The sequence below is a fragment of the Nostoc sp. genome, from assembly GCF_036919495.1.
Lineage (GTDB): Bacteria > Cyanobacteriota > Cyanobacteriia > Cyanobacteriales > Nostocaceae > Nostoc.
Genome location: NZ_JBALBZ010000190.1, coordinates 1 through 41,221 on the forward strand (window position 1 = coordinate 1; position 41,221 = coordinate 41,221).

The 41,221-nt window shown below is 41.7% G+C and carries 36 protein-coding genes and 1 pseudogene; 17 read left to right on the forward strand and 20 right to left on the reverse strand.

The window, feature by feature from the left end; all coding sequences use genetic code 11:
* Positions 1-103: 103 nt before the first annotated feature.
* The 3 genes from V7K25_RS26700 to V7K25_RS26710 all read left to right on the forward strand — a co-directional run bounded on the left by V7K25_RS26700 (position 104) and on the right by V7K25_RS26710 (position 2,524).
* Entirely contained in the window at positions 104-1,624 is a 1,521-nt protein-coding gene (locus V7K25_RS26700; protein WP_335162217.1) for an LCP family protein, read from the forward strand.
* Between the two features lie 84 nt (positions 1,625-1,708).
* Positions 1,709-2,215 carry a pentapeptide repeat-containing protein gene (locus V7K25_RS26705; RefSeq protein ID WP_335162219.1) on the forward strand — a complete coding sequence of 169 codons (507 nt, stop codon included), beginning with the start codon at positions 1,709-1,711 and terminating at the stop codon, positions 2,213-2,215.
* Positions 2,216-2,308: 93 nt separating this feature from the next.
* On the forward strand, positions 2,309-2,524 hold the full coding sequence (locus tag V7K25_RS26710; RefSeq protein ID WP_335162221.1) for a hypothetical protein: 216 nt from the start codon (positions 2,309-2,311) through the stop codon (positions 2,522-2,524).
* Between the two features lie 63 nt (positions 2,525-2,587).
* On the opposite strand, the gene V7K25_RS26715 is transcribed toward V7K25_RS26710, so the two are convergent.
* Both V7K25_RS26715 and V7K25_RS26720 read right to left on the reverse strand, forming a co-directional pair.
* Entirely contained in the window at positions 2,588-5,626 is a 3,039-nt protein-coding gene (locus V7K25_RS26715; protein ID WP_335162223.1) for a GAF domain-containing sensor histidine kinase, read from the reverse strand.
* Positions 5,627-5,993: 367 nt separating this feature from the next.
* A complete protein-coding gene (locus V7K25_RS26720) occupies positions 5,994-6,119 on the reverse strand; it encodes a hypothetical protein (RefSeq protein ID WP_335162225.1) in 126 nt (41 codons plus the stop codon).
* 71 nt (positions 6,120-6,190) lie between these two features.
* Between V7K25_RS26720 and murJ the strand changes: the two genes are divergently transcribed.
* From murJ to V7K25_RS26735, 3 genes are all read left to right on the forward strand, one after another.
* Entirely contained in the window at positions 6,191-7,795 is a 1,605-nt protein-coding gene (gene murJ / locus V7K25_RS26725) for a murein biosynthesis integral membrane protein MurJ (protein ID WP_335162227.1), read from the forward strand.
* A 294-nt stretch (positions 7,796-8,089) separates the two neighbouring features.
* Entirely contained in the window at positions 8,090-8,206 is a 117-nt protein-coding gene (locus V7K25_RS26730; protein WP_015114068.1) for a photosystem II reaction center protein I, read from the forward strand.
* Between the two features lie 198 nt (positions 8,207-8,404).
* A complete protein-coding gene (locus V7K25_RS26735; protein ID WP_335162229.1) occupies positions 8,405-11,281 on the forward strand; it encodes a DUF3769 domain-containing protein in 2,877 nt (958 codons plus the stop codon).
* A gap of 65 nt (positions 11,282-11,346) precedes the next feature.
* Here V7K25_RS26735 and V7K25_RS26740 read toward each other — a convergent pair whose 3' ends face one another.
* The 4 genes from V7K25_RS26740 to V7K25_RS26755 form a co-directional block, all read right to left on the reverse strand.
* Positions 11,347-11,631, reverse strand: coding sequence for a hypothetical protein (locus V7K25_RS26740; RefSeq protein WP_335162231.1), 285 nt, complete (start codon positions 11,629-11,631; stop codon positions 11,347-11,349).
* 282 nt (positions 11,632-11,913) lie between these two features.
* A complete protein-coding gene (locus V7K25_RS26745; protein WP_335162233.1) occupies positions 11,914-12,426 on the reverse strand; it encodes an outer membrane beta-barrel protein in 513 nt (170 codons plus the stop codon).
* Positions 12,427-12,618: 192 nt separating this feature from the next.
* Positions 12,619-13,314, reverse strand: coding sequence for an acyltransferase (locus V7K25_RS26750; protein ID WP_335162235.1), 696 nt, complete (start codon positions 13,312-13,314; stop codon positions 12,619-12,621).
* A 748-nt stretch (positions 13,315-14,062) separates the two neighbouring features.
* Positions 14,063-14,227 (reverse strand): hypothetical protein, encoded by a 165-nt coding sequence (locus V7K25_RS26755; protein WP_179063512.1) that lies wholly within the window; start codon positions 14,225-14,227, stop codon positions 14,063-14,065.
* Positions 14,228-14,798: 571 nt separating this feature from the next.
* Between V7K25_RS26755 and V7K25_RS26760 the strand changes: the two genes are divergently transcribed.
* Positions 14,799-15,122: a hypothetical protein gene (locus V7K25_RS26760; RefSeq protein ID WP_335162237.1), complete on the forward strand. Its 324-nt coding sequence runs from the start codon at positions 14,799-14,801 to the stop codon at positions 15,120-15,122.
* Between the two features lie 608 nt (positions 15,123-15,730).
* The gene (glgP, locus tag V7K25_RS26765; protein WP_335162239.1) at positions 15,731-18,295 is read left to right on the forward strand and encodes an alpha-glucan family phosphorylase; all 2,565 of its coding nucleotides are present in this window, start codon (positions 15,731-15,733) and stop codon (positions 18,293-18,295) included.
* 241 nt (positions 18,296-18,536) lie between these two features.
* Here glgP and V7K25_RS26770 read toward each other — a convergent pair whose 3' ends face one another.
* Both V7K25_RS26770 and V7K25_RS26775 read right to left on the reverse strand, forming a co-directional pair.
* A complete protein-coding gene (locus V7K25_RS26770) occupies positions 18,537-18,977 on the reverse strand; it encodes a DUF29 domain-containing protein (RefSeq protein ID WP_335162241.1) in 441 nt (146 codons plus the stop codon).
* Between the two features lie 37 nt (positions 18,978-19,014).
* Positions 19,015-19,818, reverse strand: a pseudogene (locus V7K25_RS26775) (DUF429 domain-containing protein).
* A 151-nt stretch (positions 19,819-19,969) separates the two neighbouring features.
* Here V7K25_RS26775 and V7K25_RS26780 point away from each other — a divergent pair.
* Both V7K25_RS26780 and V7K25_RS26785 read left to right on the forward strand, forming a co-directional pair.
* Positions 19,970-21,229, forward strand: a complete 1,260-nt coding sequence (locus V7K25_RS26780; protein WP_335162243.1) for a glycosyltransferase family 4 protein — start codon at positions 19,970-19,972, stop codon at positions 21,227-21,229.
* 71 nt (positions 21,230-21,300) lie between these two features.
* A complete protein-coding gene (locus V7K25_RS26785; RefSeq protein WP_335162245.1) occupies positions 21,301-22,179 on the forward strand; it encodes a calcium-binding protein in 879 nt (292 codons plus the stop codon).
* Between the two features lie 80 nt (positions 22,180-22,259).
* Here V7K25_RS26785 and V7K25_RS26790 read toward each other — a convergent pair whose 3' ends face one another.
* A complete protein-coding gene (locus V7K25_RS26790) occupies positions 22,260-23,840 on the reverse strand; it encodes a B12-binding domain-containing radical SAM protein (RefSeq protein ID WP_335162247.1) in 1,581 nt (526 codons plus the stop codon).
* Between the two features lie 745 nt (positions 23,841-24,585).
* On the opposite strand from V7K25_RS26790, the gene trpS reads away from it, so the two are divergent.
* Both trpS and V7K25_RS26800 read left to right on the forward strand, forming a co-directional pair.
* The gene (gene trpS / locus V7K25_RS26795) at positions 24,586-25,596 is read left to right on the forward strand and encodes a tryptophan--tRNA ligase (protein WP_335162249.1); all 1,011 of its coding nucleotides are present in this window, start codon (positions 24,586-24,588) and stop codon (positions 25,594-25,596) included.
* 58 nt (positions 25,597-25,654) lie between these two features.
* Positions 25,655-26,575, forward strand: coding sequence for a methylenetetrahydrofolate reductase (locus tag V7K25_RS26800; protein WP_335162251.1), 921 nt, complete (start codon positions 25,655-25,657; stop codon positions 26,573-26,575).
* 528 nt (positions 26,576-27,103) lie between these two features.
* On the opposite strand, the gene V7K25_RS26805 is transcribed toward V7K25_RS26800, so the two are convergent.
* The 4 genes from V7K25_RS26805 to V7K25_RS26820 form a co-directional block, all read right to left on the reverse strand.
* Positions 27,104-27,337 carry an EF-hand domain-containing protein gene (locus tag V7K25_RS26805; RefSeq protein WP_335162253.1) on the reverse strand — a complete coding sequence of 78 codons (234 nt, stop codon included), beginning with the start codon at positions 27,335-27,337 and terminating at the stop codon, positions 27,104-27,106.
* A 395-nt stretch (positions 27,338-27,732) separates the two neighbouring features.
* Positions 27,733-27,978 (reverse strand): hypothetical protein, encoded by a 246-nt coding sequence (locus tag V7K25_RS26810; protein WP_109009171.1) that lies wholly within the window; start codon positions 27,976-27,978, stop codon positions 27,733-27,735.
* Between the two features lie 218 nt (positions 27,979-28,196).
* A complete protein-coding gene (locus V7K25_RS26815) occupies positions 28,197-28,757 on the reverse strand; it encodes a phosphate-starvation-inducible PsiE family protein (RefSeq protein ID WP_335162258.1) in 561 nt (186 codons plus the stop codon).
* An 81-nt stretch (positions 28,758-28,838) separates the two neighbouring features.
* Positions 28,839-29,759: a tetratricopeptide repeat protein gene (locus V7K25_RS26820; protein WP_335162260.1), complete on the reverse strand. Its 921-nt coding sequence runs from the start codon at positions 29,757-29,759 to the stop codon at positions 28,839-28,841.
* A gap of 263 nt (positions 29,760-30,022) precedes the next feature.
* On the opposite strand from V7K25_RS26820, the gene V7K25_RS26825 reads away from it, so the two are divergent.
* Positions 30,023-32,071 (forward strand): elongation factor G, encoded by a 2,049-nt coding sequence (locus V7K25_RS26825; protein ID WP_335162262.1) that lies wholly within the window; start codon positions 30,023-30,025, stop codon positions 32,069-32,071.
* Between the two features lie 98 nt (positions 32,072-32,169).
* Here the strand turns inward: V7K25_RS26825 and V7K25_RS26830 are convergent, their stop codons facing one another.
* Complete coding sequence (locus tag V7K25_RS26830) at positions 32,170-32,373, reverse strand: type II toxin-antitoxin system HicA family toxin (protein WP_292804740.1); 204 nt, start codon at positions 32,371-32,373, stop codon at positions 32,170-32,172.
* Positions 32,370-32,570, reverse strand: a complete 201-nt coding sequence (locus V7K25_RS26835; RefSeq protein WP_196518444.1) for a type II toxin-antitoxin system HicB family antitoxin — start codon at positions 32,568-32,570, stop codon at positions 32,370-32,372. Before V7K25_RS26835 ends, V7K25_RS26830 begins: the two co-directional genes overlap by 4 nt.
* A 232-nt stretch (positions 32,571-32,802) precedes the next feature.
* Between V7K25_RS26835 and V7K25_RS26840 the strand changes: the two genes are divergently transcribed.
* On the forward strand, positions 32,803-33,699 hold the full coding sequence (locus V7K25_RS26840; protein ID WP_335162264.1) for an SPFH domain-containing protein: 897 nt from the start codon (positions 32,803-32,805) through the stop codon (positions 33,697-33,699).
* A gap of 581 nt (positions 33,700-34,280) precedes the next feature.
* A complete protein-coding gene (locus V7K25_RS26845) occupies positions 34,281-34,673 on the forward strand; it encodes a nuclease A inhibitor family protein (protein WP_335162266.1) in 393 nt (130 codons plus the stop codon).
* A 172-nt stretch (positions 34,674-34,845) separates the two neighbouring features.
* Here V7K25_RS26845 and V7K25_RS26850 read toward each other — a convergent pair whose 3' ends face one another.
* Positions 34,846-35,685, reverse strand: coding sequence for a DNA/RNA non-specific endonuclease (locus V7K25_RS26850; protein WP_442948118.1), 840 nt, complete (start codon positions 35,683-35,685; stop codon positions 34,846-34,848).
* A 518-nt stretch (positions 35,686-36,203) separates the two neighbouring features.
* The gene (locus tag V7K25_RS26855) at positions 36,204-36,707 is read right to left on the reverse strand and encodes a DUF6174 domain-containing protein (protein ID WP_335162267.1); all 504 of its coding nucleotides are present in this window, start codon (positions 36,705-36,707) and stop codon (positions 36,204-36,206) included.
* A 258-nt stretch (positions 36,708-36,965) separates the two neighbouring features.
* Here V7K25_RS26855 and V7K25_RS26860 point away from each other — a divergent pair, with 258 nt between their 5' ends.
* Positions 36,966-37,151 (forward strand): DDE transposase family protein, encoded by a 186-nt coding sequence (locus V7K25_RS26860; RefSeq protein WP_335162268.1) that lies wholly within the window; start codon positions 36,966-36,968, stop codon positions 37,149-37,151.
* Positions 37,152-37,229: 78 nt separating this feature from the next.
* Here V7K25_RS26860 and ctpC read toward each other — a convergent pair whose 3' ends face one another.
* From ctpC to V7K25_RS26875, 3 genes are all read right to left on the reverse strand, one after another.
* Positions 37,230-38,513: a carboxyl-terminal processing protease CtpC gene (gene ctpC, locus V7K25_RS26865; protein ID WP_335162270.1), complete on the reverse strand. Its 1,284-nt coding sequence runs from the start codon at positions 38,511-38,513 to the stop codon at positions 37,230-37,232.
* Positions 38,514-38,749: 236 nt separating this feature from the next.
* Positions 38,750-39,976 carry a (E)-4-hydroxy-3-methylbut-2-enyl-diphosphate synthase gene (gene ispG / locus V7K25_RS26870; protein ID WP_335162272.1) on the reverse strand — a complete coding sequence of 409 codons (1,227 nt, stop codon included), beginning with the start codon at positions 39,974-39,976 and terminating at the stop codon, positions 38,750-38,752.
* A 247-nt stretch (positions 39,977-40,223) separates the two neighbouring features.
* Complete coding sequence (locus V7K25_RS26875) at positions 40,224-40,802, reverse strand: SMI1/KNR4 family protein (protein WP_335162274.1); 579 nt, start codon at positions 40,800-40,802, stop codon at positions 40,224-40,226.
* A 210-nt stretch (positions 40,803-41,012) separates the two neighbouring features.
* Between V7K25_RS26875 and V7K25_RS26880 the strand changes: the two genes are divergently transcribed.
* Positions 41,013-41,221: hypothetical protein (locus V7K25_RS26880; protein ID WP_335162276.1), on the forward strand; the 209-nt coding region annotated here is incomplete at its 3' end.

Here is a 41,221-nt window from a genome sequence, read left to right on the forward strand (position 1 = left end):
GCTTACCGAAGAACATTACAAGTTTACAGTGAGCTTTTCCACTGGCAATATTTGTAGCTTGGATTAACATACTTTTAGGGAGTGGTTGAGTGGGGAGATAATTGTGATAAAACAAGTCGAATGGTCAGAAAATCCGTTGACATCTCAGCAAGTTGCAGAATTTGAAACTGACGTGCGATCGCAGCAACTTCAACGAACAGAAAATCAAGTAACACCTGCACCAGTAGAGGATTTAGAGGAGGAGGATGTCGAACTAAACCCGCCAGCGAATCCTAACCGTAGCGTTGTCGAATCAGTGGGTGCAATTCCCAATCAGCTTTATGAGAGATTGGGCTTAACCATGCCTCGATGGCTGTTGTGGATCATGACGGTTGTCATCGGCATCATCTTATCTGGTTTACTGGTATCAACCTTAGCGCTGTGGACTCCGTTGTGGAGCAATCTAGATCGAACAGATGAAGATTTAGGAACTACTGCTAAAGACGAGGTAAAAATCCCATTACCAGGGGAGTTATGGAGCAAACTCTCCCAGTACAAGCTTTCACGACCCATGAATATTTTAATTATGGGGATTGAACCAGTTAGCGGTACTGTTGACGGTTCACCAGAAAGCTTTGCTGGGAAAAGCGACACCATGCTGCTAGTAAGGCTCAACCCTAGTGAAAAATCTGTACGGGTGCTTTCCATTCCCAAAGATACGATGATCGCCATCCCAGAAAAGGGAGAAAAGGGTTTAACTAAGGTATCTGATGCTAATGCCAAAGGCGGCCCAGTCTTGGCAGCACGGGTAGTTAGCCGTACCTTAAACAATGCCCCAATCGATCGTTACATCCGTATTTCTACTAGTGGATTACGGCAGTTAGTCGATCAGTTAGGCGGAGTAGAGGTCTTTGTTCCGCAATCAATGGAATATAAAGACTCCAGTAGCCGGCTGTCGATTAATTTAGTCAGTGGCTGGCAAACCATCAACGGCGAACAAGCAGAACAGTTTGTCCGATTCCGCGAACCAGGTTTGGGAGATTTGCCAAGAGTGCAGCGTCAGCAAGCACTAACAGCAGCATTGCTGCAACGCTTAAATAGTCCTACCGTCTTACCCAGGTTGCCTCAGTTAACTCGCTTGATGCGAAAATACTTTGATACCAACTTGAAGATGGAAGAAATGATGGCGTTGGTAAATTTCGGCCTCAACTTGGATCGAGATAATTTCCAAATGACCATGTTGCCTGGTACATTTAGCCGTTTTAGCAAAGACCCTGATAGCTATTGGCTAAATATGACTGGACAACAGAGCCTGTTGAATGATTATGTTGGGGTAAATGTACCTGGTCTGAAACCAGATATGCGTCAGGTTCCTAACCTCAAAATTGCTATTCAAAATGCTTCCAATCAACCTCAGCTAACTGAAAAAGTTATTGCTTATCTGAAACACAAAGGCTTTACTAATATTTACAAAGTGCCTGATTGGCCAGATACCCAACGTCAAACTCAGATTGTTGTTCAAAAAGGCAACCGACGAGTTGGAGTCGATTTGCAAAAAGTCTTAGGCTTGGGTCAAATTGAGGTAGCGGCAATTGGTGATTTAGAATCTGATCTCACAATTCGGATTGGTAAAGATTGGAAATAGTCAAGAGTCATTAGTCATTAGTCATTAGTCATTAGTAAATGACAAGCGGCTAATGACAAAGGACTGCTGAAAAATAATGAAGTTATGAAAAAGATTTTATTGCGCTTTTTTGGTTTGATTCTGATTTTGATACTGGCATTTGGGTGGGTAATACTTAATCCCAAACCGGCTTTGGCTCAGATAAATACAATTAATTACAACAATATAAATTTAGAAAATCGTGACTTTTCTCATGCTGATTTGGCAGGTGTGACATTTGTAGGAGCAGAAATGCGAGGGACGAATTTTCAAGGAGCAAATTTAACCAACGCAATTCTCACTAAAGGAGTTTTGTTAAAAGCGAATTTGGAAGGTGCGAACTTGAGCGGCGCTTTAGTCGATCGCGTCACTATGGATGGTGCTAATCTGAAAAATGCCATTTTTACAGAAGCCACTTTAACCCGCAGCCGTTTTTTTGATGCCGAAATTACAGGCGCTGATTTTACCGACGCTTTGATTGACCGTTATCAAGTGTCGCTAATGTGTCAAAGGGCCGATGGGGTAAATCCGGCTACGGGTATGTCAACGCGAGATAGTCTGGGTTGTAAGTAAAGAATCTCAGCGTTGAGCCTAAAAACAGAGGTATTTTATCGTAAATATGGAAAATATAGCAATAAAATTAGTAAAAGTACTGGATGAATACCAATGAGTACAGAGCAAGAGTTATTAACCAAGTGGCATTCACTTCCCCAAGACAAACAAGAGGAAGTTTTCGATTTTGTCGAATTTCTTCACTTGAAAAACTCTGCAAATAAAACTCCTTTGGGAGAACGTTTACGGCAAATTCGCGCTAGGATTGTTAATTCTGGTAAACAGTTATTAGATGAAGACGAAATAGAAATGTCTTCAGGGAAGAGATAAAACCTCTACTTACCCTTCTTCCCCTACTTAATATTAATTGAGAATTCCCAAAACTAGTCGCTTTTAACTACTACTAGGAATTTCAATTAAAAACTCTGTTCCTTCTCCTGGTTTAGAGGAGCATTTAATTTGACCATGATGTTTTTCAACTATTATTTGATGGCTGATAGATAATCCTAACCCCGTACCTTTACCTGGTGCTTTGGTAGTGAAGAAGGGATCAAACATGTGCGATCGCACCTCTTCTGGAATCCCCAAACCATTATCAGCTATTCTAATTACAATCAGGTTATTAACGGCTTGCGTACTAATCCAGATAGTTAAAGGTATTTTTGGACACCTGTGGGATAAATTCAAATACTTTTGCTGTATAGTTTTAAACTTTTCCTCTAATGCATCAATACTGTTACTTAGAAGATTCATAAACACTTGATTTAATTGCGAGGGATAGCATTCGAGCAAAGCTAAAATAGCATATTCTTTCACAATCTCAATTGCTGGGCGTTCATTATTGTTTTTGAGCCGATGCCCTAAAATTAGCAAAGTACTATCCAATCCTTCATGAATATCTACTCCCTTCAATTCAGCCTCATCTGTACGAGAGAAGTTTCGCAGTGATAGGACAATCTCACAGATGCGCTCTGTACCTACTTTCATTGACTCAAGGGTTTTGGGCAAATCTTCGATGAGAAAGTCCAAATCAGTCTTGTCAATTTGCTTTTGGATAGTTGGCAAAAGGGAAGAATTGTCACGGTAAAGTTTTACTACATTCAGCAGTTCTTGACTATATTCATTTAAATGGATGAGATTACCAAAAATAAAACTGATAGGATTGTTGATTTCATGGGCGACTCCAGCAAGTAGTTGTCCTAATCCTGCCATTTTTTCACCCTGAATTAACCGAGTCTGAGTTTGTTTTAATTCTTGCAGAGCTTGAGTAAGTTCTAAGGTTTGGCGTTTGGTTTGTTCGAGTAATTCCGCTTGCTGAATCGCAATTCCCAATTGTACCCCTACTTGAGCCAGTAAATTAATTTCTTCCTCTTTCCAATAACGCGGCTGGGAATTTTGATAAGCAACTAATAATCCCCATAATTTTTCACCTTCCCGAATTGGAACAAAGGTTTCGTTACGCGGCAGTTCGTTATCGTCGTCTGTGTCCTCAAAAGTTTCTATAATAATTGGTTGAGCTTGTGTGACAGGTTTCCAACCATCTTTAAAAGAATCTGCCACAAATTTACCGCTCCAATCTGAGTTGAAGCGGTAGATTGCAACTCGCTCGACTTCGAGCAACTCTCGCACAGCGTGAGTAGTGGTTTTAAAAATAGTTTTAATATCGAGTGACTGGCGGATTTTATCAATGGTTGCAGCCAGTAATTCTTGCCGTTCCATTGCTTTCTCCCGTTCAGTAGCTTCTGCTAACTGGACAACCTGCATTTGAACTTGCTTTAAATAAGAATCTTGTTTTAATGCGACTCCCAATTGCTCGGCTATTTGACTGGCAAATTCAATTTCAGAGGGTTGCCAGTGACGAGGAGCGGTGCATTGGTGAATACACAGCAATCCCCAAAGTTCACCTTTTTTCAATAGAGGTGCGATCAGATTTGCCCGCACTTGAAATTTTTCTAGGATTTGGACGTAGCAACTGGGAAACTTTCCTTGATAAATGTCAGCGATCGCATTTATTCGACCTTGGGCGTAAAGGGTTGCAAAGTTTTCACCAAAGCAATAATCATAAACTTTTTCTGTTATTACCGAGTTACATTCAGGTACAACATCCTCGGAAATAAATTCTCCTTCCCAATCTTTTTGAGGATCAAAACGAAAGACTGCCACTCTGTCTGCTTGGAGCATTTTCCGTGCCTCGGTGACAGTAGTTTGGAAGATTGTATCTAAATCTAAAGACTCCCGAATTCTAGTAATCACGCTAGTTAATGTCTTTTGTTGCTCTGCTTGGTACTGAGCGTATGTGAGCAACTTATGGTGTCGCACTGCCACACCAATTTGTGTGCCGATTTTGCTTAGTGATTCGACTTCATAAGATTGCCACTGTCTGGGTGAAGAATTTTGGTAAGCAGCAATGACTCCCCAAAGTTTGTCTCCTTGGAGAATGGGGGCAGTTGCAAAGGCTTTTGCCTGAAATTGCTCTAACAAGGTTACATGACAGTTTGTTAATCCGGCTTGGTAAATATCATTGGCTGTAAATGTCTGGTTGTAAGCGTAACGTCCGCCTTGCGTCTGTTGTAAATAAGTATCAGCGTAGGCGTAGCCCGTCGTAGACATCGCAGGCTCAACACCAACTAAAGGAGTCCAGCCTGACGCAAATGATTCAGCGACGAAATTACCACTCCAATCGTCATTAAAACTAAAAATTGCAACTCGATCAGCTTGCAGCAGTTGGCGTATTTCTTGAGTTGTTGTTTTAAATATAGTTTCAATATCAAGGGGTGAGCAAATTTCATCGACAATTCGAGCAATTACTTCGTCGCGTTGAGCCGCTTGAGCCAATTCTGCGGCTTGCAATTGGACTTCATGAAGGTGCTTCGCTTGTTGAATCGCAACGGTAAGATGGTCAGCAATTTGGCGAATAAACTCAATTTCCGATTCTTTCCAGTCACGAGCCTCACTGCACTGATGAATACAAAGCAATCCCCATAGTTCCTTTTGGCGCAATAGAGGGACAACGAGGTTGGCCTTTACCTGAAATTTACTCAAAAATGCCATATGGCAATCACTCAGTCCCGCCTTGTAAATATCTGCTACTGCTTGCACTCTCCCTTGTTGATAACTCGAAGCAAATTGTTCTCCAAAGCAGTGGTCATAAACTTTTATTGCCAGTGCTGAGTCCCAGTCAAGTGCAACATCCTCAGAAACAAATTTTCCCTCCCAGTTTTTCTCTTGGTCAAACTGGAAGACTGCTACACGATCGGCATTTAGTAACTGACGCACTTGTGTAACGGTAGTTTGAAAAATTGTTTCTAAATCAAGAGACTCCCGAATTCGGACAATTACACTTGCCAGAGCCTTTTGTTGGTCTAGTTGTTCTTGAAGTTGAGCGCTTGACAAAAGAAGTTGATTTTCCGTGAAATTTGAATTGGGTTCCATTGCTCTGGATTATGTCGTTTAATGATAATTCCTCATACCAACTTCATAGAGTTAAAGGTTGCCGAAAATATGATAAACTACAAATTTTTGCAGTGTTCAACAATTTCTCAGAAGATGGTTATTGTTATAGTTCCCCTTTCTTTATCTATCCTCATAATGGGTTAAAAAATAATTTTGGCTTGCACACAACAGAAAACATGACTAAGTTAGTGTTGTTGGGACAAATCAGAAAAGCGATCTGATCCCTTTAGGGCTTATCCCGGATTTCTCACCACATCTCTCAAAGCCTTTGCTTGAGCACGGGAGCAGGGGAGAGTTCAATAATGTGCCTTGTTCTTTTCCCTCTGCTCCTCTGCCCAATATCCCCTCAAGCTTGTGAGAAATGCGGGTGCGATCGCAGTAATTTCGTTTTGAGCGTAGGCGTAGCCCGCCGTAGGCATCGTGCCAATACCAAGGCGAAAGCATTTAAAATCACTAATTTGTCAAAATTCACCTGACAGACTGCGGAATTTCAGGTTAAATGTTTTAAGATATGCACTCTGCAAGAGTTGTCGGGTAATATTCGTGACACAACAAGACCAAAAACCCTCTCGTTCTTTCGCTGGAATTGCTGGCATTGTTGCCGCAGCCACATTAATTAGTAAAATCTTCGGTTTAGTGCGGCAGCAAGCGATCGCTGCCGCTTTTGGTGTTGGTGCTGCTGCCACCGCCTATAGTTATGCCTATATTATCCCTGGCTTTCTATTGATATTACTCGGTGGTGTCAATGGGCCATTACACAGTGCAGTTGTCAGCGTTTTAGCCAAGCGGCGGCGAGAAGAAGCGGCTCCCCTAGTGGAAACCGTGACAACGCTGGTAGCTGGCTCGCTGTTGGTGGTGACAGTTGCTCAAGTTTTATTTGCGGATGCGATCGTTGATTTAGTCGGTCATGGTTTAGAAGCGACAACCAGAGCGATCGCAATTCAACAACTCCGCATCATGGCACCAATGGCTTTATTTGCCGGACTAATTGGCATTGGCTTTGGTACTCTTAATGCAGCCAATCAATATTGGTTACTCTCCATTAGTCCCTTATTATCCAGTATTACCGTTGTTGCCGGTCTTGGTATCTTGGCTATGCAACTGGGCAAAGACATTATTAAGCCGGAGTACGCTTTAATCGGTGGAATGGTTTTAGCTTGGGGAACCTTGGCAGGAGCAGTTCTCCAATGGTTAGTGCAGCTAATCGTGCAGTGGCGGTTAGGACTAGGCACATTACGTCTGCGATTTGATTTTAAATCCCCAGGCGTTCAAGAAGTCATTAAAATCATGACTCCGGCAACAGTTTCCTCTGGAATGATGCCAATTAATGTTGCCACTGACCTTTATTTTGCCAGTCCTATCCCTGGTGCGGCGGCAGGATTTAACTATGCGAATCTATTAGTACAGACTCCGTTAGGGATTATTTCTAATATCATTTTACTGCCCCTGTTACCGATATTTGCCAAACTTGCCGGCCCCGAAAATTGGCCAGATTTAAAATTACGCATTCGCCAAGGGCTGCTACTTACTGCCTTCACCATGCTACCGCTAGGGGCACTGATGGTGTCGTTATCAGTGCCTATTGTGCAGGTGGTATATGAGCGCGGTGCTTTCAAGCCAGAAGCCACACAGCTAGTTTCATCCTTACTAGTGGCTTACGGAATTGGGATGTTTGTCTATTTGGGACGTGATGTTTTGGTGCGGGTATTCTACGCTTTAGGCGATGGACAGACACCTTTTCGCATCAGTATTTTTAATATCTTGCTCAACATCATATTAGATTGGTTTTTCGTTAAACCTTTTGGCGCTCCCGGTTTGGTATTAGCAACAGTGGGTGTAAATTGTAGCTCAATGTTAATGCTGTTATGGTTCCTCGATCGCAAGCTCAATGGTTTACCTTGGCGTGAATGGAGTTTGCCGATTTTGGGTTTGACTGCGGGTAGCTTGGTAGCTGGGGTAGCAAGCTATGGGACTTTGGTTGCTTCTCAACAATTGCTAGGTAAAACAGGTTTACTGATTCTGGTGCTGCAATTATGTATATCAGGCTTCGTGGGGATTGCAGTGTTTGCTGCGATCGCTTCATCAATGAAAATACCAGAGGTGAATAGTTTTATATCTCGTCTACGTCAGCGCTTTTTGAAAAAATAACTGTTATCTGAAGAAACTTTTGCCGTTAGTTAACGTCACAGTTAACGTTACAAGAGTAACCAGTCTCTGAGTTATTTCTTAAGGGCATCTAAAAATCAGACAACTGACATCTTGCACCATTATCAATAAACTTAGGGTAGGCACTGCTAGTCCCTAATTTCCAAGTCGCCAGTCCCAAGTCCCCAGAGTCCTCTCAAAAGGGACGAGATTTGGGTAATATAAAGTAGCTATCTTTTCTGCATGGCAGATCCTGAAAGAAAAGCTTTCTTTGTCTTACCCCTTGGAGATATTTCTATGCTGACTTTAAAAATCGCTGTTTATATTGTTGTTGCCTTCTTCGTCACTATCTTCGTCTTCGGATTTTTGTCAAACGATCCAGCTCGTAACCCCGGCCGTCGGGACTTAGAGTAAAAGGGCGATAAATCATCCGCGACTTTAGAAGGCGGAAGATATTAAACCCCACGGAAACTTACTAAACATTTCGCCTAGTAAGTTTCCTCCTCAAAGTGGCTTGCTACCGATAGCAGAAGGCGACAGTCGGAAGGCAAAATGTATATTTAATCCTTCCCTCCGTCATTTGGCTGTTTGTTAGCCCGATTATGCTCAAATATGCTTCATCCAGTTCTGCCGCCTGATCCGCCTTTTATCCTCGAATCTTTACAAGCTGTAAATCCCGCCTCATCTGCTAGTCATACAAATTTTCTTTCAGGTGTAGATACTGGAATACACGAAAAGACAGACAAATCCAAGCAGCCCAAGGATTTGCCTCAGTTGGCAATTGCAGGTAAAACCAAGAGCGATCCGCTATTGCCAACTCCAATCAGCTCAACTCAGGATGACTTGGTAGTTGCCGAAACTCCTTCTGTAACCCATTCACCAGAAACCTTACCACCAGAAATTTCGCCCATCAACAGTTCTGGAACTGCTGCACTTTTGGGGCGATCGCTGATCGGTGGTTATCCCACGCAAGAGATTAAATCCTCTAATTACCAAGATAAAGGAGACACAAAGACAAGTCCGAGTATCGGCGTTCAGCGCTCGGAACTTCTGCTAAGAGCGGCGTTACGCAAACAGGAGAAGCAAAGAGAAGCCACTGCGTTGCCAAAGAAAGTTGGAGCGGAGACTTCTTCTATAAACTTAAAAAGTGAACCTTTTCAAAAACTCGGTGAGCGAGCGCCAACTCTCAACTCTAGTGGGGAAAAGCAAACCTTTTTGGATGGTAGCTTTAGCTATAGAGTTTCCCAAAATCCCCAACTTGTCCAGTCTTTGCGTCCTCTTCAAACTGTCCCAAGTGCTACATACAGCAACAAAGTCGAATCCAAAGCGGGAATTTTCGCACAGAAGTTAACCCCGCAAAAACAGCAAAGTGATATTACTCCAACACAGTCTTCAGGAAGAGACAATATCTCTGAATCTGCTGCCGATCTTGCACCGAGTTCTCAATCAGTACAAAATTTTATAAAATTCACGTCTCGTAAACCGACAAATCAACTTTCATCGCCCATCACTGTAGGATTTAAGTCCCAAGCCCAACAACAAGCTCAAGTACCAACGCCTACACCAGATGGCTATACCACTAATCAGCCCCAAAGTCAACCACTTGGTACAACTGCGCCAGCTACCACCCCGCCAGCTAAACCGAGAATTGTAGAAGTCACTTCAGATCGGCAAGAGTATGATGAGCAACGGCGAATTATTACAGCTGTTGGTAATGTACTTGTGCGATTTGATGGGGCGGTGGTGGATGCCGATCGCCTGCAAGTCAATTTAGACAACTTGATTGCTGCTGGGGAAGGCAACGTAACTTTAACACGGGGCGATCAGGTACTGCGTGGACAACGCTTTACTTATAACTTTGTTCAAGATAGTGGGGAACTGCTAAATGGTAGAGGAGAAATTTATGTACCCTCAGCACAAACAGATTTTGCTTTTTCACCCACGGGTATAAGTGCTGGTGGAGTTCCAAAACGTCCGCCGAGCGATCGCATTAGAGCCAATCAGCCCCTTTCCGGTGTGAGCAGCCCTGGAGGAATTGATGTAAACGTTGGTGGTCCGGCAAATGTTAGCAACCTCCCGCCCTCGAAAACAGGGGGTGTAGTAAATCGGCTCAGGTTTGAAGCTGAACACATTGACTTTTATCCCCAAGGCTGGCAAGCAAGGGATGTCCGCCTCACTAACGATCCTTTTTCGCCCCCAGAACTAGAGTTGCGGGCAAATACAGTAACTCTGACGCGAGAATCACCCTTGGTAGACCGCATCAGGACACAGAATCAGCGTTTGGTATTCGATCAAGGCGTCTCCTTACCAATTCCGGTGAATGAGCGGACTATTGACCGCCGGGAGCGGGACGTTACACCTGCAATAGCTTCCCCTGGTTATGATGGAGAAGATCGGGGTGGTTTGTATATTGAGCGTGGCTTTCCAGTCATCGATACAGAGAACACACGCTGGACGATTACGCCTCAGTTGTTAATACAGAGAGCTGTGCAAGAAGGCACGGGAGATTTAGGCGCACTGTTTGCTGTCAAGACAAAGATAAATTCTGTTTTGAGTCCACGAGCAGTCATTGACGGGACTGGGGAATTAACTAGTTTTGACTTGAACAAGCTAGAAGATAATTTGCGGGCGAGGTTAGGATTGCGCCAGACATTAGGGACTTCCCTTCCCCATCTTTTGAATCTGGAGTATAGCTACCGCGATCGCTTTTACAACGGTACCCTCGGCTTTCAAACCGTCCAGAGCAGTCTTGGCGGCATTATTACCTCTCCTGTGATTCCTTTAGGCAAAAGTGGCATCAACCTCACCTATCAGGGAAGCGCTCGATATATCGATGCCAACACCGATCGCCAAGACTTGCTAAAACCAGTGCGGGAAAACGATCGCATCTCACTAGGTCGTTTACAAGCCAGCGCTTCCCTCAGTACTGGGTTGTTGCTGTGGCAGGGAAAACCATTACCACCCACTGCCACTGGAGGATTACGATACACGGCTAACCCTGTAGTTCCTTACTTGCGAGCGATCGCTGGACTTACAGGCACTACCAGTTATTACACTAATGGTGATAACCAAAGTACCCTAACTGGTACAATTGGCTTACAAGGTCAAATTGGTCATTTTTCTCGACCTTTTTTAGACTACACAGCCTTTAATCTTACTTATTCTCAAGGCTTAAACAACGGATTATCACCCTTTTTGTTTGATCGCTCCGTTGATAACCAAGTGTTGAGTGCTGGGATATCACAGCAAATCTACGGCCCTTTTCGCTTAGGCTTTCAAACATCTGTTAACTTGGATACTGGTAAAGAAACCAGCACCGACTACATAGTGGAATATAGCCGTCGCACCTATGGCATCACCTTGCGTTACAATCCGGTGTTGGAGTTAGGCGGTATCAGCATCCGAATTAGTGATTTTAACTGGGGCGGCGGCACCGATCCATTTTCTGAAATTAAACCAGTGGTAGGCGGCGTGCAACAAGATTATTAGTCAAATAGTTAGCAGTTGCTCTACTCGACACTTGATTCTTGAAGATTTTCTATCTTTTGCTCAGTCTAAGGATTTGGCACGACTCGACAGCTTATCGCACAATTGGTTGATGCCGCACCAGGTATTCTCAGCTTGGCATAGTTGCCGCTTAGTTGAATACGTGATGGTGGTTGGTGCAGGGTTGCACAACATCTTTGCACTGCGGCTTGGTACTCTCGCCATTGCTTACGGATTGCAATACTTGCAGCATCGTTACCTAAATCTGAAAATTTTAGCCCCGCTCGAATTAGCCAAGTTTCTACATCAGTTGTTTCACCCAGCATTTCTGGTATGGCATTAATTTTTTCCATGAGTAATATCTTTTACACGTATTTAAAATTGGTAATTTTACTTTAAGAAAAACTATTGATAATAGCCAATATAATTATTTATCAAAATCATCAATAAAAATGATTAAAAGAAGAGAACGAATTACTATTAAGGCTCTGATTTAAATACAAACACGCTAAGGGCACAGCATTGCTGTGCCCCTACGAATAGTCTGTAATTTATGTAATCGAAAACCGTTATATTACGGCTGGCAAATATCATTGCTTTAGGTTGTGAATAAGCTATTTTCTAGCTCGGAATCACTAGAAGCGATAGCCTAATCCAGCTTGGAAGCTGACAGCATCAGCATCACTATTTCTGTAGGCATCAATGCCCCATTTAGTATCCCCATAAGCAATGACATTGTTGCTAACTTCTGATTCAATACCAAGGGTAACTACAGGCGCATTCTGATTGCCCAACGGGGTTCTTTGACCTTCGTCAGTTACAAAAGAATAACCACCACCGAAGTAAAGGTTAGTGTTTTTGGCAATGGGCGCATCGTAAGTCACTATGGGCATAATTGCGGCAGCATCACCACCATACAGCACAGAACCCCGCACTGAAACAGGCGCATTGGGAACGGCGTAACGTCCTTGAATATTACCACCAATTTGTGATTCATCATTTCCTTGTCCGCCACTGGTTGCACCAACCGCAATACCAGCACCGATGTAATTGCCGTTTGTGCCGGCTGTTTGAGCAGAAGCAATTCCCGCCGAGAGAACAATGGAAGCAACAGCAACGAAAGAGGCAGCCAATTTTGTAAGTTTCATAGAATTCTTCTCACTAGAGTTAGGTAAAATCAATATTCTCTAGTACTAGAATCTCTTTTTTTACAAAATGTAACCTCGCACATCTGGTTCACCCAAGTGGCTGAATTGTTTCTCACCCACTTGGGTGTAACAAGTTAATTGTTACAGGAAATAATTACTATGCCCCATGCCCAATGCTCCATCCCCTATTTCTCAATTTGAACTAATGCTTAAGTCTTTGCCAATTCGGTTTTTGATTACTCGTGCAGGTATGCCTACAGCAACGGAGAAAGGAGGAATATCTCTATTAACAACTGCTCCCGCGCCAATAACACTGCCTTTACCGATGGTAACTCCATCTAATACTGTTACTCCATGCCCTAACCAACAGTCATCTTCAATTACAATTCCTTTGCGAGTAACACCTTGGTATTTAATCGGCTCCATCGGATCGGTAAAATTATGATTATTGGCATATATCCCTGAGTAAGCAGCTATTAAGCAGTGTTTTCCAATTTTGATATCTCCTGGCCCCTCAATAGCCACGTTGGGGCCAATAAAGGTGTCTTCATCAATATGTATACACGTATTTTCCAAAGACCCTATATCAACGTTACGCTCAATAGCGACTCTATTTGCTAGATGAATTCTATTATTTTTATGTCCTCTAGCATCCATCCTTACACCCTTGAAAATATATACTCCACTACCTATCTCTATACAGCAAGTACCGTTAAATTCAACACTATTTTGAATGTAAACTGGGCTGCCTATGTGGGCAAAAATACTACGATATCCCAAATTACGCAACTTCGGCCCCAAAATAAGTGTAGGAATATCCCCTAACACAGTAGTTACTAAAAGTTCTTGCACGCGCTGCAATTTGGAAAAATATTGCTCGTTATGCATGGCTACATATCTCTTCAATTAATTGTTGTTGACAGGATTAATTTGTTGGGTTTGTATCCTAATCTTCTGCCAATACCAAAAAGCTTCGTACTTATTGATACATGATTTCTCTTGGCAGTATTACCAAAATTTACCCATGTTTTTAGATGGTTTTCCAAATGTTGAAAAACCAGAGCCTGGTTTTGACTATGTGAGCAATTCTTCAACTTAGGTGGGAGAGAATTACTCAATTGATAAGCTGTTCTACATTTAAAGTGCATAAGCTGGACGGGTAATATATCCACCCCGCACGAATTATATTTAATTCGATTATGCAAATTAGATGTTTTTTAGCTTATGCACAATTGCCTTGGAGCGCTAGAAACTTTTGTACCAGTTACAGTACGTAAAAATTTCGCTTCTTTTTCACCAAATCAATTAACAAAACAATCTCAGTGCATTACAGAGTCAAACCCCAGACGATTAAATTGTCTGATGGGAAAATTTGTTGGTTTAGATAGGCTACTGTTTCAGCTATCTGGCAAATTTGCAAAGCTTGTTACGCAAATAGGGATAAAGTTGTTTACCTTGAGGCTACTTTTTCTCAAGCGGTTTTAGTATTTTAAAACAACTCAGTTCCACAAGCTATTTTGTAACAAAAAATACATTTAACTAGACTATATTCAAAAATTAGATAAAATTTCTGCCTAGCATGACAATGTAATTATTGTTGGATTTTTATGGGTATTTTTGCCCAACTAAAATCCAACTAGGGTGGATTATCTCCCACATCAGCCATCACATTGAAGTTAACCATCGGTGCAAACAAGTAAGCGCTTCCCCGACTGCTATGACGGCTTTCTTGCAACGAATTTCTAGAGTATGCTGCTCCAATCATGTTGCACACAGATGATTTACACACTAACCAATTCATGTTTTTAATTACATAAATGGTTTTTAATAACAATTGTTTTTAACGATAACACATTTTATTTTTAGTGGAACACTCTTATGAAATAATTTGATTTTCAGGTTAATTGTTAATTGTAATGGTGAGATTAGTTAACTTTTTTACTGAAGCAATGCTTACGGCGGGCAAAGCCTACGCAACTCTGAAATAATTTTATACACTTAGAGAAAATTCTTTGAAAACGGTAACTTTAAAAATTATTTAAGCGACTAATTACCATTTATATCTATATTTCTACTATTGCTTGTCCAAATAAGTTTATATTTTTGTGTTAACTCAGAATGATATCTACTATACTAATGACACCCTATTGGTTAAAAAGCTAAAAATTTTCCTCTTCCCTATTGCTTCTATCTAAAAATTTGTAAATCACCCATTCGGGTGAGCCAAGCGGGTGATGCGTGCTTGGCACTATTTATTATAAATTTTATTGAAAGAAAGCTAAAACGTAGCTTAGTTTCTAGGAGAAGTTCAGAAAAAACATCAAATGCCCAGATTGAGGTATCGGTTTTAACTCACACACTTGGTTCAAATTATGGCTTTAATTAAAGAAATTGTCCAAGAAGCTCTAACTACCGGCTATCTGAGTGTTGTAGCCGAAGATCAACTGCGATCGCAACTTCAAAGTAATTATGACTCAGAAGACCTAGATGCCTGGATCATTCTACAGCGAGCTATTGCGGCGGGTGATGTCAAGCAAGAGTCGCGCCGAAAAAAAGCTTCTCTCTCTCCTAAAGCCAAGGACGCTTCATCTAGTATCAAACTTGCTTATCAAATGGCAGCCGAGATTGCTTATGCAGCAGCTGTAGCTTTGTCAATGACAAAAAGCACCAAAGATCAGCCTTCACTAGGTGCATAAAATAACACATTACTACGTTATCTACCTGTTTTAGTATTAAAGTTTTATACCAAGTAGTTAGCGTAGGCGTAGCCCGCCGCAGGCATCGCTTTTGCTAGTTAACTGCTTGGTATTATTTTTACAGGATTTGATTTTAAACGATGTCTACGGGCTATTGAGCGTTACATGACCTTAAACAAAGCTTAACCGAAGAATAATAAAGATAAGTATTTCCTCTCAGACTGCCTCGCCACTAGGGCAATTTTATTAAGAAATAATTAAAATTTTAACTGTTCCTTGACGCAGCTATGAGGAATTTCTCCCTCAGCCAAGACCTAAGATTGATCCCCGGAATAAATTCTAAAATAAATATAAATTATTTATTCAAAACTAAATTTTTTTAAGTGATATATGGCACTAAATGATTAAATTTTAATATACCAAGTACATGGCTGAGGGTAAGGCATAGAATTAGAAACACCTTGGTGTAAACTTTAGCAACGAGGTTAAAAAAATTCTCAATGCTTAAGAAAGTCATCGCTTTTTCACAAACTACTGTATAAAGAATTGGCAACATTGGTAAAGAGAGTAAACAATAACCATAGCTAAACTTGGAGTTTTGCCAACCTATGCAGCCAATTCGCACATTTAACGTATCCCCTTCACTACCGCCGCGACTCGAATCACTACGGCGGCTAGCATATAACTTGCACTGGGATTGGAACGTTGACACTAAAGATTTATTCCGTCGCTTAGACTCTGACCTGTGGGAGTCTAGCCATCATAACCCGGTGTTAATGTTAGGTACTATCTCTCAATCACGGCTTCTGGAAGTTGTCGAAGATGAAGGCTTCCTAGCGCAAATGGATCGAGCTGACCGTCAGTTAGACGATTATTTGCAAGAGCGTACCTGGTATCAGAAACAACGGGAGCATAAACCAAAAGAATGTTACGCTTATTTTTCGGCGGAATTTGGACTTGTAGATTGTTTGCCCGTCTATTCTGGGGGCTTGGGGGTTCTGGCGGGGGATCACCTCAAATCTGCCAGTGACTTAGGGCTACCCCTGGTGGGCGTAGGTTTACTGTATCAGCAAGGCTATTTTGCCCAGTATCTGAATGCCGATGGCTGGCAGCAAGAACGCTACCTGAGCAATGATTTCTACAATATGCCCTTGCATCTAGAGCGTAATCTTGATGGTTCAGAACTGCGGATTGCGGTAGATTATCCAGGACGCAAGGTGTATGCCAGAGTTTGGCGCGTACAGGTGGGAATGGTGCCCCTGTATTTGATGGACACCAACATTGAACCCAACAACACTTACGATCACGACATCACAGACCAGCTGTATGGTGGCGATATCGATATGCGTATCCACCAGGAAATCATGCTGGGGATCGGTGGTGTGCAAATGCTCAAAGCTTTGGGGCTGAAGGTCACAGCTTACCACATGAATGAAGGCCACGCCGCCTTCTCTGCCCTAGAACGCATCCGCTTGCTGATTCAGGAAGAAGGACTGAATTATCCCCAAGCTAAACAGGTGGTGGCTTCCAGTAATATCTTTACTACCCACACGCCAGTACCAGCAGGGATTGACTTATTTGCTCCCGAAAAAATGCTGTACTACTTGGGGTACTATGCAGAGATATTTGGGTTGCCCAAAGAGCAATTTTTAGGACTGGGACGCGAGAATACAGGCGATTTATCTGGGCCTTTCAGTATGGCGGTGCTGGCGCTGAAGATGGCAACATTTTCTAACGGTGTCGCCCAACTGCATGGTGTGGTGTCGCGGCAAATGTTCCAGGGCTTGTGGAAGAATGTGCCAGTGGAAGAAGTGCCGATAGCAGCAATTACTAACGGTGTCCATGCTCGAAGTTGTGTTGCGAAATCTACTCAAGAGTTGTACGATCGCTACCTGGGGCCAAACTGGTCATCAGCACCACCAGATAGCCCATTGTGGGATCGGATGGACGCCATACCCGATGAAGAATTGTGGCGCAATCACGAACGCTGCCGTTTAGATATGATTTTGTATGTGCGGGAGCATTTGGTCAAGCATTTAACCGATCGCGGCGCTTCCACCTCCGAAATTTCCCAGGCACAAGAAGTTTTAGATCCTTACGCTTTCACCATTGGCTTTGCTCGCCGATTTGCCACCTACAAACGCGCTACCCTCTGGATGCGTGATTTGGATCGGATTAAGCGGCTTTTACTAGCTAACAAAGACCGGAAAGTGCAATTTGTGATTGCTGGTAAGGCACATCCCAAGGATATTCCCGGTAAAGAACTCATCCGCGAGATTAATCACTTTATCCGCGAACAACATTTAGAAAAACAGGTAGTGTTTGTTCCCAATTACGACATTCACATCTCCCGGTTGATGGTTGCGGGTTGCGATATTTGGTTAAACACACCGCGTCGTCCACGGGAAGCCTCTGGTACTAGTGGCATGAAAGCAGCAATGAATGGCTTGCCGAATTTGAGTGTACTAGATGGCTGGTGGGATGAAGCTGATTATGTCCGCACAGGCTGGGCAATTGGACATGGAGAGAATTACGACGATCCTAACTACCAAGATGAAGTAGAAGCAAATGCTCTCTACGAATTGTTAGAGAAGGAAGTTGTACCCCTATTTTATGAACATCGGGATACTGATGGTTTGCCCCGTCCGTGGGTTGCCAAAATGAAGGATGCAATTCGGTTGAATTGTCCGTTCTTTAATACAGCGCGGATGGTAGGAGAATATGCACAAAGAGCTTATTTCCCGGCTAGCGATCGCTATCATACCCTGACTGTTGATAACTATGCCCCAGCTAAAGAACTAGCTGCTTGGAAAGAAAAACTGGGCGAACACTGGTTCAACATCAGAATCAAAGATGTTGATGTATCGGCAGCTTCAGACATTGAGGTTAACCAAACCGTTGCGGTCATTGCCAAGGTTGACTTAGCAACCTTGAAGAATGATGATGTGCAGGTGGAGTTATATCAAGGTGCGATCGATGCCAATGGTGATATTGTCAACGCTGTGCCAGTGGTGATGGATTACAAAGGTGAAGATGGACAGCAATTAAGTATTTACACGGGTAATATTACCTATACTGCTTCTGGTTTGCAAGGCTTGTCTTTGCGTGTATTGCCGAAGAATAAAAATCTGGCTAATCCTTATGAACCAAGGTTGATTGCTTGGGCAGAGTAAGAGTAGTGAGTAATTGTTGAATACTCAAGATTAGGCGTTGCTGATTTTTTAGCAACGCCTTTTATATCAAACATTTTTAGGTAGATAATTAATATCTATAGGACTCATATTTGATTATTGAAATATACGTAGGGTGTGTTATGGCGTAGCCTAACGCACCGCCCAAAGGTTAGGTGCGTTAGGCTACGCCATAACACACCCTACTTACTACTTAGATTTTTTCAGAAATCAAATCATAGTCCTATAGTAGCTGTTCTAAGGTATAAGTACAAGATTGAGGTAAGTTATCTAGTTTGCCTTCAGTTTTATCAATTACGTATCCTAATGCATCATCATAAATTGATGTTAATTCTTTTTCTAAAAATTGATATAAGTTCGTTGTCAAGTTACGTTTTAATTGATTCCTAAAACTCCTAATTTCTGCTTTCCAATGTCCAGAATTATATTGAGTTTCTTCTGTCCAATATTGAAGCAATAAAAGATGTTTAATAATTTGTTCTAATAAACTAGCGACCTTGGCTTTGTCTCTACGACCCAAATTTTCTAGCTCCTCTATTAAATTTTCTAAATCTAATTTTTCTAAATGGTTAGCTTTCAATAGTTTGATTGTTTCCTCTAACCAAAGATGATCGTCAATTTCATACAGCTCTTTTAAACTCAAGTTAGAACTAACTCTTTGCATAAAACCTCTTTGAGTTAAATCTTATGAGATTACAATTTTAGGCTAACATTCTTTGGGGGATGATAATGTAGCCAGTGGTGCGTAGGCCTAGCCCGTCGTAGACATCGCCAAGTACCAAATTACGTTGTTCTCCCCAATACCATCAATAAGCGGCAACATAGACGCAAATTAAGCTATCTAGTTTATCTTCGGTTGCTTTGAGGGCTGCACCTGTGGTGGGGATTTCGGAAGTAAACGAACCGCCTTCTCTGCGAGAGGCTTCGCCAACGCGCAGCGTCTCGCAGAGAAGACGCCAAGGACGCAGAGCAGGAGAAAGAGAGGGGAGGATATTGAGAAGATAATTTTGGAGTTTGATTAGTTCTAGACGGCGCTCATTGATGCGTCCTTTTTTGTATTTGAGGATGCGTTCTAAGTTGAATAGGTTAACGATTGCTGGGTGGGGAAAGACTTCTATTTGATATATGCTAAGTTTTTGCGGTTCTATGGTGGGTGCATGTGCAAAACCGCGTGATTCTAATTCTAAGCCAAGGTTGATGGTGCGATCGGCGAAGAGTAGGTTTTGATTAGCCGGGTAGCATCCTGCATGATATCTGCCAAAGTATTTGTGGCTGAGTTTATCGGGGAGGCGGCTTCCAGTGGCGTTGGGTATGAGGGTAGGTGCATCTACGGCAATGATGGCTGGTTCGTCTGGTTGTACGCTTTGATCAATCCAGGTGAGGATGTCTGCAATGGCTTCTTTGCGGTCTAGATCGAGTAGTTGCAGTTGTCCATCTATCCATTCTAAGCAGCATAGTCCACTTGGTTGCGATCGCCACCCTAAATCAATGCCAATAAATTTCATGGTTATAACACGAATTTGCGATTATTTTCGCATTTCGCGGCAACGATTCACCTAAATTTACTTGCAAAAAATTGTGATAAATAATCTTATAATCTTAAATAGCTTGTCTTAATTTATTTTATCTGGCAATAAATTAATCAAGATTATTCCAATGAAAGTTTTATTTTTACATCCCAATTTTCCCTCTCAATTTCGCAATCTAGCAACAGTTTTGGGTAAAGATCCTAATTGCCAAGTCGTCTTTGGAACAAATCGTCGTGAAGGCGAAATACCTGGCGTTTTTAAAGCTATTTACACTCCTTCTCGTGAAGCTGCTCCCCAAACTCACCATTACGTTCGCAACCTGGAAAATGCTGTTCTCACCGCGCAGGCTGTCTATCGCGTGTCAGAAAAATTGAAAGCTGAGGGTTTCGTTCCAGATATCATTTATGGTCATTCTGGTTGGGGGCCGACTTTATTTATGAAAGATATTTTCCCCAAAGCTGAATTATTGTGTTATTTCGAGTGGTTTTACCATGCTCACGGTTCTGATGCAGATTTTGATCCCAATGAACCACTAAATGCTGATGATGAATGCCGCATCAGGGTAAAAAATACGCCGATTTTAACTGATTTATATAGCTGCGATCGCGGTCTTTCTCCAACTAATTGGCAGCGTCAGCAATTTCCCAAAGAATATCATAGCAAACTCACTGTAATTCATGATGGTGTTGATACCAAATATTTTGTCCCAAAACCAGGCGCAAAGTTAATTTTACCAAGAATAAATCTCGACCTTTCCCATGTGGAAGAGTTGGTAACTTATGTGGGACGGGGGATGGAACCTTATAGAGGTTTTCCGCAGTTTATGGAAACGGTGGCGTTAATTCAACAGCGAAGACCAAAGTGCCATGTGGTAGTTGTGGGAGAAGATAGGGTGGCTTATGGGAAGAATCTTCCTGATGGGCAGACTTATAAACAATTAATGTTAGAAAAATTATCTTTGGATTTATCGAGGCTGCACTTTACAGATAGGCTTCCTTACAATGAGTATCTTCAAGTTTTGCAAGCTTCTTCTGCTCATGTTTATTTAACTCGTCCTTTTGTTTTATCCTGGTCAATGTTAGAAGTAATGGCAGCAGGATGTTTACTAATAGCTTCTAAGACTTCGCCAGTATTGGAAGTCGTACAAGATGGAGTAAATGGACTGCTGGTAGATTTCTTTTCTCCCCATAATATTGCTAATAGGGTTGAAGAGGCGCTGAATAATCCTCAAGAAATGCAAGCAATTCGTGCGAATGCACGAGAGACAATTATCAAGCGTTATGATTTGGCAAAACTATTACCACAGCATTTGCAATGGATGTTTGCTGGTAAAAGTTCTGAGAGTTTGAAAAAGCGCTCAGTTTCTAAAGGATTTGGCAAAAATTAGTCATTGGTCATTAGTCATTAGTTACAACCAACAAAAGACAAAGGACAGAGAAATAAAAAGCGATATTTAAAATGCGAATTATTTTTACCATTGCCCATTTTTTCAAACCTAGCGGTGAGGGTCGTCATGCTTCCCAACGCAAAGGCCCGAAACCCCGCTTGCAGGCGTTAACTAATAGCCTTACCGCCTTACACCAATTATTTGGTAAATCTCAAAGTATTATTAACATCGCTCAACGAATAGCTTTTCCCGCTAACCAGCCGCAATCGCACGAATTAGATATTGTTATTTGTACAACCCAAGATAACCATCTTTTAAATCAGCTTCCCTTACCATCCCATTTATATAAGCATCATTCTACTAATGTAGAACCTCTGCTTTTGGGGTTTGAGTGCCAAGCTGTTCTGCAAAGTTGTCTTGGTCAGTATGATTATTATTGCTTCTTGGAAGATGACTTAATTATTCATGACCCTTGGTTTTTTATAAAATTAAATTGGTTTACCCAACAAGCGGGTGATTTAAATTTGCTCCAGCCAAATCGTTATGAAATATCCCCTTCCGGTTTGGTTCATAAAGCTTACATTGATGGGGATTTGGCTTTGCGAGTAACTGCTCCCTTTCAAAATGTGCAGGAGCAACCGGAACTCAAGGGTACAATTATGAATGCACCAATTACCTTTTGTCGCGCCCTCAATCCCCATGCAGGCTGCTATTTTTTGAATGCAAATCAGATGGCTCATTGGGCGAATCAAACTTATTTTCTTGACCGAGATATCAGTTTTGTTGGGCCTCTAGAAAGTGCTGCCACCTTGGGAATTATGAAGACATTTCGGATTTATAAAACCTCACCGGAGCAAGCAAGTTTTTTGGAGATTCAGCACTCTGGAACTGGATTTCTAGGGTTAATTGGAGGACAGGTGAGTTTAGCACCAGAGGTAAATCGAATTTAAGAGTTTGGTTTTTGTGAGCGAAATTAATGCGATCGCTATTTATCAAAACACATTAGCGATCGCTCAACAATCAACTAATCTTAAATTCTCACTAATGGTTTTTCAACAGGGGTAGGCATGACCAACGGATCAAATCCTAACTGCTCAGTAATGCGCTCTCTAGCTAAAAGGCGGTATTCCCAAAAATGCTCGCCAGCAGCACATAAACCCAAATACATATTCACGAATTGGGGCTTGGTGCGAATAATAGCCCAAAGCTGTTGCCAAAATTGACCCCGAATTTCTCGCCGTTGCCAACCTTGTCGCCAGAGCAAGTGGACAAGTAGCCGCAGTCCTTTGCCAGGTGGAAAATACATCGTCTGCTGTAGTTGGGGATTAGGTGTAATCTTGAGGCATTGTTCAAAACAACGTCGGAGATAGTTTTTGGGTTCGTACATTCTCCAAATTGCCTCTAAATATTCTTTAGCAACTTCAGCTATCGGCCGGCTAGGAACAAAATTCATTAAGGAATTCTGATCCCCCACCTCCAAACCTCCAAATCCTTCTAATAATCGCTCCTCTCGTTTTAGTCTTTCCCAGAGGGCAGTATTGGGAAGGGCTTGCAGTATACCTAGCATCGGTTGAGGAATGCTAGTTTCTTCAATAAAAGCTTCAATTCGCTCCCCGGCGCCAGTCTTTTCTCCATCAAAACCAATGATAAATCCTGCATAGATAAGTAACCCGGCTTCATTGATATTACGACAGGCTTCTAACAAAGGATTCCGGGTATTTTGAAACTTGCGAGTGAGTTGCAGGCTGTCTTGATCTGGTGTTTCAATACCCAAAAAGACTGCGTAGAAACCAGCTTTAGCCATTAATTCTAATAGCTCAGTATCTTCTGCTAGGTTGACGGAAGCTTCAGTCATGAAGGTGAAGGGATAATTGCGTTCCTGCATCCACGGAATTAATGCTTGTAAGAGACGTTTCACATTGCGCTTATTGCCAATGAAATTATCATCCACTACGAACAGAGATCCGCGCCAGCCTAAGTCATAGAGGGTTTGCAGTTCTGCTAGGGTTTGACTAGGTTCTTTGGTACGTGGTTTGCGACCGTATAAATTGATGATGTCACAAAATTCGCATTCAAAAGGACAACCGCGAGAAAACTGGATTGCCATCATTAAGTACTCATCTCGCTTGAGTAAATCAAAGCGAGGAATGGGGCTTTTGCTCACATCTGGTTTTTCCAGGGCGCGGAAGGTTCCTTGTTCTTCACCTTTAGCGATCGCATCTAAAAACTGTGGAACTGTAATCTCCCCTTCATCTAAAATCAAGTAGTTAGCTCCTGCTTTATGGGCAGGTTCTGGTACTGAGGTTGGATAAGGGCCACCCACAGCAACTTTTTTCCCCATCTGCGCTGCTTTCTGAATTTGAGCGAGAAAGTCTTCTTTTTGTGCAAGCATCGCAGAAAGAATCACAATGTCGCACCATTGCCAATCAGCATCTGTTTCTTGGTTAACATTGCGGTCATAAAACCGAACTTCCCACTCTGTTGGTAGCATAGCGGCAACAGTCAGAATTCCTAGCGGTGGAATAACTGCCTTAAGTCCCGCTATTTTCATGAATTCGTCGTAAGACCAAAAGGTTTTGGGGAAACGGGGGTAGAGTAAGAGTACTTTCATTGCTGTAGTCCTCTAATTAAACTTTGTTTGAAAGATTTTTTACTTTTGATAAATCTGTATTGTGAATAGTGATTGCAGAGATGATGCTACAATCTCACTACCCCTATTCTTTCGCTATCTGTCTTGAGACAGACATTTGCATCGGCAAAGGTGATTTTCTAGCCAGTTACCAGGATTATCACCGTTGTAATAAAACCTAATGGCGGATTTGTGGAGCGAAAAACTGCCATATCAATCGTCTGGTGGTAAATCCCGAAATAATTGATCATTTTTATGGGTCAGAATGGTAAATGCAACCTCAATACAATGGCATTGTATTGATTAACAATGCCATTGTATTGATTAACAATACCATTGTATTGACTAACAATGCCATTGTATTGACCTGCAAAAATTAACCCACTTTTTATTAAAGCTTTTGTTTGACAGCTTAAATATCAATAGGCTTGGGTTAAGGCTAAAACTTTTTATCAAAGTCAAATTTTTTAACGAACCGCCTTTCCTTCCCTACGGGACGCTGCGCGAACGGAACGCTACGCGAACGCGCAGCGTCTCACAGAGAAGGACGCAAAGAGAAGGAAGAAATGTTTAACTGAACTGTATTGGGCTTAAATATCTCATCTGGTAACGGCGAGTTGACCTGGAAAATGTCAAAATTAAATGAGTTTTGCGTAGGCGGAAAGCAATTTGTCGCCAGACATCGCCACTTTACTAGCGCGGATTTGAGATAAATAACTTGAAATTTATGGGCAAGCAACGTGTTCTTTCTGGAGTTCAACCAACCGGCAATTACCATCTAGGTAACTATTTGGGAGCCATTCGCAACTGGGTAGAAGGTCAGAGCGAATACGAAAATTACCTTTTTGTGGCTGATTTGCACGCGATAACAGTGCCACATGACCCAAAACAATTGGCAGCTGATACCTACACCCTTGCTGCTCTCTATCTAGCTTGTGGTCTTGATTTAAATCACTCCACTATCTTTGTACAATCCCACGTTTCGGCCCACAGCGAACTCACTTGGTTGCTCAACTGCATTACACCTCTAAACTGGCTGCAAGACATGATCCAGTTCAAGGAAAAGGCTGTTAAACAAGGAGAAAATGTAAGTGCAGGCTTATTAGATTACCCTGTGCTAATGGCATCTGATATTTTGCTTTACCAAGCCGATAAAGTACCAGTGGGTGAAGACCAAAAGCAGCACTTGGAATTGACACGGGATATTGCAGCTCGGTTAAATCACCAATTTGGTAAACCAGAACAACCAGTTTTAAAGTTACCAGACCCTTTGATTCGCAAGGAAGGGGCAAGGATAATGAGTTTAGCGGACGGTACACGCAAAATGTCGAAGTCCGATCCTTCTGAGTTAAGCCGAATCAGTTTGCTAGATTCACCAGAACAGATTCAATATAAAATTAAGCGTTGCAAAACCGATCCGATTCGTGGGCTGACTTTCGACGATCCAGCGCGTCCAGAGTGTAATAACTTATTAATGCTCTATACATTGCTTTCTGGTAAAACGAAGGAAGATGTAACCGTTGAGTGTCAGGATATGGGTTGGGGACAATTTAAGCCATTATTGACGGACACGATAATTGAGTCCTTGAAACCAATTCAAGAAAAATATCAGTCGATAACGGCGGATAAAGGCTATTTGGAATCTGTGTTGCGGGATGGAGGGGAAAAAGCTAGAGCGATCGCAAATCAAACTTTATCACAAGTAAAAACTGCTTTAGGCTACTCTCTTCCTCTATAATTTGTCCCGTTTCGGTGTGATTGGCTATACCATTTAAGAAATTGAAATTCTTAATTTTATGCATCACACCCATAGCCCCACAGCTTTTCAGAGAGCTGTACAAGCAGGTGAATTTCTAATTACCGCCGAGGTAGCACCCCCGAAAGGGGGAGATCCAGCACACATGATTCAAATGGCGGCGACTCTTAAGGGAAGGGTTCATGCTGTCAATATTACTGATGGTAGCCGCGCAGTGTTACGGATGTCTTCGTTAATGGCGTCGGTGATTTTGTTACAAAACGGCATAGAGCCGATTTGTCAAATTGCTTGCCGCGATCGCAACCGCATTGGTTTACAAGCTGATTTGATGGGCGCTCATGCTTTGGGTATCCGTAATATTTTAGCTTTGACTGGCGACCCAGTAAAAGCAGGCGATCATCCAGATGCTAAAGCAGTGTTTGACTTAGAAGCTGTGCGACTGCTGCAACTGATTCGGAAGATGAATCAAGGTGTTGATTGCAACGAGAAACCCTTGACTGATGGAGCGTTAGATTTATTTGTTGGTGCAGCAGTAGATCCGCAATGTAAAAGTTGGTCGGGTTTACAAAGTCGATTTGAACGCAAAATCGAAGCCGGAGCGCAGTTTTTTCAAAGTCAGTTGATTACCGATTTTGAGCGGCTAGAAAAGTTCATGGATACCATTGCATCTGGCTATAAAAAACCGATTTTGGCAGGAATTTTTCTGTTGAAATCGGCAAAAAATGCCCAGTTTATTAATAGATGTGTTCCGGGTGTAAATATTCCCCAACATATTATTGATAGATTGGCAAAAGCCAAAGATCCTTTTGAGGAAGGGATAAAAATCGCCGCAGAGCAAGTGCAGATAGCGCGGCAATTGTGTCAAGGTGTCCACATGATGGCGGTGAAGCGAGAAGATGCGATCGCGCCAATTTTAGATTTGGCTGGGGTTGCTCCAGTTAATCAGTTGGTATCCAAGTAAACGAAATGATGGATTTTTTTATTAAAGCAGATGGGAGCAACCATCTGCTTTTTTTTACGCCGAATCAGAGGCCTGATTTTTCACGATATCTAGAAAACCTCACTTCTATCTCTCCTAAAAGGCTACGGTGTAAACTCCAAGTCTCTTGACCTGCACCCTTGTTGCAAAATATTTTATAGCTTATTTCAAGCTTTCCCTAGCATATTTTTTGCATTGCAAAAGCTTGGGAAGCATTAGAGAAAATTGGGAAAGATTAGGAGGTTAATGTCTAAGAGGATGTTTTAAAAGTCCCAGAAGGTATAATTTTGCTGTTCTCACTTGGGTTAACTTTGACGATAAATCAAGGTTTTAGCCATGTACTGAGATACCTTGCTGTGCTAAATAGGAAAGCAAAAGACCTTTTAAAACATCCTCTAATGACTGATGTCCAATAACTTATAATAACCCTGCTATCGGTCAACGCAGGGTTGAAATAGCAGGGTTTACGTAGGGCTGTCGGGGGCGGAGGTAGCTTTGATGTTTTGACTGCTAGTTTAAATTCTTTGCTTTATCAACTGCTTCCTTTAACTCTTCAAAGGTAATACTACCGTCTTTGTCTGCATCATACTGTACTATTAACTCCTGGGGACTACTGGTATTTGTTTCTGATGTAATGATTGCACTTAAGCCAGGACTTAAAAAAAGTTCATTAATGGAGACTTTGCCGTCTTGATCGCGATCTAATTTATTAAAAAGAGATTGAAGCTCTTGCTCGGTTGTCATAAGTTTCTATCTGAATTAATCTTTCAATTTAATATCTCAAAATCTTGACAAAGACGCAAGGACAGTTAAGACAGTTAAGATGTGCTTTGTGATACATGGACTACAATCTGACAATGAAAATCAATCAGCACAATATTCTCACATAGCAAGATATAAAGCTAATTTTCAGTGATAGCTTAAACAACTACCGCGATGCCTGCGGTGGGCTACGCCTACGCACTTTGTTTGGTGACTTTGTTTGGTGTCTGCCTGTTCAGTGCTGCGAGAGTCATTGCGTCTAATTTAATCAGCAAGTGCGACGCCGAATAACTTGTTGTAGACATCGCCTCTTTTTCTTTTAGTTAAATTAGAAGCGATGTCTAAGACGGCCTATGCCTATGCACTTCAAACCTGGGTTACATCTTACCGTGTTGCAACACTTGTTGTAGATGTTGACGAATCTCTTGTGCGTGTTCAATATCAGATTGGCGCAATTTTTGGAACAACTCTACACAAGGTTGAGAACCTACTTGTTCTGCATCTTTGATGTAGGTATCGTAAGCTTTAACGGCTTCTGCCTTGTTGTGCAAAACGGTGACAAAATCATACTCCAAGTCGCTAATCGCTGTTTGAGACTGTCCGTTACCTGTATTTGTAGTCATTGTTTGACCCTCTTTGAGAATTTCTAATTAACTTATACTCACCCTAAAAGAGGGATTCATCTTCCAAAAAGAGTATATTTCAATACGTCGGAAGTACCTTGCAAAAGTAAGTTATACCATTTTAGATTTTAGATGCATCCAAATTACTGATACAGCCTTAAGCAAAATAGTGGAGAGTAGGAAAATGCTTTTTCACCACTCCCCATTTTCATAAGAATTTATCCAAGCGGTTGATTCTCATCACATTGACGTGAATACTGGAATTCCAACTCATTTTGCCTTTCCCTACCTCCTCCTCCTCTATAGACAATTGGACAAAACTTAGTGTTAGCACTCATGCAATCCATGTGTGGTGTCTTAGCACAGACTACGAGTAGTCCACCCAGAACAAACAACAAACCACAAATTGCAAGCGTATTAACCCAATAAATTTCTAGCGCTCCGTGAACTACTATCTCTCGCAGTAGAGATACAATTGTTACCTCAACTGCGACTCCTACAGAGATACTATGTTCTTGCAAGTAGACCATTAATAATCGGAATAACTCGACTAAAATCAACACAAATAGTATTTTTGCAGTTACATGTTTATAGTCTAGTGGCTGCGTGATGGCGATCGCTATCCCCCACAATTGGATCAGCATGACGGCGAACAATCCCAAACACAAGACAATCACAATTAAGTCTTGAAAGGCTTCCATGTTGCGAACAATTGAGTGCCGATCGAGCCAGCGATCGCTAAATAAAAATCGACTTTTCTGGCGCTTTTGCATGTACATTTTTCCAATCGGGACAACTTCAGACAACACCAGCGAGTCAACCCAATAGTTTTATGTTATGCAATATTAAGTTTTTGCGCCTCAGCGAGGTTTGTAATTTAAATTTTGTGCTTGTTGCAACAATTGCTCGGCATTTTTCGCCCACTGAGGATTTTTCTGAGCATTATATAAATCTCTAGCAAATTGCAATACTTGTACTGCATCTCCATATTGCTGTAACTGCATAAAAGCTAACCCTGCACCATAATAAGCATTGGGATAGTTAGAGTTAGCTTCGGCTGATTTTCTAAAAGCCTCTAATGCCTCTTGTGATTTGCGTTGCCCAAACCAAATTGAGCCGAGATTGTAGTAAGCTTCAGGATACTTCGGATTAATTTTTACTGCCTGATTAAAAGCATCTCTGGCTTGGTCGAGTTTGCCTTGTTGGAGATAACACATCCCTATATGATAAGGAGGCTCTGGTGCATTTTTGCTATATTCTATGGCTTTTCTAAAAGATGCGATCGCTTTTTCACAATTTCCTTGCTGTTCTCGTACCAACCCCAAGTTATAGTGGGCAAATCCCAGTTTGGGATCGAGTTCTAACGCTCGTTGTAAATAATCGTTAGCTAACTGTAAATTATTCCCTTCTAATAACGCACCACCTAAATTAGCAAAAGCTGGCGCAAACTTAGAATCGGCTTGCGTCGCTCGATAAAATGCATCCGCAGAGGGTTGTAATTGTCCAGTTTGTCGGAATGCTAGCCCTAGATTATAGTACGCTGGTGCTAATGTTGGATCTAATTTAGCTGCTTGTTTAAAGGCGGCGATCGCATCTTGTACCTTTCCCGCCTGAATTGCTTGTAAACCTTGGTTTAACCAGTTTACAGCAGTTTTACCATTAGATTGTGCCAGCTTTGAGGGGACAGGAGCAGATAGAGAAACAGAGGGGAAGGAAATGCTAACAAGCAGCATCAAACTTACTAATCCTGCTATGCGATATTTAAAGAATGATTTTCCCATTGATTTTCTGACTTGCAACACTTTCAGTTAAATTTACTTTATAAAAACTTTTTTACAAAAGTTTTTATTTTGCCATAAAATCCTGCTTTTATTAAGTTTTATTAAGCCAAATCTTACGACAGGCTACAATTTTTTTAAAATTAGATTAAAAGGAGCATAATAACAAATTAAAGAAGGGGTAATTTTGACTCCAGAGAAGCATTTTTTATCCCTGATATAACAGAATCATGCGGTTAGGAAAGACTTACCGCAAGGGAGGTTTTATGAACGAAAAAGTAAAATCGGGTTCGCGGAATGTTGCAATTGTCGGCCCTTATTTAAGTGGAAAAACCACTTTACTAGAAAGCTTGTTATTTGTCACAGGGGCAATTTCCTGCAAAGGGAGTGTTAAGGACAGCAATACAGTGGGAGATAGTGCTGCCGAATCGCGCGATCGCCACATGAGTGTAGAAGTCAGCGCCGCTAGCACTGAGTATAACGGCATTCGCTTCACTTTTATCGACTGTCCGGGAAGTGTAGAATTTGCCCAAGAAACGTACAATGCTTTAATGGGGGTGGATGCGGCAATTGTAGTTTGCGAACCCATCCGCGATCGCGTCCTCACCCTCGCCCCTCTATTTAAATTCCTCGACGATTGGGAAATTCCCCACCTCGTCTTCGTCAACAAAATGGATCGGGCAAATATTCACGTTTTGGAAACGTTGCACGCCCTAAAAGCAGTATCTAGCCGTCCCCTGGTAGCGCATCAATATCCCATCATGAACGGGGAACAACTCACCGGCTTTATCGATATGGTGAGTGAACAGGCATATCAATATCATCCAGGCGCACCTGCTGACCCCATTCCCTTCCCCGAAAGTTTAAAAGAAGAAGAACATACAGCACGGGCAGAAATGCTCGAAGCCCTAGCAAATTTTGACGACCATTTACTCGAAGAACTTTTAGAAGACATTGAGCCACCCCAAGAGGAAATCCTCAAAGATTTAAAAATGGAATTAGGGGCAGATTTGGTAGTGCCCGTTTTCTTTGGTATTGCAGAACAAGATTATGGTGTTAGACCTCTATTAGAAGCCTTGTTACGGGAAGCCCCCGAACCAGAAACCACAGCAGAACGTCGTTTAAAAAACATAAAAGGTGATACACCTCTAGCGCAGGTATTAAAAACTTACTACACTCCCCAAGGTGGCAAACTCTCTCTGGTGCGTGTTTGGCGGGGCAAATTAACTGATGGCATTGTCCTCAATGGCATTCGCACTGGTGGAATTTACCGCCTCATGGGACAACAACAGCAGTCAGTTAACCAAGTTAGTGCTGGTGAAATTGTCGCATTGAGCCGTTTAGAAGGAATCAAGACAGGCGATACAATCTCCACAGAACAGCAGTCGGCAATCAAATTACCCAAAGCTGTAGAGTTGGAACCAGTGTATGCTCTCGCCATTACCCCAGAAAAGCGCAACGATGAAGTAAAACTCAGTGGTGCCATCACCAAGTTATTAGAAGAAGACTGCTCACTTGCTTGGGAACAACACGGCGATACTCACGAAGTTATCTTGTGGGGTCAAGGCGAGATTCATTTGCAAGTCGCCCTAGACAGACTGCGCCGCAAATATAACTTGCCAATGACAACTCATTTACCGCAAGTGCCTTACAAAGAAACCATCCGTAAAACAGTGGCTTCAATTCATGGGCGCTACAAGCACCAAAGTGGTGGTCACGGACAGTTTGGTGATGTTTTTCTCGACATCAAACCGCTACCACGCGGTACAGGTTTTAATTTTAATGAAACCATTGTCGGCGGTGTGGTTCCCAAACAGTACATTCCTGGTGTGGAAATGGGCGTGCGGGAATTTCTGACACATGGGCCTTTGGGCTTTCCAATAGTGGATTTAGCCGTAACTCTGACTAATGGTTCGTATCATAACGTTGATAGTTCCGAACAAGCCTTTAAACAAGCTGCGCGATTGGCAATGCAAACGGGAATACCCCAAGCGGAACCTACCCTGTTAGAACCAATTCTGCGGGTAGATATTACCACACCTAGCGAATTTACCTCCAAAGTGCTGCAACTGTTGAGTGGTAGACGCGGGCAAATTTTAGGCTATGAAGGCAGAAACGATTGGCAAGGCTGGGATAATATCTCTGCATACTTGCCACAAGCAGAGATGCAAAACTTTATTGTAGAGCTGCGATCGCTCACCTTGGGCGTTGGTTCCTTCCACTGGGAATATGACCATCTCCAGGAAGTGCCAGAAAAACTCGCCGAACGTGTCATTAACAGCAATGGCAATGGTAGTAACGGCAACGGCAAGTAATTTTGGATTTTAGATTTTGGATTTTGGATTAATCTAAAATCAATACTAGCCCGGAACTTTAAGTTTCGGGCTAATAACTAAAGTCCAATAAATCGTTGTTAGTCTATATCTTCTTCAGTAAGACCTGCATCCTTCAGCAGTCCTTTCAGTGTTCCAATGGGTAAATCGCGATTGCCATGAACAGGAATAGAGAGAATCACACCTTTGTTGGCATAAATATGGTGACTACCAGTAATCCGTTTCAGGTTCCAGCCATACCGTTCAACAATTTTACATAAGGCTTTACCAGAAACAGATTTCATAAGGATATTTCAATCAACTGTTTATCAGGTTCAAGTTCTTCCTGCTGACTAGCAACTTCAAGCCAACCCTGAATCGCATCTTTAAGCATTTCTAACAAGTCTTCGTAGCTTTCTCCCCATGTGTGACACCCTGGTAGGGCTGGTACAGAAGCACACCACACATCGTCTTCTTGCCAGATAACGGCTTTGATTTTCATGATAAATCTGTTGTAGTGTCGTGTTGTACATCTTAGCGCAACTACATTTGAGAGTAGCGTAGGCATCGCTCCAAGGCTGAGATTCCCAACTTCTCTCAAAAGTCGGGAATCTTTATTTAATCTGTAAAAAGATTTGTAAACCGCTAATTTGTGTGAAATGGTATTAGTTTCATAAAAGCATTTGGGAATTATGTGATTAAGTATATTCGTCTTAATTACAAAGAAAAAACTCATGGGCTTTATAGTCTCTCTTTTAACTAGCCTAATTGCAATTCTCATTTATCTCAATACAGGTAGGATATCCAGTGAAAAGTCACGTTTAGCAATACGCACAATTATGATATTGATTGGCAGTATTGCAGTACTGAATTCTATTTCTAGGCTTTTAGTAATTGTCCCACCAGGCAATGTCGGTGTCGTCAACTTGTTTGGCGAAGTTTCCGAAACTACTCTTAATCCTGGTGTTCACTTGCTTAATCCCTTTAACAAAGTGCTGAATTTTTCCACTCGCATTAAGGATATAAAGGAAAATGTAGATGTAACATCCCAAGAAGGTTTGAGCCTAAATCTTGATGTGAGTCTTCAGTACAAGCTCGATCCGCAAAAGGCAGCTACAGTATATAAAACAATTGGAGATGATGAAACACAACTGGTAACTTCCAGATTTCGCTCTACTGTCCGCGCCATCACGGCTAACTACCCAGCCAGTGCTATATACTCTACCAAACGCCAAGAAATTGCCCAAAAACTTGACCAACAGCTCACCCAAGAGATACCAGCTTTGGGTTTCATCGTTGAGGAAGCTCTTTTACGAAACGTCAAAATGCCTGATACTCTACAAGCTGCAATTCAAAACAGACTTAAGACAGAGCAAGAAAATCAACAGATGAAATTTGTTTTAGAAAAAGAGCGTCAAGAGGCAGAACGAAAGCGTATTGAAGCGCGAGGTATAGCTGATTCCCAAAAAATTATCTCTGCTGAACTTACCAACCAAATGCTACAATTGCGAGCGATTGAAGCCACAGAAAAGCTAGCTCAATCTAATAATTCTAAGCTTGTAATTATTGGTTCTGAAAAAGGCGCAGTGCCTATTATGATCCAGCCAGAAACAGGAACCTCAAAGCCCTAAAATTTTCATATTAGGTCAATGCTCTTGACGTGGTTCAATATAAATATGCTTAGGAATTTTCCTTGACAGAATTTTAATTCTATGCAATAGACGCTTAACATTATACATTATTTGTAGTAGCGATCGCTCCCTCTCGGCGTTGCTTCCTTTCACTGGGAATATGACCATCTTCAGGAAGTACCAGAAAAACTCGCCGAACATGTCATTCACAGCAACGGCAAGTAATCTTGTATCTATACTAAAATCAAAGCCCTGCATTTAAAGTTGCAGGGCTTTTTGTTTGTTAATGAATATTTAATACATTTTGGACATGCTGTTGAAATGCAAGCTTCAACATGAAATTTCAATCCCAACTTGCCCATTATTGAAGTAATTCCCCGGTTTGTCGAGCAGAGCAAAACTTTAGGTAGAAGTCCAACGTTTAGAGCATTTCGTCAATGGGTAAGAAAGCAAATCACCCAAACTTAATGTAATTCTTGCTCCATCCGCCCTAAATCTTCTACCCAATGGTTGAGTTGTCCCATTGCTACATTGCTGCTAGTTGAATGATACAGTATGAGCGTTGCTAGAAAGTGATGACTATGAGCGGCGAGATTGTCGAAAAACTGAAGGAAGCTAGTACTGGCTTGTTAATGATGAGCGAATCAGATTACCCTTTCGAGGTTGTTCAGTGGAAAGATGCTGCACCTGCAACACAGGAGAAAATATTACAGCTAACAGGTTCTCAAGACCTGCCAGTAGAAGTAGTAGACTTGGACTATCTGTTTCGTAATTGTGCATTTGAGCAAGAGTGGCATAATGAATTACAGAAAAAAGATGTTAAAAAATTTCAAACACTTATCCAAACACTTAAAGATAATCTTAGTTACATCAGCGTTTATCGTGTTGGACAAATAAATATTGACGCTTACATCATAGGACAAACTAAAGAGGGTGACTTAGCTGGAGTAGTAACAAAACTGGTTGAAACCTAGTAAGCAGTTTGGAAATTTCTCCAAAAAAAGTCTAGTACTACAAGGCGGAAGCCAAAAGTCAAAAGAATTGTATTCCAGGTTTCTGCGCTATTTGAAATGGTATGTTTATTTCCGCCGTGCTGTACTAGTAATCTGTGCGGCTAGGCTTTTTCATTTTTGAAATTATCCCAACTTATAAATTATCGACTCGCGCTTCTATTACAGACTGAATAGATGTTGAGACTTGTGAGAGAAAATTGTATCTAGTTAGGGATTCTAATGAGTCAACACTAACGCGATAGTTTCTCCAATTCGCTGTTCGCACTCCTTGCATGTTAGGAATATTGACACTAATTACTCTTGTGCTGGTTGTTATGCCAGCAAGACCTAAACCTGGAGTATTCAGTACAACAATAATTTTCCAAGTTATATTAGGGACTTGAACCCGTCCATTAGCTATTGTATAGAACCTTCCGTTAGAACCAGTACCACCCATCCCATATCCACCAGATATGATATAGAGTTCTTTACCCTGTCCTACTAGAGTTCTGGCATAATCCTCTAGGCTTGCCCAAATTCCCTGATTGTTATCTGGGGCTTGAGCAATCATATTGCTCATCAAAAAGGTGGCAGAATTATTGGTAATACTATTAGTTCTGTCACCACTAGGTGTCATGTGACCACGATCAAACCCACTTCCACTAAAATCGGTAGATTGGACTTGATAGCACCCAAAAGGAAGTGTTGTATCAGGACGAAAATTATCTTGCCTTGGTGTACTACCTAACCAACTACTATTCAACTGCCAAGACACCCAATTTGCTCTACCTATTGAGCAGTTGTAACTAATTACATATTGTGGTTTTACCAGCAAGTAGTTATTAAGGCTGGAAGTTCCAGCATTGCTGGGGTTGCCAAGGGTTAGGTGAACACTTATTGATGACTGGGCTGGTACGATCTTTGCCAACCCAATCATCAATAAAACTACTACCACAAATGGCAGCAGAAACTTGAAAATCTTAATTTTTTTCACGTTTTTGTACTTTTGATTGCAAAAACAGTGTCGGAGTTTTTCACTTCAACATCAAGCATTCAGTGATACAAAACTAAAGATTTTTGTAATGGTAAAGATATAGTGACACCATAGCCGGAAATCTTTGTTCGGCAAGAGTTAACAATCAACAAATCACTACTTTAGCACTACCTTGGTGACGAGCGGTGCCTAGGTTGGGCTACGCCTACGCTTAAGATTTCGCACCTCTATACCAAGATTTATACATCTAATCAGCAACACCAATCTTTTTTCCTAGAGGAAATTTAATTATGTGAAAAATGAGGGCGATTCGCACAGCAATAGAAACTTAAATGCCAGCAGTTAATAAACCTTTTGCAAAAGTCAAAAAATCAGGAATGTCATTTTGAGCGGAACTCAGGAGAGAAAATTTTCACCAGATGTTTCGCTCCGCTCAAGATGACAATTTAAGCATTTATGCAAGATTAAGATAAGTATACCTATTGCCTTAATCTCTAATTTTCTGTTTGCAGTGGCAGCTATTTAATTAGCTTAAAATTCTTAATTGTGAGATATTTTTCTTCATCAGCTATCTGACTGTTGTAATCGATATCAATTTGGGTTGGATAGCCAAATCTAGCATCATATCGTACATTGAGGCTGAAGGCTTTACGTTTGATAGCATCTTGAATCACATCAAACAGTTTAGGAATTGTGTTGTAATTTTGAAAGTATTCTTTAACATCTTTACCTGTAGCTACAGAAGTGATAGAAGTTGTTACACCATTACGTACTTTAATTACTACTGGACCCCTAGCATCATCTATACAAAAGCAACTATTGCTAAGTTCATAACTATAGTTGGAAATATTTTGTTTATTCCAGAAATTGCGATTAAAATCTAATCGCTTTTGTAATCGCCTTAAATTTAAGTTATTGCTCGCTGGCGATTGTGCTATCTCTATGGTAGATTTGGACATTACTGGTAGGTTCAGTCCGAAAGATAGCAATAACCCGGCACTGATAATGATAGGTAAACGCATATCAATCCCTTAAATTTCAAAAGTATTATATATGTATTATATATAATACTTTCTCTACTTATTTAAGTACACTTTATATTTTTATTAAAATTTATCAGGTGAGTAGACAAGCGCAAATAGCAAATTTATGACTGTAAAGAACTGGTTGGTGAGTGTAGTCTATAGCTAAATCAGATCCGATGTAATCGCATACACGCGAGAATATTTTCTCTATGCCGTAGAATTTTTACTGTAAAAAACAAATGTTTTATTTCAAGTATGAATGATTCACAAACTTGGTATATTGTCAAGCGTTCTGCTGGGAATTGCGAAATTGTCGCCAGCGACAAACTTGAAGACGATAATGTAGAGATTATAGAACAGTGGGGACCTTTTAGTTCGCAAGAAGAAGCGATCGCTCGGCGTGTCGGACTTATTAGGGCTGGAAAGTGCCAACCAGTTTAAGTTAGGAGTTAGGAGTTTACAATGATAGTTTTTATTCCTAACTCCTGATTATTCACTTCTAACTTTATTCCTAACTCTTCATTTTTCTGCTGTGGCTGCGCCCCGATCAGCAATTTTTTTACCTATTACATCCACTGCTTTAGCGAATTGGGGATCTGCTAAAGTAGCGAGTTTGTCACGTTCATGAAGCCACAATTCTTGCATCTGGGCTTTACTCAAATCTACCTTCACATCTGGACTAATACCTTTATGATTAATATCAGTACCGTTGGGGGTGTAGTAATGAGCAATTGTTACCGCCAATCCTGAGCCATCTTCCAAGGGACGCACCGATTGCACCAGCCCCTTACCAAAGGTCTGAGTACCAACCAAAGTAGCACGCTTGTTGTCCTGCAAAGCCCCTGAGAGGATTTCACTTGCACTGGCTGAACCTTTATCTACCAGCACCACCAACGGTTTATTGGTCAAGGCGCGTCCGTTTGCTTCTTCTTTTTCTGCCTCACCTTGGCGTTCAACGGTGGAGACAATTTTACCTTTATCTATCCACATCCTGGCAATCTCTACACTGGAGAAGAGTAAGCCACCGGGATTACCACGCAGATCCAGAATATATCCAGCTACCTTTTTGCTTTCTAAATCTTTTATAGCAGTTTGCATTTCTTTACCAGCATTGGCGCTGAACTGGTTCAGGCGAATGTAGCCAAGATTACCTGCTGGTGTTTTCTTTTGGGAATATTTAACTGGATGAATTTCAATCCGTGCCCGTTTGATGTCAAACTGTTTTGTCTGACCGTCGCGCCCAATCGTTAAGCTGACTTGCGTTCCTGCTTCACCTCGAATCAGAGATACTGCCTGATTAGTATCCATCCCCTTGGTATTTTTGCCATTGATTTTGAGGATGACATCTTTTGCCAAAATACCAGCTTTATAAGCTGGTGTATCTTCTATTGGCGCAATTACAACCAATTGCTTGGTTTTTTCATCCTGGCTGATCGTGATCCCAATCCCTGTCAATTCCCCAGAGGTATCCACTTGCATATTCTTGAATTCTGCTGGGTCCATAAACCGGGTGTATGGGTCATCTAGCTTTTTGAGCATTTCCCGAATGGACTTATACGCTTCCTGCGGATTACTGTAGGACTTGCTTAAGTATTCTTTACGAACAGCCTGCCAGTCTACTTGATTAAAAGTACCATCTACGTAATTGCGGTATATATTTTGCCAAACTTCGTCTACCAATTGTTTAGGACTTGCTTTAAATAAAGCCTGACCTCGGGAGTGAATGCCAAGGCTAGTAACAGCGATCGTGGAGAGTGTCACTGCCGTAGCACCCAAAACAAGCCTACTTTTTGTAATCACCATAATGACAGCTGCGTCAGAGGGAAAATATATAGTCAGTATGCTCAATCTAACACAGGCTACCACTGTGCAGACCGAGTATGTATCCTTAATTTAAACAAAATACTTGACAATCAGGCGAACTTGATGGTTTATACAAAATTTTTAGGAGTGGGGAGTGGGGATGGGCACAGGAGGTAGGAGGCAGAAGTTCTTTAGTTTTGAATTTTAAATTGATTTCTCCCCCTACTCCCCCAACCCTACGGTTCTACCCAGCGTTCATCTCCCTTAATCAGGTTAATTAATTCCTCTACACCTTTATCTTCTGGGACTTTTTTAATTTCCTCTCTGCCACGATACAAAGAAATGTAACCAGGTGTTTTGCCAACATAACCATAGTCGGCATCGGCCATTTCTCCGGGGCCATTGACAATACAACCCATAACCGCTATATCAAGACCAGTTAAGTGTTTAGTGGCTTCCCTAACTTTGTGCAGCACTTCCTCTAAGTTAAACAAAGTGCGTCCACAAGAAGGACAAGCGACGTATTCCACCATCGTTTTTCGCAATCCCAAAGCTTGGAGAATGCTATAGCAGACGGGAATTTCTTTTTCTGGTGCTTCTGTAAGTGAGACGCGAATTGTATCGCCAATGCCATCAGCAAGTAAGGTAGCAATACCCGCCGTGGATTTAATTCGCCCGTATTCGCCATCACCAGCTTCGGTTACGCCTAAATGTAGCGGATAATCCATACCCAGTTCATCCATGCGCTTGGCTATCAGGCGATAGGCGGCTAGCATCACGGGTACTCGTGAGGCTTTCATGGAAATTACCAAGTTGCGGAAATCCAGAGATTCACAGATGCGAATGAATTCTATGGCAGATTCCACCATTCCTTCTGGGGTGTCACCGTAGGTAAATAGCATTCTTTCAGCGAGGGAACCGTGATTTACCCCAATTCGCATCGATTTACCTTGATCTCGCAAGGAAACTACCAGAGGTTCTAAGGTTTCGCGGATTTTATCGCCAATCTCGTCAAATTCGGTTTTAGTATATTCGGTTCGATTGACGTTGGGCTTTTCAAAGACATATAACCCCGGATTAATCCGCACTTTTTCTATGTGCTTGGCGACTTCCACGGCGATTTTTAGTCCGTTGTGATGGACATCAGCCACAATGGGCACGTCTTGGTAAGTTTTTATTAATTTTTGTTTAATTTCTGCTAAAGCTTTAGCATGAGCCATACTCGGCACTGTGACACGGACAATTTCGCAGCCTATTTCGTGCAGACGACGAATACCAGCCACGGAACCATCAATATCAAGGGTGTCTTCGTTAATCATCGACTGCACTACAACAGGGTAGCCACCGCCAATGGTGACATCTCCCACCTTTACGGGACGGGTTTTTCGCCGCTTGATAGTTGTATCAAAGGTAGGTTGACTGGATGTAGTATTTGAAGTGTCTACTATGGGCAGAGTTTGCATAACCTGATTAGGTAAATTTGCTGTTGCTCAAATATCAGATTTAATAAATCTCTGTTTCCCAGATTGCCACAGCTAGGGCTTTTTTGGACGATTAATATAGAAAAAAAGGAAAAGAAGACAGGCAAAGAAATAAAGAGCAATTCAAAGGGTTTGCTCATTTATTAAGATATATTGCTGAAAAATTATTTTAACTGAGTAGCTTGAGTAGCGATCGCTTTAACCAGACTAAGTTGCGTTGCTCCTAAATTTACACACACCAGATACTATCCGCTTTGACTATACCTCCGTATTCATGCGAGAAAACATATTGACCAGATTCTAAACCAGTGGCATATTCCTCTAGCCAGTTCTGAAAACTTGAAGCGACGAGTTCTCTCTCGCCGTCATCGTGCCACATCTGAATAATTTGTCCAACTTTGCCGCCTTTAGCAGGAGCTAAGTCTAGACAATCGTGATTGCCAGCACCGTCATAGGTTAGTGGTATCCATAACGGACTCCACCAATCTGTACAAATTCCTATTCCTGGTTCTGGCTGACTTTCACAACCATCGAAATTACCTCCATCTAGAAGTTCCTTCCAAACTTGCCATTCATCTTGAATACGTTCAAGAGATAGAAATTCTCGTCCATTAATCAGCCCATAATTGTAGGCTAATTGTCCATTATGGATACGGTAAGAACTCTTGACAACATCAGGAAACTGTATCAGCAGAGCGTTTTCTACTACCTTTATCTGACTCTCTGATGCTCCAGGGTTCAATGTATCAAGAACTTGTGGAGTATTAGCTTTGAGCCAGAATTCTATTCTTGTCCAAATTTCTTGCATACTTGTAGCTGCCTTGAATATAAATATTTTGTCTTATGGTTGGTTTATAGATGAGTGGTTAAATCAACGGTTGGTGATGTTGCGAAGTTGGGATGACAGCTAACGCTAAATTTATTTAATAATACAAATATACTATTAAGTAAAGAGGATGAGGAGCGATCGCTCCTACTACCAGCTAAATTAGACTTATGATCAAATTCTTTGACACCCATGCTAGAAAAAACATCTACATTCCAGAAAGCCATAGAAGCGGTAGAAGCATTAGATCCAGAAGCTCAGGCTATTCTTGTGGATCTTATCCAAAAGCGCCTCAAACAACAGCGACGGGATGACTTATTAAAGGCGGTTGCAGAAGCTCGTGAAGCCTATGCTAAAGGGGAAGTACGTAGTGGAACTGTTGCTGATTTAATGGCGGAGTT

Bases quoted from the DNA above. Each gene is read 5' to 3' on its own strand.
- V7K25_RS26705 (WP_335162219.1), top strand. From the start codon at position 1,709: ATGAAAAAGATTTTATTGCGCTTTTTTGGTTTGATTCTGATTTTGATA.
- V7K25_RS26710 (WP_335162221.1), top strand. From the start codon at position 2,309: ATGAGTACAGAGCAAGAGTTATTAACCAAGTGGCATTCACTTCCCCAA.
- V7K25_RS26715 (WP_335162223.1), bottom strand. From the start codon at position 5,626: ATGGAACCCAATTCAAATTTCACGGAAAATCAACTTCTTTTGTCAAGC.
- V7K25_RS26730 (WP_015114068.1), top strand. From the start codon at position 8,090: ATGCTGACTTTAAAAATCGCTGTTTATATTGTTGTTGCCTTCTTCGTC.
- V7K25_RS26735 (WP_335162229.1), top strand. From the start codon at position 8,405: ATGCTTCATCCAGTTCTGCCGCCTGATCCGCCTTTTATCCTCGAATCT.
- V7K25_RS26740 (WP_335162231.1), bottom strand. From the start codon at position 11,631: ATGGAAAAAATTAATGCCATACCAGAAATGCTGGGTGAAACAACTGAT.
- V7K25_RS26745 (WP_335162233.1), bottom strand. From the start codon at position 12,426: ATGAAACTTACAAAATTGGCTGCCTCTTTCGTTGCTGTTGCTTCCATT.
- V7K25_RS26750 (WP_335162235.1), bottom strand. From the start codon at position 13,314: ATGCATAACGAGCAATATTTTTCCAAATTGCAGCGCGTGCAAGAACTT.
- V7K25_RS26755 (WP_179063512.1), bottom strand. From the start codon at position 14,227: ATGAATTGGTTAGTGTGTAAATCATCTGTGTGCAACATGATTGGAGCA.
- V7K25_RS26760 (WP_335162237.1), top strand. From the start codon at position 14,799: ATGGCTTTAATTAAAGAAATTGTCCAAGAAGCTCTAACTACCGGCTAT.
- glgP (WP_335162239.1), top strand. From the start codon at position 15,731: ATGCAGCCAATTCGCACATTTAACGTATCCCCTTCACTACCGCCGCGA.
- V7K25_RS26770 (WP_335162241.1), bottom strand. From the start codon at position 18,977: ATGCAAAGAGTTAGTTCTAACTTGAGTTTAAAAGAGCTGTATGAAATT.
- V7K25_RS26780 (WP_335162243.1), top strand. From the start codon at position 19,970: ATGAAAGTTTTATTTTTACATCCCAATTTTCCCTCTCAATTTCGCAAT.
- V7K25_RS26785 (WP_335162245.1), top strand. From the start codon at position 21,301: ATGCGAATTATTTTTACCATTGCCCATTTTTTCAAACCTAGCGGTGAG.
- V7K25_RS26790 (WP_335162247.1), bottom strand. From the start codon at position 23,840: ATGAAAGTACTCTTACTCTACCCCCGTTTCCCCAAAACCTTTTGGTCT.
- trpS (WP_335162249.1), top strand. From the start codon at position 24,586: ATGGGCAAGCAACGTGTTCTTTCTGGAGTTCAACCAACCGGCAATTAC.
- V7K25_RS26800 (WP_335162251.1), top strand. From the start codon at position 25,655: ATGCATCACACCCATAGCCCCACAGCTTTTCAGAGAGCTGTACAAGCA.
- V7K25_RS26805 (WP_335162253.1), bottom strand. From the start codon at position 27,337: ATGACAACCGAGCAAGAGCTTCAATCTCTTTTTAATAAATTAGATCGC.
- V7K25_RS26810 (WP_109009171.1), bottom strand. From the start codon at position 27,978: ATGACTACAAATACAGGTAACGGACAGTCTCAAACAGCGATTAGCGAC.
- V7K25_RS26815 (WP_335162258.1), bottom strand. From the start codon at position 28,757: ATGTACATGCAAAAGCGCCAGAAAAGTCGATTTTTATTTAGCGATCGC.
- V7K25_RS26820 (WP_335162260.1), bottom strand. From the start codon at position 29,759: ATGGGAAAATCATTCTTTAAATATCGCATAGCAGGATTAGTAAGTTTG.
- V7K25_RS26825 (WP_335162262.1), top strand. From the start codon at position 30,023: ATGAACGAAAAAGTAAAATCGGGTTCGCGGAATGTTGCAATTGTCGGC.
- V7K25_RS26830 (WP_292804740.1), bottom strand. From the start codon at position 32,373: ATGAAATCTGTTTCTGGTAAAGCCTTATGTAAAATTGTTGAACGGTAT.
- V7K25_RS26835 (WP_196518444.1), bottom strand. From the start codon at position 32,570: ATGAAAATCAAAGCCGTTATCTGGCAAGAAGACGATGTGTGGTGTGCT.
- V7K25_RS26840 (WP_335162264.1), top strand. From the start codon at position 32,803: ATGGGCTTTATAGTCTCTCTTTTAACTAGCCTAATTGCAATTCTCATT.
- V7K25_RS26845 (WP_335162266.1), top strand. From the start codon at position 34,281: ATGAGCGGCGAGATTGTCGAAAAACTGAAGGAAGCTAGTACTGGCTTG.
- V7K25_RS26855 (WP_335162267.1), bottom strand. From the start codon at position 36,707: ATGCGTTTACCTATCATTATCAGTGCCGGGTTATTGCTATCTTTCGGA.
- V7K25_RS26860 (WP_335162268.1), top strand. From the start codon at position 36,966: ATGAATGATTCACAAACTTGGTATATTGTCAAGCGTTCTGCTGGGAAT.
- ctpC (WP_335162270.1), bottom strand. From the start codon at position 38,513: ATGGTGATTACAAAAAGTAGGCTTGTTTTGGGTGCTACGGCAGTGACA.
- ispG (WP_335162272.1), bottom strand. From the start codon at position 39,976: ATGCAAACTCTGCCCATAGTAGACACTTCAAATACTACATCCAGTCAA.
- V7K25_RS26875 (WP_335162274.1), bottom strand. From the start codon at position 40,802: ATGCAAGAAATTTGGACAAGAATAGAATTCTGGCTCAAAGCTAATACT.